At 70.5% G+C, this 57671-nt stretch carries 49 protein-coding genes (2 of these 49 cut by a window edge); 27 read left to right on the top strand and 22 right to left on the bottom strand.

Going from position 1 to position 57671, the window contains the following annotated elements; translation table 11 throughout:
- The 6 genes from IEX22_RS08105 to IEX22_RS08080 form a co-directional block, all read left to right on the top strand.
- Positions 1-538 carry the 3' portion of an ABC transporter permease gene (locus tag IEX22_RS08105; RefSeq protein ID WP_188667830.1) on the top strand. It extends 377 nt beyond the left edge of the window, so 538 of the gene's 915 nt are visible here — the last part of the coding sequence; the start codon falls outside the window, past its left edge; the stop codon is at positions 536-538.
- Positions 525-1451 carry an ABC transporter ATP-binding protein gene (locus tag IEX22_RS08100; protein ID WP_188667829.1) on the top strand — a complete coding sequence of 309 codons (927 nt, stop codon included), beginning with the start codon at positions 525-527 and terminating at the stop codon, positions 1449-1451. The genes IEX22_RS08105 and IEX22_RS08100 overlap by 14 nt, the downstream gene beginning before the upstream one ends.
- 185 nt (positions 1452-1636) lie before the next feature.
- Positions 1637-3355, top strand: a complete 1719-nt coding sequence (locus tag IEX22_RS08095; protein ID WP_188667828.1) for a glycosyltransferase family protein — start codon at positions 1637-1639, stop codon at positions 3353-3355.
- A 10-nt stretch (positions 3356-3365) separates the two neighbouring features.
- Positions 3366-4652 (top strand): UDP-N-acetyl-D-mannosamine dehydrogenase, encoded by a 1287-nt coding sequence (wecC, locus tag IEX22_RS08090; RefSeq protein ID WP_188667827.1) that lies wholly within the window; start codon positions 3366-3368, stop codon positions 4650-4652.
- 70 nt (positions 4653-4722) lie between these two features.
- The gene (locus IEX22_RS08085; protein ID WP_188667826.1) at positions 4723-7566 is read left to right on the top strand and encodes a heparinase II/III domain-containing protein; all 2844 of its coding nucleotides are present in this window, start codon (positions 4723-4725) and stop codon (positions 7564-7566) included.
- A 58-nt stretch (positions 7567-7624) separates the two neighbouring features.
- On the top strand, positions 7625-9511 hold the full coding sequence (locus tag IEX22_RS08080) for a glycosyltransferase (protein WP_188667825.1): 1887 nt from the start codon (positions 7625-7627) through the stop codon (positions 9509-9511).
- A 28-nt stretch (positions 9512-9539) separates the two neighbouring features.
- On the opposite strand, the gene IEX22_RS08075 is transcribed toward IEX22_RS08080, so the two are convergent.
- The 8 genes from IEX22_RS08075 to IEX22_RS08040 form a co-directional block, all read right to left on the bottom strand.
- Entirely contained in the window at positions 9540-10865 is a 1326-nt protein-coding gene (locus IEX22_RS08075) for a D-glucuronyl C5-epimerase family protein (RefSeq protein WP_188667824.1), read from the bottom strand.
- Between the two features lie 100 nt (positions 10866-10965).
- Positions 10966-12108 carry a non-hydrolyzing UDP-N-acetylglucosamine 2-epimerase gene (wecB, locus tag IEX22_RS08070; protein ID WP_188667823.1) on the bottom strand — a complete coding sequence of 381 codons (1143 nt, stop codon included), beginning with the start codon at positions 12106-12108 and terminating at the stop codon, positions 10966-10968.
- A gap of 89 nt (positions 12109-12197) precedes the next feature.
- A complete protein-coding gene (locus IEX22_RS08065; protein ID WP_188667822.1) occupies positions 12198-12773 on the bottom strand; it encodes a YdcF family protein in 576 nt (191 codons plus the stop codon).
- A 70-nt stretch (positions 12774-12843) separates the two neighbouring features.
- The gene (locus IEX22_RS08060) at positions 12844-13977 is read right to left on the bottom strand and encodes a WbqC family protein (protein WP_188667821.1); all 1134 of its coding nucleotides are present in this window, start codon (positions 13975-13977) and stop codon (positions 12844-12846) included.
- Between the two features lie 4 nt (positions 13978-13981).
- Positions 13982-14617: a PIG-L deacetylase family protein gene (locus IEX22_RS08055; RefSeq protein ID WP_188667820.1), complete on the bottom strand. Its 636-nt coding sequence runs from the start codon at positions 14615-14617 to the stop codon at positions 13982-13984.
- Positions 14618-14622: 5 nt separating this feature from the next.
- On the bottom strand, positions 14623-16893 hold the full coding sequence (locus IEX22_RS08050; RefSeq protein WP_188667819.1) for a glycosyltransferase: 2271 nt from the start codon (positions 16891-16893) through the stop codon (positions 14623-14625).
- A 101-nt stretch (positions 16894-16994) separates the two neighbouring features.
- Positions 16995-18266 carry a tetratricopeptide repeat protein gene (locus tag IEX22_RS08045; protein WP_188667818.1) on the bottom strand — a complete coding sequence of 424 codons (1272 nt, stop codon included), beginning with the start codon at positions 18264-18266 and terminating at the stop codon, positions 16995-16997.
- A 57-nt stretch (positions 18267-18323) separates the two neighbouring features.
- Positions 18324-19349: a hypothetical protein gene (locus tag IEX22_RS08040; RefSeq protein WP_188667817.1), complete on the bottom strand. Its 1026-nt coding sequence runs from the start codon at positions 19347-19349 to the stop codon at positions 18324-18326.
- On the opposite strand from IEX22_RS08040, the gene IEX22_RS08035 reads away from it, so the two are divergent.
- From IEX22_RS08035 to IEX22_RS08010, 6 genes are all read left to right on the top strand, one after another.
- Positions 19323-21203, top strand: a complete 1881-nt coding sequence (locus IEX22_RS08035) for a glycosyltransferase (RefSeq protein ID WP_188667816.1) — start codon at positions 19323-19325, stop codon at positions 21201-21203. The genes IEX22_RS08040 and IEX22_RS08035 overlap by 27 nt on opposite strands.
- 88 nt (positions 21204-21291) lie before the next feature.
- Positions 21292-22620 carry a glycosyltransferase gene (locus IEX22_RS08030; RefSeq protein ID WP_306464433.1) on the top strand — a complete coding sequence of 443 codons (1329 nt, stop codon included), beginning with the start codon at positions 21292-21294 and terminating at the stop codon, positions 22618-22620.
- A gap of 128 nt (positions 22621-22748) precedes the next feature.
- Positions 22749-24044 carry a nucleotide sugar dehydrogenase gene (locus IEX22_RS08025; protein ID WP_188667814.1) on the top strand — a complete coding sequence of 432 codons (1296 nt, stop codon included), beginning with the start codon at positions 22749-22751 and terminating at the stop codon, positions 24042-24044.
- Positions 24045-24091: 47 nt separating this feature from the next.
- Positions 24092-24688 carry an acyltransferase gene (locus IEX22_RS08020; RefSeq protein ID WP_188667813.1) on the top strand — a complete coding sequence of 199 codons (597 nt, stop codon included), beginning with the start codon at positions 24092-24094 and terminating at the stop codon, positions 24686-24688.
- Positions 24685-25776: a DegT/DnrJ/EryC1/StrS family aminotransferase gene (locus IEX22_RS08015; RefSeq protein ID WP_188667812.1), complete on the top strand. Its 1092-nt coding sequence runs from the start codon at positions 24685-24687 to the stop codon at positions 25774-25776. Before IEX22_RS08020 ends, IEX22_RS08015 begins: the two co-directional genes overlap by 4 nt.
- The gene (locus IEX22_RS08010) at positions 25776-26786 is read left to right on the top strand and encodes a Gfo/Idh/MocA family protein (protein WP_188667811.1); all 1011 of its coding nucleotides are present in this window, start codon (positions 25776-25778) and stop codon (positions 26784-26786) included. The genes IEX22_RS08015 and IEX22_RS08010 overlap by 1 nt, the downstream gene beginning before the upstream one ends.
- Before the next feature lie 70 nt (positions 26787-26856).
- Here IEX22_RS08010 and wecB (IEX22_RS08005) read toward each other — a convergent pair whose 3' ends face one another.
- Both wecB (IEX22_RS08005) and fdhA read right to left on the bottom strand, forming a co-directional pair.
- The gene (gene wecB / locus IEX22_RS08005) at positions 26857-27930 is read right to left on the bottom strand and encodes a non-hydrolyzing UDP-N-acetylglucosamine 2-epimerase (RefSeq protein ID WP_188667810.1); all 1074 of its coding nucleotides are present in this window, start codon (positions 27928-27930) and stop codon (positions 26857-26859) included.
- Positions 27931-28129: 199 nt separating this feature from the next.
- A complete protein-coding gene (fdhA, locus tag IEX22_RS08000) occupies positions 28130-29344 on the bottom strand; it encodes a formaldehyde dehydrogenase, glutathione-independent (protein WP_188667809.1) in 1215 nt (404 codons plus the stop codon).
- A 175-nt stretch (positions 29345-29519) separates the two neighbouring features.
- Between fdhA and IEX22_RS07995 the strand changes: the two genes are divergently transcribed.
- From IEX22_RS07995 to ligD, 3 genes are read left to right on the top strand one after another with little or no spacing between them, the layout of a single operon-like run.
- Positions 29520-29777 (top strand): type II toxin-antitoxin system Phd/YefM family antitoxin, encoded by a 258-nt coding sequence (locus IEX22_RS07995; RefSeq protein ID WP_188667808.1) that lies wholly within the window; start codon positions 29520-29522, stop codon positions 29775-29777.
- Positions 29774-30175 (top strand): PIN domain-containing protein, encoded by a 402-nt coding sequence (locus IEX22_RS07990; protein ID WP_188667807.1) that lies wholly within the window; start codon positions 29774-29776, stop codon positions 30173-30175. The genes IEX22_RS07995 and IEX22_RS07990 overlap by 4 nt, the downstream gene beginning before the upstream one ends.
- A 30-nt stretch (positions 30176-30205) precedes the next feature.
- Positions 30206-31258, top strand: coding sequence for a non-homologous end-joining DNA ligase (gene ligD, locus IEX22_RS07985; RefSeq protein WP_188667806.1), 1053 nt, complete (start codon positions 30206-30208; stop codon positions 31256-31258).
- Positions 31259-31325: 67 nt separating this feature from the next.
- On the opposite strand, the gene IEX22_RS07980 is transcribed toward ligD, so the two are convergent.
- Both IEX22_RS07980 and IEX22_RS07975 read right to left on the bottom strand, forming a co-directional pair.
- Entirely contained in the window at positions 31326-32378 is a 1053-nt protein-coding gene (locus IEX22_RS07980; RefSeq protein ID WP_229659866.1) for an ATP-dependent DNA ligase, read from the bottom strand.
- A 40-nt stretch (positions 32379-32418) separates the two neighbouring features.
- On the bottom strand, positions 32419-33150 hold the full coding sequence (locus IEX22_RS07975; RefSeq protein WP_188667805.1) for a LysR substrate-binding domain-containing protein: 732 nt from the start codon (positions 33148-33150) through the stop codon (positions 32419-32421).
- Positions 33151-33588: 438 nt separating this feature from the next.
- On the opposite strand from IEX22_RS07975, the gene IEX22_RS07970 reads away from it, so the two are divergent.
- From IEX22_RS07970 to IEX22_RS15825, 6 genes are all read left to right on the top strand, one after another.
- Positions 33589-34662, top strand: coding sequence for a lipid II:glycine glycyltransferase FemX (locus IEX22_RS07970; RefSeq protein WP_188667804.1), 1074 nt, complete (start codon positions 33589-33591; stop codon positions 34660-34662).
- Between the two features lie 12 nt (positions 34663-34674).
- Complete coding sequence (locus tag IEX22_RS07965) at positions 34675-35997, top strand: peptidoglycan bridge formation glycyltransferase FemA/FemB family protein (protein ID WP_188667803.1); 1323 nt, start codon at positions 34675-34677, stop codon at positions 35995-35997.
- A gap of 21 nt (positions 35998-36018) precedes the next feature.
- A complete protein-coding gene (locus tag IEX22_RS07960) occupies positions 36019-37557 on the top strand; it encodes a threonine/serine exporter family protein (RefSeq protein WP_229659865.1) in 1539 nt (512 codons plus the stop codon).
- 93 nt (positions 37558-37650) lie between these two features.
- Positions 37651-38874 (top strand): inorganic phosphate transporter, encoded by a 1224-nt coding sequence (locus IEX22_RS07955; RefSeq protein WP_188667802.1) that lies wholly within the window; start codon positions 37651-37653, stop codon positions 38872-38874.
- Positions 38871-39173: a hypothetical protein gene (locus IEX22_RS07950; protein ID WP_229659864.1), complete on the top strand. Its 303-nt coding sequence runs from the start codon at positions 38871-38873 to the stop codon at positions 39171-39173. The genes IEX22_RS07955 and IEX22_RS07950 overlap by 4 nt, the downstream gene beginning before the upstream one ends.
- Positions 39170-39841: a DUF3349 domain-containing protein gene (locus IEX22_RS15825; protein ID WP_229659863.1), complete on the top strand. Its 672-nt coding sequence runs from the start codon at positions 39170-39172 to the stop codon at positions 39839-39841. The genes IEX22_RS07950 and IEX22_RS15825 overlap by 4 nt, the downstream gene beginning before the upstream one ends.
- Before the next feature lie 55 nt (positions 39842-39896).
- On the opposite strand, the gene IEX22_RS07935 is transcribed toward IEX22_RS15825, so the two are convergent.
- A complete protein-coding gene (locus IEX22_RS07935) occupies positions 39897-40571 on the bottom strand; it encodes a uracil-DNA glycosylase (protein WP_188667801.1) in 675 nt (224 codons plus the stop codon).
- Positions 40572-40709: 138 nt separating this feature from the next.
- Between IEX22_RS07935 and IEX22_RS07930 the strand changes: the two genes are divergently transcribed.
- From IEX22_RS07930 to IEX22_RS07910, 5 genes are all read left to right on the top strand, one after another.
- A complete protein-coding gene (locus tag IEX22_RS07930) occupies positions 40710-41018 on the top strand; it encodes a DUF3263 domain-containing protein (protein ID WP_188667800.1) in 309 nt (102 codons plus the stop codon).
- Between the two features lie 30 nt (positions 41019-41048).
- A complete protein-coding gene (locus IEX22_RS07925) occupies positions 41049-41693 on the top strand; it encodes a GNAT family N-acetyltransferase (protein WP_188667799.1) in 645 nt (214 codons plus the stop codon).
- Positions 41694-41971: 278 nt separating this feature from the next.
- The gene (gene groL, locus IEX22_RS07920) at positions 41972-43600 is read left to right on the top strand and encodes a chaperonin GroEL (protein WP_188667798.1); all 1629 of its coding nucleotides are present in this window, start codon (positions 41972-41974) and stop codon (positions 43598-43600) included.
- Between the two features lie 698 nt (positions 43601-44298).
- Positions 44299-45183 carry a DUF4031 domain-containing protein gene (locus tag IEX22_RS07915; RefSeq protein WP_188667797.1) on the top strand — a complete coding sequence of 295 codons (885 nt, stop codon included), beginning with the start codon at positions 44299-44301 and terminating at the stop codon, positions 45181-45183.
- A gap of 164 nt (positions 45184-45347) precedes the next feature.
- Positions 45348-46355: a ribonuclease HI family protein gene (locus IEX22_RS07910; protein WP_188667796.1), complete on the top strand. Its 1008-nt coding sequence runs from the start codon at positions 45348-45350 to the stop codon at positions 46353-46355.
- A gap of 117 nt (positions 46356-46472) precedes the next feature.
- Here the strand turns inward: IEX22_RS07910 and IEX22_RS07905 are convergent, their stop codons facing one another.
- The 7 genes from IEX22_RS07905 to IEX22_RS07875 form a co-directional block, all read right to left on the bottom strand.
- On the bottom strand, positions 46473-46766 hold the full coding sequence (locus tag IEX22_RS07905; protein WP_188667795.1) for a WXG100 family type VII secretion target: 294 nt from the start codon (positions 46764-46766) through the stop codon (positions 46473-46475).
- A gap of 215 nt (positions 46767-46981) precedes the next feature.
- Positions 46982-48556: a sensor histidine kinase gene (locus IEX22_RS07900; protein ID WP_188667794.1), complete on the bottom strand. Its 1575-nt coding sequence runs from the start codon at positions 48554-48556 to the stop codon at positions 46982-46984.
- Positions 48557-48568: 12 nt separating this feature from the next.
- Positions 48569-49279 (bottom strand): response regulator transcription factor, encoded by a 711-nt coding sequence (locus tag IEX22_RS07895; protein WP_188667793.1) that lies wholly within the window; start codon positions 49277-49279, stop codon positions 48569-48571.
- A gap of 91 nt (positions 49280-49370) precedes the next feature.
- A complete protein-coding gene (locus IEX22_RS07890) occupies positions 49371-51002 on the bottom strand; it encodes a long-chain-fatty-acid--CoA ligase (protein WP_229659862.1) in 1632 nt (543 codons plus the stop codon).
- Entirely contained in the window at positions 50999-52375 is a 1377-nt protein-coding gene (locus IEX22_RS07885) for an MFS transporter (RefSeq protein WP_229659861.1), read from the bottom strand. The genes IEX22_RS07890 and IEX22_RS07885 overlap by 4 nt, the downstream gene beginning before the upstream one ends.
- 57 nt (positions 52376-52432) lie before the next feature.
- Positions 52433-53629, bottom strand: coding sequence for an acetyl-CoA C-acyltransferase (locus IEX22_RS07880; RefSeq protein ID WP_188667792.1), 1197 nt, complete (start codon positions 53627-53629; stop codon positions 52433-52435).
- On the bottom strand, positions 53626-54540 hold the full coding sequence (locus IEX22_RS07875; protein WP_188667791.1) for an SDR family NAD(P)-dependent oxidoreductase: 915 nt from the start codon (positions 54538-54540) through the stop codon (positions 53626-53628). The genes IEX22_RS07880 and IEX22_RS07875 overlap by 4 nt, the downstream gene beginning before the upstream one ends.
- 115 nt (positions 54541-54655) lie before the next feature.
- Here IEX22_RS07875 and IEX22_RS07870 point away from each other — a divergent pair, with 115 nt between their 5' ends.
- Positions 54656-55273, top strand: coding sequence for a TetR-type transcription factor C-terminal domain-containing protein (locus IEX22_RS07870; RefSeq protein ID WP_188667790.1), 618 nt, complete (start codon positions 54656-54658; stop codon positions 55271-55273).
- A gap of 31 nt (positions 55274-55304) precedes the next feature.
- Here IEX22_RS07870 and IEX22_RS07865 read toward each other — a convergent pair whose 3' ends face one another.
- Both IEX22_RS07865 and IEX22_RS07860 read right to left on the bottom strand, forming a co-directional pair.
- A complete protein-coding gene (locus IEX22_RS07865; RefSeq protein WP_188667789.1) occupies positions 55305-56951 on the bottom strand; it encodes a DNA repair helicase XPB in 1647 nt (548 codons plus the stop codon).
- A gap of 49 nt (positions 56952-57000) precedes the next feature.
- Positions 57001-57671, bottom strand: the final stretch of a protein-coding gene (locus IEX22_RS07860; protein ID WP_188667788.1) for a helicase-associated domain-containing protein. It continues 1657 nt past the right edge of the window; the window shows 671 of its 2328 coding nt (coding positions 1658-2328); its start codon lies beyond the right edge, outside the window — the gene reads right to left on this strand; the stop codon is at positions 57001-57003.

Genomic DNA, 57671 nt, shown 5'->3' with positions numbered 1-57671 from the left:
CATCGCCCGCTCCCTGCTCAAGGGCAAGGCCCTGATCGGTGCGTTCACGTTCCCGCGAGCGGCGCTGCCGGTCGGGGCCGCGGTGCGTGCGGCCATCGCCGACGTGCCGGTGGTGCTGGCGATGCTGCTGATCGTCGTCCTCACCGCGCCGGCCGAGCCGATCACGTGGCGCTGGATCTTCCTGCTGCCGGTCCTCGTGCTGCAGTGGTGCTTCAATCTCGGGATCGGCCTGATCCTGGCCCGGCTCATCGCCTGGATCCCGGACGTCAGCCGGCTCCTGCCGTTCGTGGTGCGCGCGTGGATGTACACCTCGGGCACCTTCTTCTCGATCGACCGCTACGTCACCCACCCCGACATCCAGGCCGTGATGAAGGCCAACCCGGTGTACTGCGCGATGGAGATCGTGCGCGACGGCCTGCTGTACGGGCAGCTCCCGTCCTGGCACAACTGGACGATCCTGAGCGCCTGGGCGGTCGGTGCACTCGTCGTGGGCGTCGTCCTGATCTGGCAGGGGGAGGAGTCCTATGCCCGCGACTGACGCCGGTGCCCCCAGCACCGCGCCCGGCACGGCGGTCTCCGCGACCGGGACGGCGGCAGCGCCGCTGCTCGTCGTCGACCGCGTGAGCCGCCGGTACCGGGTGCGTGCCACGGGAGGAAGCGCCGCGGCAGAGGCGCGGCACGGCCGCCGCTCGATCCGCCGCCGCCCGACCCGCGGCAGCACCGTGACCGTCCCGGCGGTCAACGAGCTCTCCCTGGTGGTCGACCACGGGGAAGCCGTCGGCGTGATCGGCCGCAACGGCTCCGGCAAGAGCACCCTGATGCGCATGATCAGCGGCCGCGAACGCCCCACCACCGGGTCCGTGCACGCGAGCAGCACGCCGGTGATGCTCGGGGTGAACGCCGCGCTGATGCCGACCCTCTCGGGCGAGCAGAACATCATCCTCGGGGGGCTCGCCATGGGCCTGAGCCGCCAGGAGGTGGAGGAGCGGTACGACGCGGTCGTCGATCTCTCCGGCCTGGACTCGGCCATCTACCGCCCGCTGGAGACGTATTCCTCGGGCATGGCCTCGCGGTTGCAGTTCGCGATCGCCACCAGCGTCAACCCGGAGATCCTGATCGTCGACGAGGCGCTGAACACCGGGGACGCGCAGTTCGGCGACCGGAGCAAGGCTCGGATGGACGAACTGCGCGCCCAGGCCGGCTGCGTGCTGCTGGTCAGCCACAGCATCCCGACCGTCCGGGAGATGTGCACCCGGGTGGTCTGGCTCGACCAGGGCGATCTGATCATGGACGGCGAGCCCGGGGTCGTCACGCAGGCCTATGTCGCCTTCGCCCGTGCCCTGGCACAGGACGAGCCCGAGACGGCCGAACGGATCCGCTCCGATGCCCGGCGCGACCTCGTGATGCCGACCGTCACGGCGACACCGCCACCACGCCGAGGCGGGCGGTGAGCCCGGCGCGCACCCTGCGCGCCGTGCGTACCGGACTCTGGCACCTCCGGCACGGGGGCTTCCGCCAACTCCGGCGCTGGCGCGCGCGGCAGCGCTCGGCGTCCGCGGGCTCCGGCCCGCGCTCCGGCCGGGGAGCCGAAGCCGTGTGGCGGGGTCGACGCCACCGCCACCTCACGTTCGCCCCGATGCGGCGGCGCCCTGCCGCACCTCGTCGGGCGGACCTGCGGGTCGGAGTGGTGCTGGACGACTTCTCGCTGGACGCCTTCGGGCCGGAGTGGTCCCTGACCCTGCTGGACAGCGACACCTGGCACCAGCAACTGGCCGCTGAGCCGCTGGACCTGGTGTTCATCGAGTCGGCCTGGCGGCCCAACCGCGGCCGTTGGCGCTCGCCGCTCAACGGGGACCTGCCCGCCGGCGCCCAGGTCCGCCGACTGGTCGAGGCGTGTCGTGCTGCGGGCATCCCGACGGTGTTCTGGAACAAGGAGGATCCGGTCCACTACGCGGACTTCCTCGATTGTGCGCGGCTCGCCGACGTCGTGTTCACGACGGACGAGAACCGGCTCGCGGCCTACCGGGAGGACCTGGGCCACCGTCGTGTCGGGGTGCTGCCGTTCGCCGCGCAGCCGGCCGTACACCACCCGGCGCGACCCGGGCGCGGCTGGCACGCCCGCGGGATCGCGTTCGCCGGCATGTACTTCGCGCACAAGTTCCCGGGTCGCCGGGACCAGCTCGATGCGGTGCTCGACGGCGCCGCGGACCTCGCGCGGGCGGGCGAGAGCACGCTGGAGATCTTCGCCCGGCACGCGGGCACCGACGAGCGCTACCGCTTCCCGGAGCGCTTCGCCTCGTTCGTCGTCGGCTCCCTGGACTACGACCGGATGCTGACCGCCTACCGCGCCTACCGGGTGTTCCTGAACGTGAACACGGTGGCCGGGTCCCCGACCATGTGTGCGCGTCGGCTCTTCGAGATCCCGGCCTCGGGCACGCCGGTGATCACGACGCCGAGCCCCGCGGTCGACCGGTTCTTCGGCGGCACCGGTTTGCGCCAGGTCCACGGCCGGGCGGAGACCACCACCGCCCTGCGCGAGATTCTCGAGGACCCGCAGGAAGCCGATCGCGTCCTGCACCTGATGCAGCGCCGCATCTGGGACGAGCACACCTACGCGCATCGCGCGGAGGAGGTGCTCCGGCTCGCCCTGCCGCCGGCCCACCGGCCCGTCACCCCGCCCACGGTCAGCGCCCTGGTGAGCACGTTCCGCCCGGACCGGCTCCGGGATGTCGTGATGACGCTCGCCGGGCAGCAGGACGTCGATCTGCAGGTGGTGCTGCTCACCCACGGCCACGAGCCGGACGCGGCGACGATCCGGGAGCTGCGGGCCGAGAGCGGGCTCCAGGATCTCGTGGTGCTCTCCGCCCCGCGCTCGGTCAGCCTCGGTGCATGCTTGAACCGCTGCGTCGAGGCCGCCGACGGGGCCGTCCTGGCGAAGATCGACGACGACGACCTCTATGCGCCCGCGTACCTGCACGACACGGTCAACGCGCTCGGCTACTCGGCTGCCGAGGTCGTCGGAAAGCAGGCGCACTACCTCCAGGTCGAGGACCGGCTGCTGCTCCGGCACCCCGATGCGGAGCATCGCTGGACCGATCGCGTGGCGGGTCCCACGCTCGCCGCGGCGGCACCGGTCTTCCGGGAGCACCCGTTCGCCGACGTCGGGCGGGGCGAGGACACGCGGTTCTTGGATATGATCGTCCATGCTGGGGGCAAGGTCTATTCGGCTGATCGGTTCAACTACTGCCAGGTGCGGGGCGGGACGGATCACACGTGGGCAGTCTCGGCCGACGTCCTGTCGGCCTCGAGTCGGATGGTCGCGCGAGGAGAGCCTCAGCGCATCATCTCGCTCTGAAAGGTCGCGAATGCAGGAGAACATCGACGTCGTCATCGTCGGACTCGGATACATCGGACTGCCCACCGCGGCCATCCTCGCCAGCAACAATGTCCATGTGGTCGGCGTGGACGTCAATCCCGCGACCGTGGACGCCGTCAACGCGGGCGAGGTGCCGTTCGTCGAGCCCGACCTGTCGATCTATGTGGCCGGTGCGGTCAAGAACGGCACGCTGCGCGCCTCGACGGAGGTCCCCGAGGCCGGGGCGTACATCATCGCCGTGCCGACCCCGTTCCAGGACGACCACAGTGCGGACCTGAGCTACATCGAAGCGGCCGCCCGCGCCGTCGCCCCGCAGCTGCGCGGCGGCGAGCTGATCGTGCTCGAGTCCACGTCCCCGCCGGGGACCACCGAGCACCTCGCGCAGTACCTGATCGAGCTGCGCCCCGATCTCAGCCTGGACGGCGCCGACGGCAGGCCGGCCCTCCTGCTGGCGCACTGCCCCGAACGGGTGCTCCCGGGCCGGGTGATGATCGAGCTCGTCACCAACGCCCGCATCGTCGGCGGGATCACGCCGGCAGCGGCCGAGCGGGCGGCTCGCCTCTACGCCACGTTCTGCCAGGGCGAGATCCTGACCACGGACGCCTCGACCGCCGAGATGGCGAAACTCGTGGAGAACTCGTACCGCGACGTCAACATCGCGTTCGCGAACGAGCTGTCCCTGATCAGCGACAGGCTCGGCATCGACGTCTGGGAACTGATCCGGCTCGCCAACCACCACCCGCGGGTCAACATCCTGCAGCCCGGCCCGGGCGTGGGCGGACACTGCATCGCGGTGGACCCCTGGTTCATCGTCGCCGCCGCCCCGGAGCAGTCCCGGCTGATCCGCACCGCTCGCGAGGTGAACGACGGCAAGCCGGCCTGGGTGATCGAGCGGGTGCGCGAGGCGGTGGCCCGGACGGGCGCCACCAGCGTCGCCGCCCTCGGGCTGGCGTTCAAGGCGAACATCGACGACCTGCGTGAGTCCCCGTCGGTGGCGATCGTCGAGCAGCTCGCGTCGGCCCTGCCCGAGGTGACCGTGTCCGTGGTGGAGCCGCACGTCTCTGCTCTGCCGGCGCAGCTCGACGCCCCCAACATCGCGCTCACGGACCTGGACGGAGCGATCGCCGCGTCCGCCGTCGTCGTGCTGCTGGTCGACCACGACGCCTTCGTCAGCCTTCGTTCGGCGGACCTGTCCGGGCACGTCGTGATCGACACTCGCGGCTTCCTCGGCCGGGCGGACGCCACCACGTTCCAGCCGCTCAACACCACCGTCTGACGTCACGGGGTCGCCCCGCGCAGCCGCGTGGCGGCCCCGTGCCCTGTCCCGCCCCGTCCAGAAAGCCGCCGTGCCCCTTCCGCGTTTCGATCTCGACGTCGTCCACCGGCAGATGTTCGGTGGGGCGTACACCGCGATCTCGACCGACCGTGAGGTCGCCGACGAGGTGATGGCGGGACGGGTGACCCTGCGGCCGCACCCGGCGTGGGAGCTGCCGGACCCGATGGACTGGGACGCCGACCCGTTCGGCCGGCGGAACTGGCAGACCCAGCTGCACATGCTGCGGTGGTTCGAACCGGTGCGGCGGGTCGCCCTGACCGGGGACGACGCTGCGCGGGCCTACTGGTTGCGCACGTGCCGATCGTGGATCGCGAACAACCCCGCCCGGACCGGTGGGGCGAACCCGGCGTGGACACCCATGGTCGAGGCGCAACGCGCGCTGTCCCTGGTCTTCGCCCTGCCCCTCGTCGCCGCCCACAGCGATCCGTGGCTGATCGAATCCATCCTCGAACACGGGGCGTGGCTGGCAGAACCGGGCCATCTCGGCAGGGCGAGTCAAGCGCTCCACCAGCACCAGGCGCTGTTCGTCATCGGCGCGGTGTTCCACCGCGCTGACTGGACCACGCTCGCCGTCGATCGCCTCGCGGAGCTGGTCGCCGAGACCTACGACGAGGAGGGCATCGCGGCTGCCGGCAGCGTCGCTCAGCACAAGAGCACGTACCTGGCGTGGCGCACCGCCCTCAGCCGGCTCGACCGGGAGGGCATCGCCCGCCCGGCGGCCGCCGAACGGCTCGATCTCGCCGCGCTCGAACTCGCCCACGCCACCCGGCCCGACGGCACCCTGGAGAGGATCGGCGACACCGGCGTCGCGACCCTCGCGGGAGTCACGAGCGCGGAAGCGGCGTGGATGCTGTCCCGGGGATCGACCGGTGAGCCGCCCGCCGATCTCGCCCGGGTCTACCGGCGCGGCTTTGCGTTCGGCCGCAGCGGCTGGGGGGCGCATGAACGGGCGTTCGACGACGAGACCTTCTACTCGCTGTCCTTCGGGCGGGCCGACCGGGCCCGTGGTCACCAGGACGGTGGCTCCCTGACCCTGCACAGCGGTGGGCACCCGTGGCTGGTCGACGCCGGGCCGGACGTCGACCAGCAGAACCACGTGCCGACCTCCCGCGTCAGCCACAACGTGGTCGAGATCGTCGACCGGCCGTACGACCCGGCGTCCGACGTCGCACTCGAGCGGCACCACCTGACCGACGACGTCGACGACTTCCTGTTCGTCGATCGCGGGTACCCCGGTGTGGAGATCCGCCGTCGCGTGACCTACTGCCGGGGCGGTGACTTCGTCGTGGTGGTGGACACGGTGCTCAGCGACGACGAGGTGACGGCGCGTCAGCGGTGGCACCTCGACGCGGGCACCGCCGTCAGGACCAGGACCCACGGAGTCGACCTGACCCGGGACGAGTCCGGCGCCACCCTGCTCTGGAGCGGCAACATCCCCGAGATCACCGTGGCGCAGGGGGAGGGCGAGCCGGGCCCGGTGGTCACCGCCGAGCAGACGGGCACCCGGTTCCGCTACATCACCGTGATCGCCGTGCCGCCTCGGGGACACTTCGACCTCACCTCCCTGCGGTCGACGGGCGGCCGGTTGGCCGTGGCGGCGACCGTGGGCCGGCATGACTTCGGCCTCGTCCTCGACGGGGCGTCGGCCACCGCTACCCTCGGAACGCCGTCGGCCTCGTCCACCGGCCTGGAAGACGTACGGCGTGCGGCTGTCGACCGCCGCCGAGGGGCAGCAGCCACCAGCGCGGTGCCGAGGGCTCCGGGGGACGTGTACACCTCGGAGTACGGCGCCGCGCTCAAGGACTGGATCCGGTCGCAGCCGGACCTGCGATCGGCTCGCCTCGAGGCGTTGACCCGTCTGCTCGACCTGGCCCTCGACCTCGGTCCCCGCCGGACGAGCGATCAGGGTCTGCGCGCCGCGCTGATCGATGTGGCCGGCTCCGACCTGGCGGCGGAACTCGGACTCACAGCGGCGACCGTCGGGCTGAAGCGCGAACCGCTGCTGGACTGGAGTGGGCAGAGCCCGCTGCACTCGGCGACGTACGGCCTCGACATGTCGACGGTGAACCGCCTCGAGGAACTGACCGCCGTCTCCGACGGGGCGACCCTCGTCGCCGCCGATCTCGGACCGCTCGTCCTTCCGGTTGCCTACGGGCGTGGCACCAGCGACACGCTGACCGTTCGCTTCCACGGAGCGGTCAACCGGACGAAGTCGACGCTGCCGCTCTTCCAGGGTCTGACGAGCGACCTCGGAAAGGCGGACAGTTTCGCGATCTTTCAGGATCCGAGCCTGGACCTGGACAGAGGCATGACGCTGTCCTGGTACCTGGGCACCCCGGACGTCGACCTCCACCGACAGATGGCGGCCTGGATCGATCGGGTGGCCCAGCTGACCGGTTCCCGTCGCGTGCTGCTGACCGGGAGTTCCGGCGGTGGTTTCACCGCCCTTCAGGTCGCTGCGTGGCTCGAGGACGCCACGGTGCTCGCCTTCAATCCGCAGACGGATGTGGAGGCGTACTTCGCGCCGAGTGCCGAGAGGGCGCTGCGGACGTGTCTGCGCACCTCGGTCGGGAACGTGCCCGCCGACCTTCGGCGTCGGGTCTCCGTCATCGACCGATATCGGGAAGTCGAGCGGTTGCCGCGCATCCTGTACGTGCAGAACGAGCGGGACCAGCACCACGTCGAGCACCACCTGGCTCCCTTCCGGGCGATGCTGGAGGACGTTCATCCCGCCCATTCCGATCGCGTGCGGTTCATCCCTGTCGACTGGGGCCAGGGGCATGTCGCCGCCACGGCCCCACGGTATGCCCACTATCGCCAGCAGGCCCTCGAGTTCATGACGGGGGCCCGGTGACCGGTCGGAGCCACGAGCAGCACGGGCACCGTGCCGGAGAAGAACGGAGAGTCGTCGGATGAGTGCTGGACGTCGGTCCCTCACCCTCGACCGGGCCATCGTGCTGTCCGCGGCGGCGGGTGCGCTGGTGCTCCTGGTCGTCCTTCGCGCGGTCATCGCGTCGACCGCACTCCTCACGGTGGCTGCGGCCTGCGTCGTCCTCGCTGCCGTCGCGCTGGTGATCGCCCGCCGGGGTGTGGCGTCGTGGCTGCGACGCAATCCGGCCTTCCAGGCCGTGAGGGCCGCGACCCGCCGGGGCCGGGCGACGGCCAGGAGTCGTGCTCAGGTCGCGACCGACGCCGTGTTCGACCGGGCGGACGACGGAGACCCCGGCTGGAGAACGCTGATGCGACGGGATGTCGTTCGGTTGGCGGCTGACCGGGCTGATTCCCACCCGCTGGCCGTGTACGAGATGGTCGCGGCGGCCGACGCGTTCGACGCGGTGTCCCTCACCACCCTGCGCACGGTCGCCCGTGGGCTGCGCGCGCGTGGTTACACGGTCAAGAGCCAGCACCTGCTGCGGCTCGTGCTCGCGAAGGCGCCGAACGACAAGCTCGCCGCCGCCGTCGAGCAACGGGACGCCGAGGTCGCCGTCTTCTCGGGCGCCTTCGTCCCGGCGGTCGGCGAAGCGCACCCGCGCGTGGATCCGCGTCCGGGCACCGTGCTGCACGTGGTCGGCAAGGTCCTGCCCATCACCCAGTCCGGATACACCCTGCGCACCCACTACACGGCCCTGGCCCAGCGCGAAGCGGGTCTGACGGTCGAGGTGTGCAACCAGAGCGGTGAGTCGTCGCCGGAGGCGGTCGGCGGGGTGCTGGAGCGAGACGGCATCCGCTACCACGTCAGCGACGAGGCGAGTCGGACGGCGCTGCCGTTGACCGCGTGGCTGGCCGCGAACGTCGACCACCTGGCCCGGGTGACCGCCATGGTGCGCCCCGCCGTCCTGCACGCCCACTCCGATTTCTCCAACGCCCTGACCGCCCGGATCGTCGGCGACCACTTCGGCATCCCCGTGGTGTACGAGACCCGCGGGTTCTGGGAGGAGTCCTGGCTCTCCCGGATGGCGCAGACCACCGGCATCGAGGACGTCGAGGCGTTCTGTGCCCGCTGGGGCCGCCCGGACACGTACCGGTGGCGCCTGGAGCGGGAGGACCAGTACCGGCGAGCCGCCGATCACGTCTTCACCCTGGCGGACGTGATGAAGCGGCGCATCGTCGACCACGGCTGCGCTGCCGACCGGGTCACGGTGGTGCCCAACGCGGTCAGTGGTGCGCAGTTCCCCGTGCAGGCCCGCAACCCCGCGCTGGCACAGCAGCTCGGGATCCGGGCGGAGGAGACCGTCGTCGGCTACATCTCCTCGATCGTCGAGTACGAGGGCATTCCCGTCCTGCTCCGTGCCTTCCGGCAGCTGCGCGAGCGCGCCGACCGCCCCGTGCGTCTCCTCATCGTCGGGGACGGGCCCGTGCTGGCCGCGGTGACGGAGGAAGCCGTGCGGCTGGGCATCGACGACGCGATCTTCACCGGTCGCGTGCCGCACGACGCCGTACTCGACTACTACGGCATGATCGACGTCTTCGTGGTGCCCCGCACCCCGGCGGAGGTGTGCCAACTGGTGACGCCCCTGAAACCGTTCGAGGCCTTCGCCACGGGCCGCGCTGTCGTCATGTCCGATGTGAGCGCGCTCCGCGAGATCGCCGACGCGAGCGGCTCCTCGGCGCTGTTCCGGGCCGGCGACAGCGAGAGCCTGGCGGAGGTCCTCACCCGTCTGGTGGCGGACGAGGCGACGCGCGCACGGATGGCGGTGGACGGGGCGACGTGGGTGCGGGAGCATCGGTCGTGGCAAGCCAACGCGGCCGCCTACCTGCGGGAGTACCGGCGGCTGGGGGAGCCCGTCGTCACCGCCTGACACGGCGGACCGGCGTCAGCCCGCGAGGCTACTGGTGCTTCTGAACGTTGAACCGCTCGAGCATGAGACCTTCGTCCTGGTACGCCGGCAACTCGGGCCATCGTGACGGGTACTGATCCCACCGGTCTCGGTAATAGCGCAGGATGTCACTGTCGGTCCGCGTGAGGATCTCGCCGAGGGTATCGACGTGGATGAAGTGATACTGGTTGAACTGCCTACCCGCGATCTTCTTTCCGAAGTTCGTCGGATGCGCGACCATCTCCGCCTCTGTCCACGGGACCTCCACCTCGACGATGCTCTCCCCTGCCGGCACAGCGAACTCGCGCGTTGGCCGATAGGAGCGGACGCGCGGACTGCTGGCCAGCGGGTTGTATTCGCCGTCACCGATGGCCACGGCGAGCTTGGCGTCCTGTGGAGCATCGACCGTGAGCAGCACCCGGTTCGGGGCAGGCCATGAATACCTGCTGAGAAGGACCTTGAGCGTGTGCGCACGACCGTCGGTCAGCTTCACCGGGCCGTTCTTGAGCACTTCCCCCGCGGGGTCCCCTTCCGCATTCGCTGCGAACGTGCCGCTTCCGGGAATGAGCACCCGACAGTCCAGGACGTCGATGTCAGCGCCATCGACGGTCAACCGCAGCGTCGCGTCCCCTTCGAGCTTGTACCGGGAGTTCGCCAGTTCGGGGACGTCATAGAGCGAGATGACGCTCTCGATGCCGCGAACCGACTTGGCGAAGATGTCCCAGACGTTCTCGTCGCCACTTGACACGGCGAGGTCCTTGATCACACACGTCGCCCTCGTCCACCCGTTCAGCGTGCAGTTCGGGAAGACCGACGGATACTCCTCGATGATGAGACCACCATTGTCGGTGTAACGCGCGACGCCTCCATTCTCGACAGGAATCGTCAGACTGGCGAGAATTGCCGACAGCGGCTCCCGGAAGCGATCCGTCCCGGGCTCCGCCAGCAGGTTGGTGAAGACGTTGATGTAGCGGGACTGTGTCAGTCCGCTGTACCACGTCCCCTTCTTGCTGGAGACCTTGGCCTTCTCCTCGTCGTACATGAAAACAAGTCCGTCGTGCAGCACCTCCATCTGGTCGACGGCGGCGTCCGCGACTCTACACGCGGCCTCGAGGAATGTGGGATTCTTCGTGCGACGGTATTGGGCGAGATAATCGGTGATGACGTAGGGACCGTAGATGGGATGCGCAAAAAGCACTCCGTTGGTGCGCCGTCCGGGGTACCCATTGGGCAGGAATTCCACTTGGTAGTAGTCCCAGACGGCCTTCCTCGCCAAGTGGAGCGGTGGCAGCCCGACCTCACGCTCATTGGTGATGTACGCGTCCGCTGTGCTCATGCCGTCCTCGTTTTTCGGGCCACAAATTTCCCGTATTTCAGAATACCCGATGGTTCACATCGCCATTCGAGATCGTCGGCGGTCGTCGCCAGCGTCTCGCTCAGCCCGTGAATTCGTCGATTCGCTTCCCGAGACCGAGCAATTGAAGGACGGCGGCCACGGTCCGTTCGGCGGCCCGTCCGTCGCCGTAGGGGTTGACGGCGTGGGCCATGGCGTCGAAGTGCTTCTCATCGTGAAGCAGGCGATGGACCTCGGCCACGATGCGGTTCTCGTCGGTTCCGATCAGCAGTACCGTGCCGGCGGTGACGGCCTCGGGTCGTTCGGTGTTCTCCCGCATCACGAGCACCGGCTTGCCCAGACTGGGCGCCTCCTCCTGCACGCCGCCGGAGTCGGTGAGGACGACGTGGCTCATCGCGATCATGCGGGTGAACTCGCCGTACGCCAGGGGCTCGGTGACGATGACGTTCGGCAGGCCCTCGATGGCCGGCAGCACGGCTTCCCGAACCACCGGATTCTTGTGCGCCGGCAGGACGATCGTCACGTCCGGTTCGGCGGCCGCGACGCGGGCCAGCGCACGGCCGACGCCCTCCATGGCTTCGCCCTGGTTCTCTCGGCGATGCGTGGTCACCAGCAGCACCCGGCGACCACTGGAGGCCAGCTCCTCGAGCACCGGATCGGAGAACGGGATCTCCTTGCCGGCCGTGGTCAACAGGGCGTCGATGACGGTATTGCCGGTGACGACGACGTCGTCACGGTCGATCCCTTCGGCCAGCAGGTTGTCCCGGCTCGTCGGCGTCGGCGCGAGGTGAAGGCTGGCGACCTGGCTGGTGATCTTGCGGTTGGCCTCTTCGGGAAACGGCGAGAAGAGGTTGCCACTGCGCAGTCCCGCCTCGACGTGCACCACGGGAATGCCGTGCTGGAAGGCCGTGAGGGCGCCGGCCATCGTCGTCGTCGTGTCGCCCTGAACGATGACGGCGTCCGGCCGGTTCTCGGTGAAGAGCCGGTCGAGGCCTTCCATCGTGCGGGTCATGATCCCGGTGAGTGACTGACGCGGCTGCAGAATGTCCAGGTCGTGATCGGGCTTGATGCCGAACAGCTCGTTGACCTGGTCGAGCATCTCCCGGTGCTGGCCCGTGACAGCGACGAAGCACTCGACTCCGCCGGCCCGCCGCAGTGCCTCGACGACGGGCGCCATCTTGATGGCCTCCGGACGGGTGCCGAAGATCGGCATGACAACGGGCATGGGTGGCTCCCCCTGGAGATCGAGACCGGCGGCGGATTGACCCCGTCACGATTGAATCTAGGGGACATCGCGATCGGTATCGAAATCGGCTAGCCGCACGGTGGCGCGAGCGCGGTCTCCACCACGCCGCCGGTCTCGGAGACAAAGCGCTCCACCCACTGCCACGGATTCAACCGCGGCTCGCTCACCTTGACGTCCACGCGTGCGTCGGTGCAGGCAACGAGAAGCATGCGCGCCCGGGTCGCGTGGTAGCGCGACGTCACGACCGTCACGGCCGTCCAGTGACGATCGGCGATCAGCTGACCGATCGCCCGGGCTTCGCCACGCGTGTCCTTCGTGACGGGCCTGAAGCAGATGACCCGCGCCGAGGAATTGGCTGCGCACCGGGCGTCGGCGGAGGCATTGCCAGGCGTGTCGGTGTTGGACAGGACGAGGTTCGGTGTGCCCGTCGCTCGCCGCACCGACTGCGCCACCGGCAACCGTTCGGTGCTGTCCCCGCCGAGCATGATGACCGCGTTGGTGCGCCGCGCCGGTGATGAGTCGACGGTCACGAACAGTGCCAGGCAGGTGGCCAGCCAGATCAGAACGACGACGGCCGCGGCCACGAGGCAGCGGCGCACCAAGGCCGCGACAGAACCCGTCCGCTGGGTGGCGAGGGGGTACACCGAGGCAGCCCCTGCGTTGCGGTCGCGGGGGGAAGGCCCCGGCGCGAGGGTCACTGCCCCGGTATCCCGTTCAGCTCCGCTGTTGAGGCGCCGGAGCGTCGTCGATGAGCTGCCGCGTGGCGGCGGGGCCGATATTGAACAGGGCGTCGACGGCAGAGAGCCCAGGAACGAACTCGGGGTGCTGCTGCCCATACGGCTCGCTGGTGAAGCCGGTATACACCAGTTCGAGTCCCGCCGCTCCGAAGGTCTCGGCCTCCTGGTAATTGTCGCCACCGTTGCCCGACAGATAGGAAGATCCGCCGACCGCAGCGACGAGGTCGACGAGCCTCTGATCGCCCTTCGTCTCGAGGGCGAATCGCGACGATCTGACACAGGGCGTGGTGATGCCGAGCAGGCCGGCCACGTGGGAGATGAGAGCCTCGTTGAGCTCGGCCAGCCGTCCGACCGAGTGGCGTTCGATCAGTTCGCCCAGTTCCGGCATCAACTCGTCATAGAACGGCGCATTCTGGTAATTGTGCCTCAGCGTCCCCAGATGCTTCGCGACCCACTCGCCGTCAGCGGTCGTCATGTGATGGATATAGCCGTCATTGCGGTGCACGGGGACGGTCATCCATCGGCCTTGACCCTGGACCAGAACCTTGGAGCGGTTGAAGTAGCCCCTGCTCGGTGCCAGGACATCATCGAGAATGACGAACGTGTCACTGCGGCTGAGCTTGTAGAAATATCCGAGCCAGGGCAGGTAATTCGGCTGGTGGACGCCGACCACCGCAGGCTTGAGCACCTTACCCAGCTGCACGTGCTCAGAGTCCCTCCCCATCTCTCCGTAGCCGTTGGACTCGTAGAACCGGCGCGCGTCTGTGTTGGCCGTCGGGGTCTTGAGGCTAACCTTGGCGAATCCGCGCTCACGTGCTCCTCGCTCGACCGCGTGCAGGAGTTCCGACCCGAGGCCAGACCCACGCATTGATCGCCCGGTCGCAATGCGGTGCAGCCAGACGGTGTCGCCCTTCTCAGAACACAGTGCGTAGCCCACGACGGCGCCGTCACGTTCAGCCAGGCGGGACAACTCCCATTTGCGTGGCAGATCTCTGAGATAAGCAGCGTCATCCCAGGTCATCCACTCGACGTCCGCGTCCACCGCACGAAGTTCTGGCAGGCGAATCTCAAGCTGGTCTTTCTCGAGAACGGAGAAATTGAGGTTCGACATCGGGTCAGAGCACCCCCCGGTACAACGTGAACGCCTCGGCGTATTCCTCACCGATGGTGACTCCCCGCGAGTGGCTCAACCCGCGGATGAAACGTTCGGTGATGTACGGACGGTGTCGCTGTGACTCGTACTCGGCCAGCGCCGCGACCTTCAGTTCCACGTCCCGCTCCTCGAGACGCACCAGCATGTTGGCGTCGAAGGTGATGTTGTTCCACGGCATCTCATACCCCAGGATCGTCCGCGCCTTGAATGCGCGGAGAGCCTCGGTGGCCACGACCGCGTGGTCCTGATGGAGATCCTCTCGAGTCGGGCAGAAGACCACGCTCGGCTTCAGATCACGATTCAGCTCCACGAGGTGCTGTAGCACGCCCTGCCGCTGGTCCGCCAGGTACCGAACGCGGAAATCGAGCACACTCACCCGCTCGGGGGGGATGCCGAGAACGTTGGTGGCGCGCATCACTTCCGCGCGAAGTGTGCCGGGAGCGATGCCCTCCGGAAGACTCTCGTCGCAGTTGCAGAAGGCAACATAGTGAACCTCGTGTCCTTCTTTGATGAGGCGGGCGATCGTGCCGCCACAACCGAGCTCACCGTCGTCCGTGTGAGGAGCAAGGACCAGAATCCTCGACTTCTGCTGAAGCACTCTTCCTACCCTTCGTGCCTGACTTGAATTGGACCGTCTCCTAGACCGTACCGGTCGGAGAAGTGATAGAACTCTGCGCCGGGTATCGACACAGGCGCAGGATCGGCTGAAAGGAACAAAGCCTTGACCTTGATTCCGCGAGATGTCAGGGTCTGGGCAACCCTGAGGAACCGCTGGTAGCGGGAGAGGTCTCGAAATCCGATGAGCGTCACACTTCGAGGATTTCCGAGGAACGAGACCAGTTCGTCTTCACCGCTTTCCCAGGTCAACTCTTGCCGGGCTCTCAGCGCAGCCTGCTTGAAGGCATCCCTGTGGTGAAGCACCTCTGTGATTGCTTCCGCCCAATTCGTCGCAGTCACCTGTTCCAGGGTCTTCCCGAATCCGTGCTTGCGTATGATGTCGACGACATCGGGCATGGGGGGTGCTATCACCGGCAGTCCGGCGGTCAAGTAGTCGAAGAGCCGATTGGGCAATGCCACGGCACCGTTCGGATTGCTGGTGTCGCTCGTGATGAGGCCGACGTCGGCATCTGCGGCCAACGATGCGAGCCGGGAGTACTCGACGAAATCGAAGAAGTGAATTCTGTCACTCAAGCCGAGGTCCGCGATCTCTTGCTTGACCGTCGCCTCGTAGTCGGCCGGCTTGAGTCGCACGAAGGCCGCGAGATGAACATTGGAAGGTAGTGCAGCCATGGCGCGAACGACCGGTTCGAAGCCGACGACGACGTTGCCGCTCGCGAACAGCAGGCGATCGTCGGGCTTGAGGCCGCACGCGGCCCTCAGTTCGTTGGCAGGGGTCGGCTGCTCGAAGCGCCTGAAGTTGGGAAGCACATGCACCGGAGGGCCGAACCGCTCGAGCGTTGTCGCCAGCGCATTGCCCACCGTGAGGATGCCGTCCGCAGCCATGAGTGACCCGGTAGCCGCCGCATTGATCAGCTCGAGCGCCGGCTGGTGAACTCTGGGCGCCAGCGAGTGCTTGTGAACCTCGACGTTCTCGACGCAATCGCAGAAGACGCGACCACCCTTGAGGCGACTCAGCGCGAGACCTGCCGGCACGGAGCTGGGGAGCAGGCACAGATAGGCGTCCGCGGCGAAATCGACATCGGACTTGGCTACTTCGTCAAAGATCAAGCCCTGACGATAGATTCCGATGTACCGCCGCGCGGCGTTGTAGGTCGCGGTCTTCTGCGCGATCGTCTCGCGACTCGTAGCGAGCCGGTCCCGATAGAGGCGAGTGCGTTCGTCCATCGTTGCCTTGACCTGCGTGGTTCGTTCATTGGCTTGGACGACCCGTGATCGCTGCTCTCGCACGCTCCCTGCGAGTTTCGCGAGCTGCGCCTTGGAAGCGGAGACTCGCTGGTTCATCAGGTCTTTGAGCTGGGCGGTTCGCTCGTTGGCCCGGGCGAGCTGAGCGCGCTGTTCCTGCAGGCTGGCCTTGAGCTTGGCGATCTGCTCCGCGGAGGTGGAGAGCCGCTGGTTCATCTGGTCTTTGAGCTGGGCGGTTCGCTCGTTGGCCCGGGCGAGCTGAGCGCGCTGGTCCTGCAGGCTGGCCTTGAGGTTGGCGATCTGCTCCGCGGAGGTGGAGAGCCGCTGGTTCATCTGGTCTTTGAGCTGGGCGGTTCGCTCGTTGGCCCGGGCGAGCTGAGCGCGCTGTTCCTGCAGGCTGGTCTTGAGTTTGGCGATCTGCTCGGCCGAGGACGTCAGGCGTGCCAGCGTGGTCGTGAGTTCGCGATTCAGTTTTTCCTCGCGCCGGCGAAGTCGTTCTTCGCGCGCGTGCAGCTTCTCTTCCCGCTGACGCTGCACCACGATCTGATCCCGGAGCTTCTCGTTCCGGTCGCGCAGCTCGTTCAGTTGCTCCCTGGATGCCCCAGCGTGCTTGCTCGGAGCGATCTTCTGGTCGGTGCTGTCCTGGCTGCGCGTCCCCTTATTGGGCTTGATGAAGGGAAGGACGAATCCTCCGCGTCTGGCGTGCGCACGGCCGGACCTGTGTGAATCGAGAGCCGGCTGACCGGGATTCTGATCCGGCTCGCGCGCGCCCTCGGGTTCGGCCCGTGTGACCTCGGAGCGGTTGGGCGATCCCTCGCGCTCGTCGTGCACGAGCGGGCTCTCTGCAGGCTGCGGGCGGCCCGTCGGCGTCGCATCGTCGGAACCCGCGGTCTCCTCGTGCGCCTCCGGGGGACCCTGCGCGACGTGACGGGCTGAAGCGAGCTCGTGCTCTGGATCACGAGACGCACCGGTCTCGCGGAGGCGCCCAGCGCCGAAGTCTCTCGTCCCCATGTCGCCCCGATCCTAGCAGGAGGTAAAGAATGAGCATGCCGCCGGAGTTTCCCGTTACCGGGACGACGATGGAGCGGGTGCGACGTCGCACCCGCTGTCAGTCAATCGACGTTCGGCGTGGACTTCTTTCGGCCGCTGAACACATAGAGGCGATTCTTCCCCGCGCCGAGTTTGAGTTCCGTGACCTTGAAATCGTCGAGGTAGCGCGAGTAACGCTGTCGAACGGCCACCGCATCACCGAAATGACGGACGTGCCCGAACGTGTGGAAACTGGGGACAGAGAAATAGCACGGGTGTCCCTCCGGAATCTTCGCAATCAAGGCCTCGTCGTCGAGTACGTGCTCCAGAACTTCCGTGCACACAATCGAGGCGATCGGAGGCACGTCCTCGAGGCTCGACGCCACGATGTCCGACACTCGGAACTCGGTGTCCGGCACCCGGCGATCGATGGCGGAACGAATGGCTACCTGGCTGTAGTCGACGCCGACGTAGGGGATCGAGGAGCGTGACCTGAGGTATTGGGCGAACTGTCCCGGTCCGCAACCCAGATCGAAGATGCTCTGTGCTCCATCCGCCACGAGGAGGTCGCAGATGAGCGAGAAATGGCTGGCGTGCTCCAGGGCGGCGCCGTCTTCCTGGTAGTGATTGTCCTTGCCGTACACCGCGTCGTAGTAGTCGACCGAGACGACCCCTCCCTCAGGGCGGCCGGACGATGCCCACCGGTCCAGTTCGTCGACCACGGCGCTGGCGCCGGGATGACCGGGCTGCAGCGTGGCCACCCGTTGGTAGCGCTCACGGGCCTCTGCGTATCGCCCGGCCTTCATCAGGGTTGCGGCGTGCATCACCTGTGAAGGGACGTGATCGCTCTTGAGCTCCGCCACGATTCGACGGTGGTGCAGTTCAGCTCGGGAGTCTCCTTCCTCCTCCGCCAGCGCGGCGAGTGCGGTGTGCCCGGAGACCTGGTGCGGATCGAGTTCCACCACCCTGGCGAAGGCACGCTTGGCGGTGTCGATGTCGCCCTGATCCCTCGAGAACTTACCCAGTGCGGCCCACGCCGCCACCGAATCCGCCTCCACTTCGGTGGCACTGAGAAGAGCGGTGCGGGCTTCCTGAACCTGATTCGCCTCATTCAGTGCACGGCCGAGAAGAATGCGGAACCGCGCGGTGCCCGGAGCGTCCTCGACGGCACGCCGAAGCTGCGCGATTGCCTCCTCCAGTCGTCCGTGAGTCATCATGAGCGCACCGAGCGAGGCTCTCCAGCCGGCATTGTCAGGTTTGCTCGACACGGCTGCGGCGATGAGAGTGAAGGCGGCCTCCGAGTCTCCTGATTCCAGGGCCTTTCGGCCTGCGATATAGGAATCGCGCGCACTCATCTCACTGCTTGTCAAAGCACTCCTCCGGGGGTAGGGGTTCGAGAGACATTAGCACCGTCAGGAATGGTGGGAGACGACGCCGTCGGTACCGTTGGCATGAACGGTGACCGGGGTACCGGCGACGCTTCCGACGATCACGGTGATTCGCGTGGTCGCGGATTTGCCGGTCATGCGTCGGTCGATGTTCTCGAGCCTGATCGTCCACGGTAGGTGATGGGTCGACGGGGCGACCGCCGCATCCTCGTCCCAGAGGGTGGCACCGCCGATCTGCTTTCCCGCGTCGTCGTAGGTTCTGGCGAGAACACGGATGCGCACGGTGGAGGCGTCGGGTCCGACCATGCCGGGCTTGCAGGCCAAGGGGCCGTCTCCGTCGCGCGAACCGTCGACGACGGTGCACGAGGTCAGCCTCACGGTCGCGAAGACATCAAGGTGGCGCGAGTCGGTGTCGAAGCGCGTGTCCAGTACTGCTTCTGACGTCCGGCGCGTCAGCGCCGTCGCGTCCTCGAGCTCCCCATCCATCTGCTGGAAGGAAGGGTCACCCGCTGTCACCTGACGAAGCTCGACCGTGACGGGCAGGGACGCGTCTCCCATTCCGCTGACGGGGGCAGTGGCGAAGGGCGCCCCCCCGATGAGGGAGCAGGTGGTCTGCCCGTCGGGAAGAGCGGGGCTGAGCGCCTGGCCGCGAAGGGTGCCGCCGCGAGCGATGAACACGTTCGTCGTTGTCGTGCCAGTCGTCTGCATCGGGAGGTCTTTTCCGTCGGGAGAGCGGCATTCGACCCGGAACGACACCATGGCGGCCTGCGAGGAGGGGGCGTCGGCGGCCCCGACGGCGGCGTCGTAGGTGATGAGTGCGGGGTTGCCTGCTTTTCCCTCGACGTGTATCCGGGCGACCGTCTTCTCCGATGAGCCCAGGGGAATCGCGGAGCTGTCAGCCTCCGTCGAGGGCGTGCTTCCGGAGACATCGATCTGCGCCTGGCGCGGCACCAGAAGGGCGCCGGCCGTCAGGCCGAGCGCGAACACCACGGTGACAACGATGAAGGCGGCCAGCAGCCACCGTTGGCGTTCGCCGCCGGGATGCGTCACTCTCCGTTTCCTTCCTCGTGGTTCCGGTCGTGGCGCGGAGAGCTCTGCTCGAAACGCCCATCCGAGGATAGCCGCCCGGGCGATGCGCTCGGTCGAACCCACAGGCCGTCGTCGACCCCGCTGATAGGCACCGAGGGCGGCAATGACCTGCGAGGCGCAACCGATAGATTGGTCGATTGTGAGAAAAGGATGTGCGTTCCCAGGGAGAGCGAATCGCGTTCTCGTCCGCGGGTCGAACCGATCAGGAGCCTCGACGCGGCCGGCGTGGGCACGGCGAACGCGATGAACGATCGGGGTGGCGGCCACGTCGAGGCACTGGATCTCACGGGCCGAGTGTCCGGGGCTCGCGAGCGCGAGGGCGAACCGAGCCTCGACGGCGTGAGCCGACAGGTGCCGGCGGTGACGAATCGGCGTCCTCGGGTCGTCGTGGTGGCGATGAAGCCCCAGATCCGCGGTCGGATCCGCCGCAACGTGCTCACCTTCCTCGACATGGGCGCCGAGGTGATCATCGTGAATACGCGGCCCCGCGACGACTTCCTGGTCGGACTCGATCATCCGCGCCTGCAGGTCCACTTCCTCGACCCGCGCTCGCTGGCGGTGCGCTACACGGAGCACCTGAGCGCGACGAATGGCGCGAGGCGCGAGCGCCGGGAGCGCAAGCGCGACGCGCGTGAGCGCCGCACGCGCGCCGGCGAAGGCGGTCGTCCGCCGGAACTGGCGCTGTTGGCACTGCTTCCGGGAGGTGCACGGCTGATCACGAACCCGCGAGCGGTCAGGACCGCCCGCAGGGTGGTCCGCAACTGGAGGCGGGGGAGCCGCTGGGCGATACGACAGGGTCGAGCTGCCCGCACCGCCCGAGACCAGTCCATCCGCCGCTTCCTCAAGCGGTTCCACCGGATCAACCGGTTCGAGGAGTTCTGGCGGCTGTCCGCACGACGCGTCCAGGACCTGGCGCCCGACCTCGTGGTGAGCTCCGACCTCCCGGGTCTGGTGGGTGCCAATCGGGGAGCGCGCCGGGCGCGGGTGCCGCACCTGCACGACTGCCACGAGCTCTACCTCGAGAGCACCACCTTCGGCCCGCGCGAGCGAGCACTGCTGCGCCCGATCGAACAGAAGTACATGCGGCGCGCCGACACGGTGGTGATCGTCAACGAGTCGATCCGCGACGAGTATCGCGAGCGGTACGGAGTCGACGGAGTCGTGTTGCGCAACTGCGGTCCCCGGATCACCGCCGAGCAGCGGGAGAAGCGGGTCGATCTGCGTGGACTGACCGGGCTGACGGACGACGACCGGGTCGTCCTGTACCAGGGTGGGTTCGCCGCCGGGCGCGGGCTCGAGTTGTGCATCGACGCGGTCGAGCACTTCCCGGTGGGCGCCCACCTCCTCCTGATCGGGTACGGCACTCTGCAGGAGATGCTGGCGGCGCGCGCCGAGCATCTCGGTGTCGCCGATCGCGTCCACTTCCTGGGGGCGGTGCCGCCTCACGAGCTGCCTTCCTACACGATGGGCGCCGACGTGGGCCTGATCCCGTACCAGCCGGTCTCGATGAACAACCGCCTGGCGCTGCCGAACAAGGTCTTCGAGTACACCGGTGCCGGGATCCCGTTCGTCGCCACCGACATCCCGGAACTGCGGCGCGTCGTGCAGGGGAGCGGATGCGGGGAACTCTTCGCCGCCGGGGACACGCGCTCTCTCGCCGCCGGCGTCCGCAGCGTCCTCGATCCCGCCGCGTACCCGCGATACCGGACCGCGGCCGAGACGTTCGGTCTGGCCAACACCTGGGAATCCGAGCGCCGGATTCTTGTGGGCGCCGTGCGTCGTCTCGCCCCGCACGCGAATTGGGACGCGCAGTGAATGACGTCGTGCGGACAGTTCAGCGGGGTGAGAAGCGTCGTCGCTATCGTCGAGGTGGTCTCAGGGACAGTGCGGCCTTCATGTCGCCCTGTCGAAGGAAAGGGCAAGAATCATTCGTATCGCGGCCGTAGTTCACAACGGCGTCTTCCACGATGCTCGGGTACTCAAGGAGGCCGGGACGCTCAAGGCGCTCGGCCACGACGTCCGGATCTTCGGCCTGACGCCGAACGAGGACGAGGAGTTCGTCCTGCCGAATGGCATCCCGGTGCACCTGGCACACCGGGACACCAGCATCATTCGTGCCCGGATGCGCGAGGACGGCCTGGAACCGACCAGGGAGAACTCCGTCCTCACCTCCTTCGGCGTCCAGGGCGAACAGGTGTTCGCCAAGGTCCGGGACACGTTCGAGCCGGAGGCCGTCCACGTCCACGACCACGTCGTGCTCACCGCGGCCGGCAGGTTCAAGGAGACGTTCGGGTGCCCGATCGTCTGGGACGCGCACGAGATCTACGAGGACCTCGCCGGTCTCGAGGACGTCCGCCGCGTGGTCAACCCCCGCATCATCCGGGAGAACGTGCCGAACATCGATGCGTTCATCACCCTGAACCGGAGCATCGCCGACTTCTACGCCGAGAAGTACCCGGGCCTGCCGACCGCGACCCTGGTGCCGAACGCGGTGGAACGGGTCTCGATGTCGGAATATGACGGACGCCTGCACGACGCCGCGGGTCTGGCCCGGGACCAACGGGTGCTGCTCTTTCAGGGCGGATTCGCCCCGCACCGGGGGATCCCCTCCCTGCTCGAAGCGGCCACGCTGCTCGACGAGCGCTGGTCGCTGGTGTTCATGGGGTGGGGGAAGCTCGACGGCCAGATCGACGAGGCGGCGGCCCGCGCGGATGACCGGCCGGAAGGCCGCAGCCGGATCGCGAAGATCCCCGGGGCGCCGCACGACGAGCTGCTGTCCTGGACCGCGGGGGCGTCCCTGGGGGCGATCCCGTACGAGGACACGGGACTGAACCACCGCTTCTGCTCGCCGAACAAGCTGTGGGAGTACCCCGCGGCAGGAGTGCCCATGCTGGCGACCGACATGCCCGAGATGGCGCTGCGGATCAACGAGTGGGGCATCGGCATCACCGTCGGGCGAGAACTCGATCCGCACGACATCGCGGCCCGGGTGAACGCGGTGACCGCCGCGGACCTCGACCGGATGCGCGAGTCCTGTGCCCAGTTCACCGCCAACGACAACTGGCAGGCGTACGAGCCGCGGATCGCCGACATCTACGCCGGTCTCATGCACGAGGCCGCCGCGTCGGATGCGACAGCGGACGCCGAGCGCGACCACCGCGAGCGTGCCGGCACCGCATCCGGGCTCTGGGGCCGGCTCGTCAACTCCTCCCGGAAGCTCTTCACCAACTGACCCGACCGCACACCGCGCACGTCGAGCGCGTGTCCGATCCGGCCGTGCCGTGCCGTTAGCATGAACGGGGCCGACCGGCGCGCTGGGGCACCGGATCGACGACCCGAAGAAAGCAGGTACACCCTCTCGTGAAGATCACCGTCATCGCTCTGGGGAAGATCGGTCTCCCGTTGGCCGTCCAGTTCGCGTCGAAGGGGCACGACGTCATCGGCGTCGATGTCAACCAGGCGGTGGTCGACGAGGTGAACGCCGGGCGAGAGCCGTTCCCCGGCGAGGCACACCTGCAGGAGAAGCTCTCCGAGCTCGTGCCGGCCGGACGCTTGACGGCCACGACCGACTACGCGCAGGCCGTGCCAGGGGCCGACGCCGTCGTTCTGGTGGTGCCGCTGTTCGTCGACGACGAGGCCCGCCCCGACTTCGGCTGGATGGACGCCGCGACCCGGTCGCTGGCCGAGCAGCTCACGCCCGGCACGCTGGTCTCCTACGAGACCACGCTGCCGGTGGGAACCACCCGCAACCGCTGGAAGCCGATGCTCGAGGAGATCTCGGGGCTGACCGAGGGCCGGGACTTCCACCTCGTCTTCTCGCCGGAGCGGGTGCTGACCGGTCGCGTGTTCGAGGACCTGCGCAAGTACCCCAAGCTGATCGGCGGCCTGAGCGAGGCCGGGGCGCAGCAGGCGCAGGAGTTCTACGAGGCCGTCCTCGACTTCGACGCGCGTGACGACCTGCCCCGACCCAACGGCGTGTGGGACCTCGGCTCGGCCGAGGCCTCGGAGCTGGCCAAGCTCGCCGAGACCACCTACCGGGACGTCAACATCGGCCTGGCGAACCAGTTCGCCCGCTACGCCGGCCAGAACGGCATCGACGTCTACCACGTGATCGAGGCGTCCAACTCGCAGCCCTACAGCCACATCCACCAGCCCGGCATCGCCGTCGGTGGCCACTGCATCCCGGTCTACCCGCGGCTCTACCTGTGGAACGACCCGGACGCCACAGTGGTGCGGGCCGCGCGGGAGGCCAATGCCGGGATGCCGGACTTCACCGTCGGGCTGCTGGAGGGCGCCCATGGCGACCTGACCGGTCAGCGCGTCGTCGTCCTCGGTGCCGCGTACCGCGGTGGCGTCAAGGAGACCGCGTTCTCCGGCGTGTTCGACGCCGTCCGATCGCTCACCGCCCGGGGCGCCACGGTGCTGGTCCACGACCCGATGTACACGGACGAGGAGCTCGAGAAGCTGGGGTTCACCGCCTACCACCTGGGCGAGCCCGTCGACGCCGCCGTCGTGCAGGCCGACCACGCCGAATACCGGACCATCAGCACCGAGGACCTGCCCGGGATCCGCACCTTCATCGACGGCCGCCGGGTCTCCTCGCCCGAGCGTTGGCCGGGCGCTGCGTACCGCGTGATCGGGCGGCCCGCCGCGTGAGCGGCGAGACCACGCGATCAGGACGGCCACGGGAGGAGCACCCAGTCATGGCACAGGTCGTGGACAGCGCGGACGTCTCCGAGCGCGCGACGCTCGGCGACGGCACGAAGGTCTGGCATCTCGCGCAGGTGCGTGAGGACGCCGTGCTCGGCGCCAACTGCATCGTGGGCCGGGGCGCCTACGTCGGCACCGGGGTCCGGATCGGCGAGAACACCAAGATCCAGAACTACGCCCTCGTCTACGAGCCCGCCGAGCTCGAACGGGGCGTGTTCATCGGCCCCGCGGTGGTGCTGACGAACGACACCTACCCCCGGTCGATCAGCCCGGACGGGTCGCTCAAGAGCGCGCACGACTGGACGCCGGTGGGTGTCACGGTGCGCGAGGGCGCCTCCGTCGGAGCGCGCAGCGTGTGCGTGGCACCGGTGACGATCGGCCGGTGGGCGACGATCGCCGCCGGCGCGGTGGTGACCAAGGACGTTCCCGCATTCGCGCTGATGGCCGGCGTCCCGGCCCGGCGCATCGGGTGGGTGGGCCGCGCCGGCCACCCCCTGCAGGAGAAGGACGGCCGGTGGGTGTGCCCGCAGACCGGCGAGACGTACGTGCAGACCGGTGAGGAACTCACCCAGGTGGAGGAGAACGCATGAGCAAGGAGTTCATCCCGGCGGCGAAGCCGATCGTCGGCGACGAGGAACGGCGCGCCGTCGACGCCGTCCTGGTCAGCGGCATGCTGGCCCAGGGCGCCGAGGTGGCGTCCTTCGAGCAGGAGTTCAGCCGGGTGCTCCTGGACGGACGCTCCACCGTCGCCGTCAACTCCGGCACGTCGGGCCTGCACCTGGGCCTGCTCGCGGCCGGGATCGGCCCGGGGGACGAGGTCATCGTCCCGTCCTTCACGTTCGCCGCGACCGGCAACTCGGTGGCACTGACCGGGGCCACCCCGGTGTTCGCCGACATCGAGCTGGATCACTACAACCTCGACCCCGACCACGTCGCGTCGCTGATCACCGACAAGACCAAGGGCATCATGCCGGTGCACCTGTACGGGCACCCGTTCGCCGCGGACCGCTTCCAGGCCCTCGCCGACGAGCACGGCATCGCCCTGTTCGAGGACGCGGCCCAGGCCCACGGCGCCAGCCTGAACGGCCGGCGCGTCGGCACCTTCGGCACCTTCGGCGTCTTCAGCCTCTACCCGACGAAGAACATGACCTCGGGCGAGGGCGGCATGGTCTCGACCGCGGAGCCCGACGTCGAGCGGCGGCTCCGGCTGCTCCGCAACCAGGGCATGGAGAAGCAGTACGAGAACGAGCTCGTCGGCTTCAACGCGCGGATGACCAACCTGCACGCCGCGATCGGGCGGGTCCAGCTGACCAAGGTCGAGGGCTGGACGCGCACCCGGCAGGACAACGCGGCCTTCCTGACCGAGCACCTGGAGAACGTGACGACGCCCGCCGTCGCCGACGGCGCCGTGCACGTCTACCACCAGTACACGATCCGCATCGAGGAGGACCGGGACGGCTTCGCCAAGGCCCTGCGGGAGCAGTACGACATCGGCTCCGGCGTCTACTACCCGGTGCCCAACCACCGGCTGCCCTCCTTCCACCGCACGGAGGAGCTGCCCAACACCGAGACGACCGCCGCGCAGGTGCTCTCCCTGCCGGTACACCCCTCCCTGGACCAGGAGGACCTCGAACGCATCGTCACCGCGGTCAACGCGCTCGCGGGAGCGGGTGCCTGATGGCGGCGAACCTGCGCGCGGGCCTCATCGGGCTCGGCATGATGGGCCGCAACCATGCGCGCGTGCTGCGCGAGCTCGACGGCGTGGACCTCATCGCCGTCGCCGACGCGGTCGGTGACCCGCACGGCGCGGCCGGCGCCCTGCCCGTCCTGCGCAACGTCGAGGAGCTGATCGCGGCCGGGCTCGACCTGGCGGTCGTCGCGGTGCCGACCGGACTGCACGAGGAGGTCGGTCTCGCGCTGGCCGAGGCCGGCGTCCACGCCCTGGTGGAGAAACCCATCGCCCACTCGGTGGCCGCGGGCGAGCGGCTCGTCGACGCCTTCGAGTCCCGCGGGCTCGTCGGCGCGGTCGGCCACATCGAGCGGTTCAACCCCGCGCTGCAGTCGCTGCGCGCACGGATCGAGGCCGGGGAACTCGGGCAGGTCTACCAGATCGCCACCCGGCGGCAGGGCCCGTTCCCGGCCCGCATCGCCGACGTGGGCGTCGTCAAGGACCTGGGCACCCACGACATCGACCTGACCGCCTGGCTGGCGCAGTCCCCGTTCGTCTCGGTCAGCGCGCGCACGACGACGCAGTCCGGGCGACCGCACGAGGACATGGTCGCCGCCGTCGGCAGCCTCGAGAACGGCATCATGACCAGCCATCTCGTCAACTGGCTCTCGCCCATGAAGGAACGGGTGACCGTGGTGACGGGGGAGCGCGGGGCGTTCGTCGCGGACACCCTCACCGCCGACCTGACCTTCCACGAGAACGGGTCGACCGTCACGGAGTGGGACGCCGTCGCCGCCTTCCGCGGTGTCGCCGAAGGCAACGTGACGCGTTTCGCGATCCCGAAGCCCGAGCCGCTGCGGCTCGAACACGAGGCGTTCCGCGACGCCATCCTCGGCGGTGGGCGCGACGCCGCCACCAGCATCGTCACGATGCGTGAGGGCCTGAACACCCTGCGGATGGCGGAGGCGATGATCGCCTCCGCGGACTCCCAGCAGACGGTCGTCCTCCAACCGGCGTGACGCGCGGCCGCTGCCGGCCGTACCGCGACTGATGCGGGCCTCCACCTCGTGGGGGCCCGCATCAGTCGCGTCAGCGGGAGACCGGCGCGAACGCGTCCTCGAGAGCCGCCACGGTCCGCTCGGCGGCGTGACCGTCGCCGTAGGGGGTCGCGTCGGTGGGGGCAGGCGCCGGCCGCTGGACCGTGGCGGTGAGCGTCGAGAGATCCTCGCTGACCAGCACGTTCCACCCCAGGTCCACGGTCTCGACCCACTCCGTCTCCGGGCGGATGGTGGTGCAGGGGACCCGCAGCAGGAACGCCTCCTTCTGCAGTCCACCCGAATCCGTGACGACGCCGGCCGCGTTGCGCGCCGCGTCGACCAGCTGGGGGTAGGCCAGGGGTGCGGACACGCGGATCGCGCCCTGCTCCAGGGCGATGCCGTGACGCTGGGCCAGGTCCGCGAGCCGGGGGTGCGCCAGCAGCAGGACGGGCCGGTCCAGGGCGGCCAGCGAGGAGACGATGGCGCCGAGCCGCTCCGGATCGTCCGTGTTGTCGGGCCGGTGGATCGTGCTGACGTAGTAGCCGCCCGCCGTCAGGCCCTCCGGCAGCGCGGGCTCCGCCGCGGTGAGCCGGTCCCGGACGGCGTGGAGGACGTCGGTCATGACATCGCCCACGAGCACGGTGCGGTCGGCGAGCCCCTCGGTGGCCAGGTGGTCCACCGCGACCTGGGTCGGTGCCAGCAGCAGATCGGCCGCATGGTCGGTCAGCACGCGGTTGTGCTCCTCCGGCATGCGCCGGTTGAACGACCGCAGACCGGCCTCCAGGTGCGCCACCGGGACATGGATCTTCACCGCGGCGAGCGCGGCCGCCAGCGTCGAGTTGGTGTCCCCGTAGACCAGGACGCAGTCGGGCCGTTGGGCTTCGAGGACCTCCTCCAGTCCCGCGAGCATCGTCCCCGTCTGGGCGCCGTGCTTGCCGGAGCCGACGCCGAGGTTGACGTCGGGGGCCGGGATGCCCAGGTCCCGGAAGAAGACGTCGCTCATCAGCTCGTCGTAGTGCTGGCCGGTGTGCACGATGACGTGCTCCGCCGCGCCCTCCATAGCCTTCGCGATGGGGGCGAGCTTGACGAACTGGGGGCGGGCCCCGACGACGCTGAGGATCTTCATGGTCCCTTTCCGGACGGAAGGCGTTGCCCGGGCGAGGGACGTGCGCGGGAACGGGTGACATCGAGGTCGCTCGAGCCGTTGCCGAGCACGCCAACCACTCTATCCAGCGCGAGACCGGGGGTCGGGACGTGCGCCGGGCGCGGCAGGGGCCGGGCACCTGCGGCGCCCGGCCCCCGGCTCCCCCCTGTCCGTCGTCGCGTCAGGCGGCGACGGACCCGTGGGGGTCGATCACGAACTTCTTGGCGACCCCCGAGTCGAAGTCGGCGTAGGCCTGCGGGGCCTCGTCCAGACTGATGGTCGTCGCGTTGACGGCCTTGGCGATCTGCACCCGGTCGTGCAGGATCGCCATCATCAGCTGCCGGTGGTACTTCATCACGGGGCACTGACCGGTGGTGAAGGAGAGCGACTTGGCCCAGCCGGTACCGAGCGACAAGGACAGGGAGCCCTTCTTCGCCGCCTCGTCGACGCCGCCCGGGTCACCGGTCACGTAGAGGCCGGGGATGCCCAGCGCCCCACCGGCCTTCGTGATGTCCATCAGCGTGTTCAGCACCGTGGCGGGCGCCTCCTGACCGTCGTGCCCGTGCCCCTTCGCCTCGAACCCGACGGCGTCGACGCCGCAGTCGACCTCCGGCACGCCGAGCAGCTGCTCGATCTGGTCCGCCGGGTCCCCCTGCGACAGGTCGATGGTCTCGCAGCCGAAGCTCTCGGCCTGCTTGAGCCGGTCGGCGTTCATATCGCCGACGATGACGACGGCGGCGCCGAGCAGCTGCGCGCTCGCGGCCGCCGCGAGGCCCACCGGCCCGGCCCCGGCGACGTACACGGTGGAACCGACGCCGACGCCCGCGGTCACCGCCCCGTGGAAGCCGGTGGGGAAGATGTCCGAGAGCATGGTCAGGTCGAGGATCTTCTCCATCGCCTGGTCCTTGTCCGGGAACTTCAGCAGGTTCCAGTCGGCGTACGGGACCAGGACGTACTCGGCCTGACCGCCCACCCAGCCGCCCATGTCCACGTACCCGTAGGCGCTGCCGGGTCGATCCGGGTTGACGTTCTCGCAGATACCGGTCTTGCGTTCCTTGCAGTTGCGACAGCGCCCGCAGGCGATGTTGAACGGCACGGAGCACAGGTCGCCGACCTTGATGAACTCGACCCCCGGACCCGTCTCGACCACCTCACCGGTGATCTCGTGGCCGAGCGCCAGCCCCGCGGGGGCGGTGGTGCGGCCGCGCACCATGTGCTGGTCCGAGCCGCAGATGTTCGTGGTGACGACCTTGAGGATCGCCGCGTGCGGCAGCTTCCTGCCCACGTTCGCCGGGTTGACGCCCGGCCCGTCCTTGAGTTCGTACGTGGGGTAGTCGATGTCCTTGATCTCGACCTTCCCGGGGCCCATGTAGATGACTGCGCGATTGTCCGCCACGATCTCTCCTTGCCGTCGTTGACTCAGGGGCAGCCGTCAGCGACGAATCGTCGGAGGGACGGCCGCCGGCGCGGGCAGCAGATCGTCGAGCGCCGGTAGCCCGAGCCTAGAGGTGTCCGGGTCACTTGTGAAGTGCATCACTGTCGAGTGTGGCAGTAGTGCTACGCTTGCGCACATGAGTACCGTCGCTTCGCGCGACCTCAGGAACCACACGGCTCAGGTGCTGCGGCAGGTCGCTGAGGGCTCGCGCGTCACCGTCACGGTGAATGGTCGGCCGGTGGCCGAGATCGGTCCCGTCCGGGCGGGTCGACCGCACTATCTCACGCGTGCGGATCTCGTGGAGTTGCTCTCGCGGTACCAGGCCGACCCCGGGCTCACCCACGATCTCGAGCGGCTGGCCGGCGACACCACCGACGACCTGGACGCCTGGTGACCTCCCGCGCAGCGCTCCTGCACACGAGTGTCCTCATCGCCGGTGAGACGGGACGGCCCCTCGACGTCGCGGCCATTCCCGATGCGACGGCCGTCAGCGTGGTCACCATCGGCGAACTGCACGCCGGGGTGCTTGCGGCCACCGACACGGTGACGCGGGCCCGTCGGCTGGCGACCCTGGAGGGGGTCTCGCGGGTCGAAGCCCTCCCGGTGACCGCCGATGCGGCGCGACGATGGGCGGAGTTGCGGGTCCGGCTCGCGGAGGCAGGACGACGCGCCAAGGTCAACGATCTCTGGATCGCCGCGGTCGCTCAGGCGAACGGGATGGACGTCGTCACGCAGGACGACGGATTCGACGCCATTGCCGACGTCGGCGGCCCCACCGTCATCCGCGTCTGACCACCGAACTCAGAGGAAACAGGAGAAGCCATGGCGAAGGAGAAGGACGCGACCGTCCTGGCGGTGCCCGGCCCCGATGGCGAGCGACAGGTGCGGATCTCCAGCCCCAGCCGGGTGCTGTGGCCCGAGGCGGGGCTGACGAAGCTGGACCTGGCGCGGTACCTGATCGCCGTCGCCGAGCCCTTCCTGGCGGCCAACGGCGGCCGGCCGGTCTCGCTGCAGCGGTTCTCCGGCGACGTGACGGGCGAGGAGTTCTTCTCGAAGAACCCGCCGCGCGGTGCCCCGGACTACGTGGACGCGGTCACCGTCACCTATCCGAGCGGCCGCTCGCACCCGCAGGTGGTGATCCGGGAGATCGCCGCGGCCGTCTGGGCGGCCCAGATGAACACCGTCGTGTTCCATCCCTGGGCCTCCCGTGCGGAGGACACGGACAACCCGGACCAGCTGCGCATCGACCTGGACCCGCAGCCCGGCACGGACTTCGCCGACGCGGTCACCGCCGCGCATCAGCTGCGCACGGTGCTCGCCGACGCCGGCCTGACCGGTTTCCTCAAGACCTCCGGCAACCGCGGGCTGCACGTGTACGCCCCGATCACCCCAAAGCACGAGTTCCTCGACGTCCGGCACGCCGTGATCGCGATCGGTCGCGAACTGGAGCGGCGGATGCCCGACGCCGTCACCACCAGCTGGTGGAAGGAGAAGCGCGGGACGCGGATCTTCGTCGACTTCAACCAGGCCAACCGGGACCGCACCATCGCCGGGGCCTACAGTCCCCGTGCCCTGCCGCACGCCTCCGTCTCCTGCCCGGTCACGTGGGACGAGCTCGACGACGTCGACCCGCGGGAGCTGACCGTCGCCACCGTCCCGGACCGGATCCGCGCCGTCGGCGATCCGTGGGCGGACATGCACGCGTCGCCCGGGTCGCTGGACGCCGCGCTGGGCTGGTGGCAGCGCGACCTCGACGACGGACTCGGCGAGCTGGCGTTCCCGCCGGACTTCCCGAAGATGCCGGGGGAGCCGCCACGGGTGCAGCCGAGCCGGGCGAAGAAGGACTCCGCGGCGGGCCGGCCAGCTCGTCAATAGATGTCGTATCCGGGGGCTCGCAGGCCCCCGATGGAGCATCTATTGACGAGCTGGCGGCTGAGGGGAGTCAGAGCAGCACGTCGTTCAGGTCCCAGGCGACGGGCACCTCGAGCTGGTCGTACGTGCACGACTCCGGGTCCCGGTCCGGGCGCCAGCGGGCGAACTGCGCGGTGTGCCGGAAGCGCATGCCCTCCATCTGGTCGTACTGCACCTCGAGCACCCGCTCGGGCCGCAGCCGCACGAACGAGACGTCCTTGTTCGAGGAGAACCGGTTGCGCTCGCCCTCGCCGGTCAGCGGCTCGCCGTGCTCGTCCCGCTCGACGACGTCGTCGAGTTCGTCGATCAGCTCGAGCCGGCGCGCGTCGCTGAACGCGGACACCCCGCCCACCCCGAGCAGGGTCCCCTCGTGGTAGAGGCCCACGAGGATCGATCCGACGCCCCGGCCGCTCTTGTGGATCCGGTAGCCCAGCGCCACGACGTCCGCGGTGCGGTGGTGCTTGATCTTGAGCATGGTGCGTTTGTTCGGGGTGTACGGCGAGTCGAGGCCCTTGGCGACCACGCCGTCCAACCCGGCCCCCTCGAACTCCTCCAGCCAGCGCCGGGCGGTGACCACGTCGCCGGTGGTCTGGCTCAGGTGCAGGGGGGCGCGCAGCGGAGCCATCAGCTTCTCGAGCCGGGCACGGCGGTCGGCCAGCGGCGCGTCCAGCAGACTCTCGCCCGCCTCGGCCAGCAGGTCGAACGCCACGAACGACGCCGGAGTCTGCTCCGCGAGCTTCGTGACCCGGCTGGCCGCCGGGTGGATCCGCTGGCTCAGGGCCTCCCAGTCCAGCCGTTCGGAGCCGCGCTCGCCGGTGCGCACGATCAGCTCGCCGTCGAGCACGCACGGCACGGTGACCTGGTCGGCGATCTGGGCGACGACCTCGGGGAAGTAGCGGGTGAGCATCTTCGAGCCGCGGCTGCCGATCTGCACGTCACTCCCATCGGCGTAGATGATGGCCCGGAACCCGTCCCACTTCGGCTCGTACTGCAGGCCGCCGGGCAGACTGTCGGGTTCCGGCACGGCGGCGACGGCCTTGGCGAGCATCGGGGACACGGGGCTCTCGGGACTGACGACGGTCATGGACCGATTCTGTCGGCCCGCCGGTCCGCGCGCCACCGCGTCAGCGGCGGCGGCCCCGGCCACTGCTTCGACCGCCGGAACCCCGTCCGCCGGTACCCCGACCGCCGGAACCCCGTCCGCCGGTACCCCGGCCGCCGGAGCCCGAGGCGCCCGCACCCCCGCCACCTGAGCCGGACCCTCGGCGCTGGGTGGACCGGCCCGCCGCGGCGGCGGGCGCGTCTCCGGCCAGCGGCTGCCGGGAACTGCTCGCCGTCCGGCCGCGCAGCACCCCGATGAACTCCTCGACCACCGGGTCCTCGTCGGCGGCCCACCAGGCGACGCCGATGCGGGTCGGCTCCGCGTCGATCACGGGCCGCAGCACCACCGCGCGGTTGTTCACCGCCCGCGCCAGGGGGGCGGGCAGCACGGCGACCCCGGCACCGGAGGCCACCACCTCGAGCAGTGCGGCGGTACTCAGGTCACCGGGGTCCAGGATCGTCTCGTCCGCCAGGTCGGCGAGGGTGACGGCGTCGAACGCGGCGACGACGTGGTCCCGGGCGGCGGCCACGGCCATCTCCTCGACGTACAGCTCGATCACGTGCATGGCGTCGGTGCGCTGCAGGTCGCGGCCGAGCAGCAGCCGCACCCGACCGTCGGTGAGCGCGCTCACCTGGTCGCGCTGGGCGAGCGGGTGCTCGACGAGGGGGATCTCGGGGTGCCGGTCGCGCCAGCGGCGCAGCCACTTGCCCGGCGTCGTGCCCTCGACGAAACCGAAGTCGAGGTTCTCGGTCATGGGGGTCCTCCTGGTCCGGCGTCCGTCGTCCGGACAGCAGGAGCCACCCTAACGAACACCGGGCCGGCGCGGACGCGCGAGCGGCGTGAACCGACGAGACCGACGGAACGGCGTCGAGCCCACAGACACAGGAGGCGGTGGACGGGTACGGCGCCCGTCCGCGCCTTACCGGTCCACCGCCTGGCGGGTCCCCCTCGCCCGCACGGATGACGACGACCCCTCATCGCCACCCGGTGCCATTCCTGCCCCACCATCGTCGCCGTCCGCGTCCGGACCCCAATAGAGGGGAAACCCTTGACTTCCCTCCCCGGTCGAGCCCGCCGCCGCAGCCGCCGCGGGTCGAGCCGGTTCACGGCGACCCGTCGGTAGACTGTTCGGCGGGCTGCCCCGTCCTCGCGAGTCCGCCGCCCCGTCCCCGCCACGATCTGAGGTTCTGAGTTGCCCGCCTTCACCGCTCGATTCGCCACCGACGAGGAGATCGCCCGCTGGGACGAGCTCGTGCTCGCCAATCCGGGCGGTGGCAACCTCCTGCAGTCCGAGGCCTTCATCGCGGTGAAGCGGCAGCGCGGCTGGGCGCCGCGGTACCTCGTGCTCGAATCCGCCGAGGTCACCTCCGCCTGCCTGGTGCTCGAGAAGGCCGTCCCGCTGCTGGGCTCGCTGTGGTACCTGATCAAGGGCCCCGACGTCGGCGACGCCGCGGCCGTGGTCGACGCCCTCGACGCCGTGCGGGACCTCGTGCACCGGGAGAAGCTGCGGGTTTTCGCCGTCAAGATCGAACCGGACCTGGTGAAGACGCCCGAGACCGTCTCCGTGTTCGCCGCGGCCGGGCTGGTCAAGACCGGCAACATCCAGTCCAACGACTCGACCGCGCTGCTGGACCTGCGGGGAACCGAGCAGGAGCTGTTCCGCCGACTCTCGTCGCGCGGGCGCAACGCCATCCGCCGGGCGGAGCGCGAGGGGTGCGAGGTGACCTTCGCCGAACCCGGCCCGGAGGCCTACCGGCAGCTGTTCGACCTGATGGTGGCGACCGTCAGCGCCAAGGGCTCGATGCCCCTGCGCGACTACGCCTACTACGAGCAGTTCTGGAGCGAGTTCGCCCGCCGGGGCCAGGCCCACATCGCGTTCGCGCACGAGAACGGCCGCCCGAGCGTCGGGGCGTTCGCCGTCGGCTACGGCACCAAGGGCACCTACAAGGACGGCGGATCGCTGCAGGAGCGGTCGATCTACGGCGACTCGCACTTCGTCCAGTGGGCCATGATCCGCCGGCTCAAGGACCTCGGGTGCGTCGAGTACGACTTCTGCGGCGCCCCGCCCGCCGACCGGGTCAAGGACCGCAGCCATCCGCTCTACGGGGTCGGGCTGTTCAAGACCAGCTTCACCAAGACCGTGACCGACTTCGTGGGCTGCTACGACCTCGCACTGCGGCCCCGCGCCTACTCGGCGTGGCAGAGGGGCGGGGAGCGCGTGGCGCGGCGCCTGCACGCCCTGCGCAGCAGCGACCAGTACTACTAGGAGGGGGCCGGCATGCACGTCACGACCGAGATCATCAGCGACGAGGACTTCACCGCCTTCGCGCAGTTCCACCCGCAGTCGAGCTTCATCCAGTCGGCCGAGCTGGCCCGGTTCCAGCGGCTCCGGGGGCAGGACGCCGAGCTCGTCGGCGTCCGGCGCGCCGGTGAGCTCGTCGCCGTCGCCAAGCTGACGTACGCCGCCAACCGGCTCGGATACCGCACCTGCCAGTGCTCCAAGGGCCCGCTGATGGACTGGGCGGACCCCGCGCTGGTCGAGTCCGTCCTCGCCGCTCTGACCCGGCACGCCTCCGGGCGCAAGGCCGCCGAGCTGCGGATCTCGCCCAACGTGCGCTACGTGGCCCGCGACGCCGACGGGGTCGAGCACCCCGAGGTCGAGGACAACCGGCCCCTCGTGGACCGGCTCGAGCGCCTGGGCTTCGCGCACGAGGGCACGGCCATGGACTTCGTCGACATCAACTGGATGTTCGTCAAGTCGCTCGAGGGCATCGAGGACGCCGAGCAGCTGATCATGGGAATGGACTACCGGACACGCAAAGCGATCCGGAAGGCCGAGAAGAACGGGGTGTTCCTCGAGCAGGCCACCCTCGAGACGCTCGACGAGTTCTACGACGCGCTCAGCACCGCCGGGGACGAGAAGGGCTTCGTCTACCGCGACAAGGACTACTACCGGACCCTGCTGACCGCGACGTCGCCGACCTTCACCAAGCTGATGATGGCCCGGATCGACATCCCCGCCTACCGTGCCTCCCTGACGGAGCGCCTCGCCGCCGAGCGGGCGTCCGCCGACGAGCTGCGCGCCGCCATCGAGGCCACGGGCAGCGCCAAGAAGGCCCGGCGGCTGAAGGTCGTCGACGAGCTGGCCGACAGCTACGAGCGCAGCCTCGCCGACATCGCGCGCTACCCGGACTCGATCGGGGTGACGACCGTGGCCGCCATCCACTTCGCCTGCTACGGCGACGAGATCACGTGCGTGATCGGCGGCACCAAGCAGGACTTCATCTACTTCAACGGCGCCACCCGCCTCTACTGGGGCATGCTGCTGCACGCGCTCGAGCACGGGTACCGGCGGTACAACTTCTACGGCACGTTCGGCATCGACAGCGAGGACGCGGAGGGGCACGGCAACTACGAGTTCAAGAAGGGCTTCGGCGGCGAGGTCGTCCAGCTCCTCGGTACCTTCGTGAGCCCGGTGGACCGCGTCGCCTTCACGGCCATGCGCGCCGGACGCACCCTCGTCGACGCGGCGACGACGCTGCGGTCCCGCGGCCTGAAGGCATGGCGGAGCCGCCGGGCCGCCACGTCCGGACGATCCTGAGCGTCGCGGTCGAGAGCGGTCGTGCAGCAGAGGAACAGCACCGGGAGGCCCCGCCGGATCCCGGGTGAACGCGCTGAGAGCACCGGAACGGGTCGCGGATCGGGGAAGGCGGGGCCGGCGACCAAACCCCTCACCCTGCCCGGAGCCGCGCAGGCCCGGTCCAACTACGCGGCCAATCGCGTCCTGCGCAAGCTGATCCAGGGCGACGCCCCGCCGACGGCGCCGATGAGCCTGGTCGAGCGGCTGGCCGGCAGCCCCTACGCCAACCCGACCATCCGGGTCGACGCGGTCGAGGACAGCGCCCGCAAGACCCTCGACTTCGCGCTCGAGCTGGCCGAGTCCCTGTTCCGGTACGGCGCCGGAGCGCTCGAGGTCGAGACCAGCGTCATCGCCGTCACCGCCTCCCTGGGGCTGCGCAACGTCGACGTCGACATCAACAACCAGTCCGTCACGATCAACTACGCCGGCCCCTACATCACGCCGATCACCGTGCTGCGGGTCGTCCGCTCCTGGTCCGACAACTATGCGGCGCTCGCCGACCTGCACCGGCTGGTCTCCGACATCATCGTCGGCGACCTGGACCGGGACACCGCGGGCGCCCGGATGCAGGAGATCACGTCCCGGCACAAGCCCTTCCCCCGCTGGGCGGTGCGGCTCGCGTCCGCGGGCTTCACCACGACCATCGTGCTGTTCCTCGGCGGCGGGCTGGTCGCCTGCCTGCTCTCCTTCGTCTCGACGGTGCTCGTGACCGTGGTGCAGCAGCGGCTCGGCGCCTGGCGCATCCCCGAGTTCTTCACCGTGGCGGCGGCCTCCGCCATCATCGCCGGGCTCGCCCAGGTGGCCGGCGTCGCCCACATCCCGGTCGCGCAGGGCCTGGTGATCGCCGGTGGGCTGATCCTGCTGCTGCCGACCATGCGCCTCGTCTCCGCGACCCAGGACGCCGTCAACGGCTTCCCCGTCAGCGCGGCGGGCCGCTACCTCTCGGCGATGCTGGTGTTCGCGGCGGTGGCCGCCGGCATCGCCATCTCCCTCGTGGTGGGCGTCAACATGGGCGTGCCGCGCATGGACGTCGACGTCACGTCGGCCATCAACAGCCCGCCGTGGCCGGTGATGGTGATTCTCTCGGCCGTGTCCGCGGTGCTGATCGCGATCGTGCTGCAGACCCGGCCCGACCTGCTGCTCCCGACGGCGGGCGTGACCGCCGCGGCCTACCTCGTCATGGTGGTCGCCGGCTGGACGGGGTTCGGGCAGCGGCTCGCGCCGGCCGTCGCCAGCGTGTTCATCGGCATGGCCGCCCGTGTCGTGGCGCTGCGGATGAACGCGCCCTCCGCCGTCATCGCGATCCCGTCGATCATGTTCATGTTCCCCGGCATGAGCATCTTCCAGGCCGTGTACGGCATCTCGATCGAGGGCGCCGACCTCGGGATCGGCGCCACCACGTTGTTCTACGCGATGACGGTGATCCTCGCCCTCGCCGCCGGTGTGGTGCTCGGCGACAACCTCGCGCGGCCCTTCGCCAAGGGACCCGGCGAACGCCGGCGACGCAACCGCCGCCGGTGAGGCAGTGAACGCGAGATGAACTCTGCGCGGTACGGGCCGGTAGCTCCGCCGGGGCCTTGACCGCGCTCCACCGGGGCGACGACGCTGACGGGTGTGAACCCCGAACTCATCGTGCTGGTGCTGGTGGTGATCACCGCCCTCGCCTTCGACTTCACGAACGGTTTCCACGACACGGCCAACGCGATGGCCACCTCCATCGCGACCGGCGCGCTCACCCCCAGGGTCGCCGTCGCCCTCTCCGGCGTCCTCAATCTCATCGGCGCGTTCCTCAGCGTCGAGGTGGCGCTCACCGTGACGAACGCCGTCGTGCACATCCAGGACTCCTCCGGGGCCCCGCGACCGGAGCTGACGGCGGACCACGGGCACGCGCTGCTCGTCATCGTGCTCGCCGGTCTGATCGGCGGCATCGTCTGGAACCTGCTCACCTGGCTGCTCGGCCTGCCGTCCAGCTCGTCCCACGCGCTGTTCGGCGGGCTGATCGGCTCCACGATCGCCGGACTCGGCATCGCCGGCGTCAACTGGGCGGGTGACGGGAGCAAGCTCGACGGCGTCATCGGCAAGGTGATCCTGCCGGCCGTGCTCTCCCCGCTGGTCGCCGCGATCGTCGCCGCCATCGGCACCCGGCTGGTCTTCGCCATCACCGTCGGCGTCGCCCGCCGGTGGAGCGAGCGCGGGTTCCGGTGGGGCCAGATCGGCACCGCGTCCCTCGTCTCCCTCGCCCACGGCACGAACGACGCCCAGAAGACGATGGGCGTCATCACCCTCGCGCTGCTCGCCTACGGCGCCTGGACGGACACGCACGCGGTGCCGTTCTGGGTGAAGCTCGCCTGCGCGCTCGCCATCGCCCTCGGCACCTACCTGGGCGGCTGGCGCATCATCCGCACCCTCGGCAAGGGACTGGTGGAGATCTCGTCCCCGCAGGGCATGGCCGCCGAGAGCGCGTCGGCCGCGGTCATCCTCACGTCCAGCCACCTGGGCTTCGCCCTCTCCACCACGCACGTGGCCACCGGGTCCATCCTCGGTACGGGACTCGGCCGGCCCGGCGCCGAGGTGCGCTGGGGCGTGGCCGGTCGCATGGTGGTCGCCTGGTTGATCACCCTGCCGTGCGCCGGGCTGGTCGGAGCCGCGATGTGGTGGATCGCCCACCTGATCGGCGGGCTCCCGGGCGCCATCGCCATCGTCGTCGTCCTCGTCGCGCTGGCCGGTGCGATGTGGCTGCGGGCCCGCCGCAAGCCGGTGCACGCCGGCAACGTCAACGCCGAGTGGGACGCCTCGTCCGCCGGCGCCGAGCCCGTCTCCGCCGGTGGTGCCCGATGACGGGGATGCTCGGCCTGTTCGGGTCCGCGGCGTGGCAGGTGCTGTTGTGGGGCGTCGTCTTCGGCGCCGGACTGCCCGCAATCTTCGCCACCGGCATCAGGCTGTTGGCCGCCGGCGAGGGCGGCGCCGCCGAGGACGACGCCGCACCGCCCCGTCCCGCCGCCCGCGTGGCGGGCATCGTGCTGATGGCCGTCGTCGTCCTCGCGGTCCTGCTCGCGCTCGCGTTCATCGTCGGCAGCGGACTCGGCCTGTCGATCAGCTTCGAGCACGGCTTCCCCACCTTCCAGGGTCGCGGATGAGCGCGCGCATCCCGCTCGTGACGAGGGTCGTCGGCTGGCTGCGCGCCGGGTACCCGCAGGGGATCCCGGAGACCGACTACGTCACGCTGCTCGGCGTGCTCGGCCGGCGGCTCACCACCGAGGAGGTGCTGCTCGTGGCCCAGCACCTGGCCGACGCCGGCCACCAGGCCGAGACGGTGACCACCGCTCAGGTCGAGGAGGCCATCCGCGCGCAGCTGCTCGGCCGGCCCGACCCGGCCGACATCGCCCGCGTGTCCTCGCGGCTCGCCGCCGGCGGGTGGCCGCTGGCCGATCCCGGTCCGTTCGATCCCGCGGCGGACGACTGCGACGCCGGCGAGCCCGGCGTCCGCGGCGACGGGGCCGGTGCGGGGAGGGGCGCCTTCATCGGCAGGCTCGTCGGCTGGTTGCGGGAGGGCTATCCGACCGGGGTGCCCGACACGGACTACGTCCCCCTGCTCGCGCTGCTGCGGCGCCGGATGACCGACGACGAGGTCGCCCAGGTGGCCCGGGAACTCGCCGGGGCGGGCCTCGTCGACCCCTCCCGCGTGCAGGTCGGCGATCGGATCGTCCAGGTGACGGACCAGTTGCCCACCGAGGAGGACATCCGCCGGGTCAGCGACCACCTCGCCCGGCGGATCGGCCAGCCGTCCTCGGGCGACGGGGCCTGACGCCGCCGTCGACGGCGGCTCGGCGGCCCTCGGGGCTCGGGGTCGGCCGGCTCCCTCAGCTCAGCGACCAGTCGACCTCCGCGGCACCGAGCTCGCGCAGCATGGCGTTGCTGCGGGAGAACGGGCGGGAGCCGAAGAAGCCGCGCGAGGCCGAGAGCGGGCTCGGATGCGCGGACTCGACGCGCGGCGTGTCGCCGAGCAGTGGCGCGAGGTTCTGGGCGTCCCGACCCCAGAGGATCGCCACGAGCGCACTGTCACGGGCGACCAGCGCGCGGATCGCCGCCTCGGTGACCGCCTCCCAGCCCTTGCCGCGGTGGGAACCGGCGGCGCCCGGACGCACGGTGAGGACCCGGTTGAGCAGCATGATGCCCTGCCGGTTCCAGGCGCTCAGGTCGCCGTGCTCGGCGGGCGCCTGGCCCAGGTCGTTCTGCAGTTCCCGGTAGATGTTGGTCAGGCTGCGGGGGAGCGGCCGCACGTCGCGCTCCACCGCGAAGGACAACCCGACCGCGTGCCCCGGCGTCGGATAGGGATCCTGGCCGACGATGAGCACGCGGACGTCCGCGAGGGGTTGCTCGAAGGCCCGCAGCACGCGGTCCCCGGCCGGCAGATAACCACGGCCGGCCGTCAGCTCAGCGCGGAGGAAGTCGCCCATGGCGTGGATGGCGGGTTCGACGGGAGCGAGGGCCTCGGCCCAGTCCGGTGCGACGAGGTCGGTGAGCGGTTGGGGCATGGCCCCATTGTGCCGGTCTCGCGCCGCCCCTCCGCGCGGTCCGCCGCCCGCGGTCCGGGCGAATGACATCGGTGTGATTCGCCGGTACGCTGGTCGGGTGAGTCCGGGCGCCGTCATGCCCGGCAGGGGAGGGGTGCGATGACCGCCGACGACCGCGCGCTGCGCAGCCACGAGCCGGGGAGCGAGAGCACCACCTCGGCGCTGTCCGAGCGCGACGCCGCGATGCTGACCCTCGAGCGCCAGTGGTGGAAGTACGCCGGGGCGAAGGAACAGGTCATCCGCGAGACGTTCGACCTCTCCGCGACGCACTACTACCAGATCCTCAACGCCCTCATCGACACCGAGGCCGCCCTCGCGCACGACCCCATGCTGGTCAAGCGGCTGCGCCGGCAGCGGGCCACCCGCCAGCGTGCGCGCACCGAGCGCCGCCTCGGCGGCTCGGCCTGAACGTCGAGCGGCCTCTACGTCGTCGAGCCGATGAGCGACCTGCCTGATCCCGTGGACCTGCGGGGCACCAAGGTGGTCCTGCGCGACTGGACCCACGCCGACGTCGACGCCCTGCTGACCTGGATCCGCCCGCCCGCCGACGGCGGCGTCCACGACTGGCAGCGCACCGACGCCCCCTACTTCGAGCGCTGGACCGCCGAGGGTGCGGAGGGCTACTGCCGTTCCCTGCACGAGCAGGTGGACGCCGGCACCTGGCCCACCCCGCGGCTGTCCCTGCCGATCGTCGACGCCGCGTCCGGGGGCTTCCTCGGGCAGGTGTCCTGGTACTACGAGGAGAAGGGCAACCGCCCCGCCGACGTGCCCCCGGGCACCGGGACGTACGCCCTGCCGTGGATCCGGCTGGGCATCGGGGTCTACCCGCCCGACCACTGGGGCGGCGGCTACGGCACCGAGGCGATGAGCCGGTGGACCGACTACCTGTTCGCCACCACCGACGTCGGCCGGCTCGACTACGCCACCTGGAGCGGGAACGTCGGCATGTGCCGGATCGGACCGAAGCTCGGCTACCGCGAGGAGGCCCGCTTCCGGAAGGCGCGGTTGGTGGACGGCGAGCTGTACGACGCGGTGGTGTTCGGGGTGCTGCGCGAGGAGTGGGAGGCCGCCCGGCGGGGCTGATCCCGCCCTCCGCGAAACCGGCGTCCGTGGGGTCCGCGTCGCTTGCACTCACCCATGCCGAGTGCTAATGATGGTGTTAGCACTCGATCACCTCGACTGCCAGCTCCCGGTTCGCCGGGCCGCGTGGTCGGTGGGTCGGGCACCGGCTGCCGCGGTGAGATCGGGCGGGTCGCACTTCCATGGTGGGATCCGCGTCGATCGTCCGTCGCGGGCATCGAGGCGGCCACGTTCAGCTAACGACTCGACAGTCACCACTGTCCGGGAGGGACGACAGCCAGATGGCAAAGATCATCAGTTTTGACGAAGAAGCCCGCCGCGGCCTCGAGCGGGGCCTGAACACCCTCGCCGACGCGGTCAAGGTCACCCTCGGCCCGCGCGGTCGCAACGTCGTGCTGGAGAAGAAGTGGGGTGCCCCCACGATCACCAACGACGGTGTGTCCATCGCCAAGGAGATCGAGCTCGAGGATCCCTACGAGAAGATCGGCGCGGAGCTCGTCAAGGAGGTCGCCAAGAAGACCGACGACGTCGCCGGTGACGGCACCACCACGGCCACCGTGCTCGCCCAGGCGCTGGTCAAGGAAGGCCTGCGCAACGTCGCGGCCGGTGCGGACCCGCTGTCCCTGAAGCGCGGCATCGAGAAGGCCGTCGACGCGGTCACCGCCGAGCTGCTGGCCACCGCCAAGGAGGTCGAGACCAAGGAGCAGATCGCGGCCACCGCGTCCATCTCCGCGGGCGACACCCAGATCGGTGAGCTGATCTCCGAGGCCCTCGACAAGGTGGGCAAGGAGGGCGTCATCACCGTCGAGGAGTCGAACACCTTCGGCCTCGAGCTCGAGCTCACCGAGGGCATGCGCTTCGACAAGGGCTACATCTCCGGCTACTTCGTCACCGACGCGGACCGCCAGGAGGCCGTCCTCGAGGACCCCTACATCCTCATCGTCAACTCGAAGATCGCCAACGTGAAGGACCTCGTGTCCCTGCTGGAGAAGGTCATGCAGTCCGGCAAGCCGCTGCTGATCATCGCCGAGGACGTCGAGGGCGAGGCCCTGGCCACCCTCGTGGTCAACAAGATCCGTGGCACCTTCAAGTCCGTGGCCGTCAAGGCCCCGGGCTTCGGCGACCGGCGCAAGGCGCAGCTGGCCGACATCGCCACTCTCACCGGTGGCCAGGTCATCGCCGAGGAGGTCGGTCTGAAGCTCGAGAACGCGACCGTCGACCTGCTGGGCCGCGCTCGCAAGGTCGTCGTCACGAAGGACGAGACCACGATTGTCGAGGGTGCCGGTGACGCCGAGGCGATCGCCGGTCGGGTCAAGCAGATCCGCGCCGAGATCGAGAACTCCGACTCCGACTACGACCGCGAGAAGCTGCAGGAGCGCCTGGCGAAGCTCGCCGGCGGTGTCGCGGTGATCAAGGCCGGTGCCGCCACCGAGGTGGAGCTGAAGGAGCGCAAGCACCGCATCGAGGACGCCGTGCGCAACGCGAAGGCGGCCGTCGAGGAGGGCATCGTCGCCGGTGGCGGCGTGGCCCTCATCCAGGCCGGCGAGAAGGCGTTCGCCAACCTCACCCTCGAGGGGGACGAGGCGACCGGCGCCAACATCGTCAAGGTCGCCATCTCCGCCCCGCTGAAGCAGATCGCCTTCAACGCGGGCGAGGAGCCGGGTGTCGTGGCCGCCAAGGTCGCCACCCTGCCCTCCGGTCACGGCCTGAACGCCGCGACCGGCGAGTACGAGGACCTGCTGGCCGCCGGCGTCAACGATCCGGTCAAGGTCACCCGCTCCGCGCTGCAGAACGCCGCGTCCATCGCGGGCCTGTTCCTCACCACGGAGGCCGTCGTCGCCGACAAGCCGGAGAAGGCCGCTCCGGCCATGCCGGGTGGCGACGAGATGGGTGGCATGGGCGGCTTCTGAGCCGACTCGCCTGCCTCTCGCAGCACCTGAACGGAACCCCCGGACCGCACGGTCCGGGGGTTCCGTCGTGTCCGGCGCCGGGCGGCCGGCGGCAAGGACCGGGACCGTCCCGTTCACGCGCCAGCGCGGCCTGCGGGAGGGATCCGGCCCTGGTGTCGCGCACTCTCCAGCCCGATCAGGGCGCCGTTGTTCGGGCTCTGGTGCGGTGGGCCCTGGGGGCCCGCACTCCAGCCCGATCGGGGCGCCCGTTGTTCGGGCTCTGGTGCTCGATCCCGATCGGGGTGCCGTTGTTTCGGGCTCTGGTGCGGTGGCCGCCGCGGGCCGCACCAGAGCCCGATCGGGGCGCCCGTTGTTCGGGCTCTGGTGCGGTGGCCGCTGGGGGCCGCACCCTGGCCCGATCGGGGCGCCCGTTGTCCGGGCTCTGGTGCGGTGGCCGTTGCGGGCCGCACCCTGGCCCGATCGGGGCGCCCGTTGTTCGGGCTCTGGTGCTCGATCCCGATCGGGGTGCCGTTGTTCGGGCTCTGGTGCGGTGGCCGCGGCGGGCTGCACCCTGGCCCGATCGGGGCGCCCGTTGTTCGGGCTCTGGTGCGGTGCCGGCTATGGGCCACACGGCGGTCCCGACCGGGCCCGCCGATCTTCGGGACCTGGTGCCGGACACCACCGCCGTCCCGCGGTGCTCCGCGTCTAGACTCGGCGGGATGACGGTGTTGATCGATCCGCCTCGCTGGCCGGCGCACGGCACCGAGTTCTCGCACCTCGTCTCCGACGCCGACCTCGCCGAGTTGCACGCGATGGCCCGCCGGCTGGGATTGAGCGAACGAGCGTTCGACGGCGACCACTACGACGTGCCCTCTCGGCTGCACGACCGCGCCGTCGCGCTCGGGGCGGTTGCTGTCGAGGGCAGTGAATTGACGCGTCGGCTGATCGCGAGTGGGCTGCGGATCCGGGCCGTCGATCGCCCCCGCCGGGTGGCCCTCGTCCTGCGGCACCGCTGGAACGTGCTGCTGCCCGGGCAGCAACGGCTCGGGGAGCAGGTGCTCGAGCGGTGGGGCGAGCCGCACCGGCGCTACCACGACGCTCGCCACCTGCTCGGTTGTCTGAACGCGCTCGGGGCGCTCGAGTACGGGGGCGAGGACTTCGGCCCGCGGCCCCGTGCGGTGTGGCTGGCTGCCTGGTTCCACGACGCCGTCTACCGGGGCGCGGCCGGGGACGACGAGGAGCAGTCGGCCGCGCTCGCGGAGCGCACCCTGACGGCAGCGGGACTGGAGCGCGACGAGGCGACCGAGGTGGGGCGCCTGGTGCGGCTGACCGCCGGGCATGCCCCGGACGATGAGGACGTCGGGGGGCGCGTGCTGTGCGACGCCGACCTGGCCGTGCTCGGTCGCGACCCCGCAGGGTACGCGCGCTATCTGGCCGACGTGCGCGCCGAGTACGGGCACCTGTCCGACGAGGCGTTCGCCACCGGCCGCCGCGCCGTGGTGGAGCAGCTGCTCGCCCTCGACCCGCTGTTCCGCACCCGGAGCGGGAGGCAGCGGTGGGAGAAGGCGGCGCGCAGGAACCTCGCGGGGGAAGGGGAGCGCTGAGGCCGAGCGCGCCCGGATGCGACCCGAGGTGCCCGCGACGCCGGCCCCCGGCAGCTGGCGACCCTGCCGGAGGACCCGGCGGCATCCCAGAGCCGTTGAGCGACGGCGCCGTGCCACGGCGCCCCGGAGCCCCGGTGTCGGTGCGCTCTGTCAGGATGGAGACCATGACGATCATCGCTGCCGCCGACGGCTCTGCCCTCGGCAATCCCGGGCCCGCGGGCTGGGCCTGGTTCGTGGACGAGGACTGCTGGGCCGCGGGCGGCTGGCCGCACGGGACGAACAACATGGGCGAGCTGATGGCGGTGCTGGACCTGCTCGAGTCGACCGCGCACGTGTCCGAGCGACTGCAGATCCTGTGCGACTCGCAGTACGTGATCAACTGCGTGACCAAGTGGATGCCGGGCTGGAAGCGCAAGGGCTGGCGGAAGGCCGACGGCAAGCCGGTGCTCAACGTCGACCTGCTCAAGCGCATCGACACCGCCATCGCCGGACGCGACGTCGCCTTCGACTGGGTGAAGGGCCACGCCGGGCACGACCTCAACGAGGCGGCCGACGAGCGTGCCCGCGCTGCTGCCACCGCCTACTCGCGCTCCCTGCCCGCCGACACCGGGCCCGGCTTCCGCACGCCCGTGGCCGCCGGAGCGGTGCCGGCCGGTGCCGCCGACGTTGCCACCGCCGGCACCGTTCCGGCCGCCGCGACGACGACCGCGCCCGCCGCTGCCCCCGGCACGACGCCGCGTCCCGAGCCGGAGAGCAGGTTCACCGGGGCGGCCGACGACCTGGAGGCGGACCTGTTCTCCGTCCTCGCCGACGACACCGACATCGCGCAGCTGGAGGACGAGGAACTGGTCGTCCAGTACGAGCAGGAGCTGCTCGACCCGCGGGTCCGCGCCGACGTCGCCCGGCTCGCGGCCCTGCTGCACCCGGACTTCACCGAGGTCGGGGCATCCGGCCGGATCTGGGACCGGGACTCGACGATCGACCTGGTCAGCAACGCGGACAGCGGCGCCGTGCAGTTCGAGCAGCTGCAGCTCGAGCGGATCGATCCCACGACGATCCTGTTGGTGTGGCGGAGCACCCGGGACGGGGAGTCAGCGGTGCGCAGCTCGTGGTGGGTCCGGGACGGCCAGCAGTGGCGGCTGCGGTTCCACCAGGGCACCCCGACGTCCTGAGGACCCCGCCGCGCCCTCGGCCGACCGGGAAGCCGAATCGTGGGCGACGGGTGTGGTTCCGCCGGGCGCAGCGCCGTGCTGCCACCGAACGCGGCCGCCCCCGGTGAGCCTGTCCCGTCACCGGCCGTGGAACAGCGCCGCGTTGCGGGCCTCCGCCTCCTCGTAGCCGGCGGCCGCGGCGTCCAGCGCGGCCGTGATGGATTCCAGCGACGCCTCCACCGTCGCCTCCGTGGTGCGCCAGTCCGCCACCACGGACTGGAACAGGGTGGCGGCCTGTCCCGTCCAGGTGCCCTCGAGGGCCTGGAGCCCCGCATGCATGGCGGCGACCTCCGCCCGGATGCGTTCGACCGTTCCTCGTACCGCCGTGCTGTTGGCCTGCAGGGCCGCACTGTCGACCGTGAACACTGCCATGGTGATCCCGTCCTCTCCCGTCCGTACCGCTGAACCGATGCCCCGAGCGTAGGAGCGATCCACCTGCGCGGGACCTCGTCGGGGCGGCACTGTGGAGGACCGAGCCGTGGGCGGTCCCTGGGGAGGGAGAAACGGCGGCGCCCCCCGCGAGGCCGGGGAACCGGCGAACTCGGTGGGCGACACCCGAGGCGTCGAGCGCGGGACCGACGAACCCGTCAGCGGGAGCCGCGGCGCAGGGCCCGCCGGAGCCGGCCGGTGGCCGAGGGCGGCGTGACCGCGGTGCTCCCGGTCGCGGCGTCGCGCCCGCCGTCATGGTCGGCCGGGGAGGTGTCCTCGTCCGCGACGTCGTGCGCGGAGAACGGCAACCGGACGCTGAAGGTGGCGCCGCCTCCGTCGGTCTCGGAGAGGCGCACCGACCCGTCGTGCTGCGCGACGATGGCGGCGACGATCGCCAGGCCCAGGCCGCTGCCGCCGGTCTCCCGGGCGCGGGAGGTGTCGGCCCGGAAGAACCGCTCGAACACGCGGGCGGCGTCGGCGTCGGAGATGCCCGGCCCGTGATCGCGGATCTCGATCACCGAGTCCCACACCCCCCCGACCGTCTCGGCCGTGCCGACCGCGATGTCGATGGGGGAGCCCTCGGGCGTGTATCGCAGGGCGTTGGTCATCAGGTTGCCGACCACCTGCCGCAGCCGGCTCTCGTCGCCGAGTACCGGGGCGTTGCGCGGGGTGCCGCCGTCCAGCCCGATCACCGTGACCCGGCGGCCGGGGGCGTTGACCCGCGCGTCGACGGCCGCGTCGTTGCCCAGCAGCAACAGGTCGAGCGGGCGTTGCCGGGCCGGTCGCGCGTCGTCGATGCGGGCCAGGACGAGCAGGTCCTCGACCAGCTCGCTCATCCGGGTCGCCTCGCTCTCGATCCGACCCATCGCGGTGCCGACTTCCTCGCCCGTGCGCAGCCCCCCGTGCCGGTAGAACTCGGAGAACCCGCGGATGGTGACCAACGGGGTGCGCAGCTCGTGCGAGGCGTCGGAGACGAACCGGCGCATCGTGGCCTCGGACGCCTTCTGCGCCGCGAAGGCCGTCTCGATGTGGGCGAGCATCGCGTTCAGGGACCGGCTCAGCCGGCCCATCTCGGTCTGGGGACTGGCCGGTTCGAGGCGGCGGGACAGGTCCCCGGCGGCGATCGCCGCGGCCGTCCGTTCCACCTTCACCAGCGGCCGGAACGCCCGGGTCACCGCCAGGTACGCGACGGCGGAGGAGAGCGTGACGAGGGCGACGCCGAGCAGCAGGATCGGCCACGCGGCGGACTCCACCACCTCGTCGACCTCGTTCAGCGGCGTGGCGATCGCGACCGAGCCGTCGCCGGTCTGCAGCGCGCGCACGACGACCCGCCAGCCCGGACTGCCCGGCGTGGAGCCGGCCACGTTGAACCCGTCACCGGTGCGGCGCACCTCGTCGATCGACAGGCGCGGGATCTGCGGCACGTCCGCCGTGGCCGAGGTCCGCGACGTGCGGGTCACGGGGTCGCCGTCCGCGTCCATCTGCAGCCCGTAGAACCGGCTGAAGACCAGTTGGTTGAACGACGGCTCCGCGGTGCCCTGCTTCACCTGGTACAGGTACACCGACATGGGCTGGACGTAGTTGAGCAGATCGGAGTCCGTCCGCTGCACGAGCACGTTCTTCAGGGTGGTGACCGTCAGCGTGCCGAGCAGAGCGGTCACGACGACGATCAGCACGGACGTCATCGCGACCAGCTGCCCGCGCAGCGACGCGTTCTTCCACCGGTTCAGCACCGAGTGGCCACCCTACCGGCGGTCGGCGGTGCGCAACAGGTAGCCGACGCCCCGCTTGGTCTGGATCAGGGCGGGCACGTCGGGGTGGCGGTCGATCTTCCGGCGCAGGTAGGAGATGTAGGACTCGACGATCGAGGCGTCCCCGTTGAAGTCGTACTCCCACACGTGGTCGAGGATCTGCGCCTTGGAGAGCACCCGGTTCGGGTTGAGCATCAGGTAGCGCAGCAGCTTGAACTCGGTGGGGGAGAGCTCGATCACCTCGCCACCGCGTCGCACCTCGTGGGCGTCGTCGTCCAGCTCCAGGTCGTCGACGCGGATGACCGCCTCGTCGTCCAGCAGCGGCTGGGTGCGGCGCAGCACCGCGCGGATGCGGGCGACGACCTCGTCGAGGCTGAACGGCTTGGTGACGTAGTCGTCGCCGCCGACGGTCAGACCGGTGACCTTGTCCTCGGTGTCGTCCCGGGCGGTCAGGAACAGGACCGGGCAGTGCCGGCCGGAGGCCCGCAGCTTCCGGGTGACGGTGAACCCGTCCATGTCCGGCAGCATGACGTCGAGCACGACGAGGTCCGGGTTGTGGGTCTCTGCGGCGGTCAGCGCGTCCCGGCCGTTGCCGGCGGCGACGACGTCGAAACCGGCGAACCGCAGGGACGTGGACAGCAGCTCACGGATGTTCGGCTCGTCGTCGACGACGAGCAGCTTGGCTTCGGGCTGGGAGCTCTTCACGGGCACGATTCTCTCCACTTTCGCTGGGAATCGTCTGAACGCGCGGAGGAAGAGCGCTGAGGATGACCGTGGCGTCGTCGAGGTCCCCGGGTCACCGCGGTGGCGTCACGCCCGCCTCCCGCAGCTGTCGCTTCGCGATCTTGCCGGTGGGCGTGCGCGGAATGTCCGTCACGATCAGGACGTCCTCCGGAATCCACCAGCGCGCGACGCGGCCCTCGAGGTGGGAGCGGATCGCGGCCCCCGTGAGGCCGGCTCCCGGGCGCTCCACCACATAGGCGACCGGACGTTCACCCCAGGTCTCGTCGGGTCGCGCGACGACGGCCGCCTCCTCGACGCCGGGGTGCGTGAGGACGGCGTTCTCCAGTTCGGCCGACCCGATCCACTCGCCTCCGGACTTGATCAGGTCCTTCAACCGGTCCACCACGTGGACGCAGCCGTCCGGGTCGATGACGCCGACGTCGCCGGTGCGCAGCCACCCGTCGGCGGTGATGGTGTCCGTGGCGTCGACGCCCACGTACCCCGCGGCGACCGTGGGGCCGTTGATCTGCAGCTCCCCGGACGCGACGCCGTCGTGGGGGGCCAGGGTGCCGTCGGCCCGTGCCAGCCGGACGCCGACCAGGGGGCTGGGATACCCGGCCGCGCACAGGGCCGCCAGCCGCTCGGGCGGGGTTCCCCCGGCGGGCCGCACGTCCGTCCGTGCCGGTGTCCGGGCCGAGGTGACCAGGGGACTGGCCTCCGTCATGCCCCACGTCCCGACCAGGGGCACCCCCAACTCGTCCAGATACTGCCGCGCCAGCTCGAGCGGCAGGTGACCGCCCCCGTTGGCGAGTCGGCGCAGGGCGGCGAGGTCGCGACCGCGCAGGTGCGGCAACATACTCAGCCACACCGTGGTGACGGCGCCCGAGACGGTGACCCGCTCGTGCTCGACCAGATCGGCGAGGCGCCCGGGCGTCGCGGCGCGGCCCGGCAGCACGAGCGAGGCGCCGGCGAGGATGGCGGCGTAGGGCAGTCCCCAGGCGTTGGCGTGGAACATGGGCACGATGGGCATCACGACGTCGGCCTCGCCGAGCCCGAACGTGTCCGCGAACAGGAACGAGAGCGCGTGCAGGACGATCGAGCGGTGGTCGTAGAGCACGCCCTTCGGCCGACCCGTGGTGCCCGACGTGTAGCAGAGCGCCGCCGCGCTCCGCTCGTCCGGCACGCTCAGCGTCGCGGCGGGGGCGGCGCTCGCGATCAGCGCCTCGTAGTCGACGACGCGGGGGTCCCGCGGCAGCGCGGGGCCGGCGCCGTCGTCCATCACCACGATGTGCCGCACGGTCGGCAGACGGTCCACCAGCGGCCAGAGCGCGTCCAGCAGGGAACGATCGACGACGATCACGTCGTCCGCGGCGTCGTTGACGATGTACTCGATGTCCGCGGGAGCCAGCCGCTGGTTGATCGTGTGCAGCACCCGCCCGGCGCTCGGCACCGCGAGATAGAGCTCCAGGTGCCGCTGGCTGTTCCAGCCCAGGGTGGCCACCGGCGCCGAGGCGGGCACGGCGAGGGCGTCGAGCGCCCCGGCGAGTCTGCGCACCCGCTCGGCCACCTCGGCGAACGTGGCGACGGTGCGCCCCTCGACGGTCGACGTGACGACGGTCTTGCGGGCGAAGCGCTGCTCCAGGCGATCCACCAGCAGGGGCATGCTCAGCGGGTGGTCCTGCATCAGTCCGAGCACGGTGCTCACGCCTCCCCGCGCCGCACGTCGATCGGTTCGCGCGGGGCGTCCGGCTGCTCCTGCTCCGGCGCCGCCCCGCCGACCGGCGCGCGATCCTCCCGCCGCAGCGCGGCGACGAGCACCACGCTCAGCACCACGGAGATGGCCGAGACGGCGATCACGATGACGAAGCCCGACGCCGGGTCGCCCGTCGTCTGCTCCGCCAGACCGAACAGGTAGGGGCCGACGAACCCGCCGATCAGGCCGATCGTGTTGATGAACGCCAGACCGGCGGCGGCGACGACGCCGGACATGCGCGCCATGGCGATCGACCAGAACAGGGGCAGCGTGCCGAAGATGAAGAGCGCACCCACGGCGATCAGCACCACCCGCGCCACCGGGGCGTCGATCATCAGGTACCCGACGGACGTGACCAGGGTGCCCAGTGCGGACAGCCCCACCCACGTGGCCTCGTACCGGGCGCCGCGGACGAGTCGGGGCAGCACGAGCACGCCCACCGTCGCGCCGATGCCGACGCTGCCGGAGATCAGGCCGATCAGGAACGGGCTGCTGACGTCCATCCGCTCGATGATGGACGGCACGTTGAAGACCAGGCCGAGGCTGCTCACCTGGTTCAGGAAGTAGATGACGGCGATGACGAGGATGAAGGGGCGGCCGAAGGTGCGCCGGAGGTTGCCGCGGATGTGGGCGTCGTGCCGGTCGGGACGTCCGGCGCGCTCCGTCAGGACGTCGGCCTCCTCGGTGGTCAGCCAGCGCGCCCGGTGCGGTGTGGACGGCAGGAGGAACCAGACGATGACGCCGACGACCATGGTGACCAGCCCCTCGATGAGGAACATCCACTGCCAGCCGCGCAGGCCGTACAGGGTGTCCAGCTCCATCAGGGCACCGCCCAGGGGGCCGCCGATGATCAGGGCGACGGTGGGCGCGAGGTAGATCAGTCCCATCACGCGGGCGCGGTGCTCCTGCGCGAACCAGACGGTGACCATGTAGGCCAGGGCCGGGAACAGGCCCGCCTCGGCCGCCCCGAGCAGGAACCGCAGCACGTAGAACGAGACCTCGCCCTGCACGAACATCATCAGGGCGGAGAGCGCGCCCCAGGTCAGCGCGATCCGGGTGATCCACGCCCGGGCGCCGACGCGGTACATGACGAGATTGCTCGGCACCTCGAGGAAGGCGTAGCTGATGAAGAAGATGCCGGCGCCCAGCCCGAAGGCGGCGGCGCTGATCCCGACGTCGGCCGCGAGCTGCGTCTTGGCGAGGGAGACGTTGGTGCGGTCGATGTAGGACATGAAGTAGACGACGCAGATCAGCGGCAGCAGCTTCATCATCGCCGTGCGGGTGGCCCGCGCGTGGAGGGTGTCGGTGGGCAGCGGTGCGGTCATGGTGCACTCATCCTTGCTCGAGGGGTGGATTCGGGGGATCGGGCCGCGCGGTGCGGCTCAGGTGATCTCGAGGAGGCCGGCAGCGCCCATGCCGCCGCCCACGCACATGGTGACGACGGCGTACCGGGCGCCCCGGCGGCGGCCCTCCAGGAGGGCGTGGCCGACCAGCCGGGCGCCGCTCATTCCGTACGGATGGCCGATCGCGATGGCACCGCCGTTGACGTTGAGCCGGTCCGGGTCGATGCCCAGCCGGTCGCGGCAGTACACCGCCTGGGAGGCGAAGGCCTCGTTCAGCTCCCACAGGTCGATGTCCGCCACGGTCAGGCCGTGCCGGTCGAGCAGCCGGGGGACGGCCGCGACGGGGCCGATGCCCATCTCGTCCGGCTCGCAGCCGGTCACCGCCGTCCCGCGGTAGATCCCGAGGACGTCCAGGCCGCGGTCGCGCGCGGCCCCGGCCTCCATCAGCACGGACGCCGACGCGCCGTCGGAGAGCTGGGAGGCGTTGCCCGCGGTCACCGTGGACGTGCGGGACGCCCGTCCGTCCGGCAGCACCGGTCGCAGGGCGCCCAGGCCGTCGAGCGTGGTCGCGGGGCGATTGCCCTCGTCGCGCCCGAGCACGCCGCGGCGGCCGTTCTCGTCCGGCGCTGCCTCGGCGTCGAGCGGCGTCACGGGCAGGGGCACGATCTCGTCGTCGAACAGCCCGGCCTCCTGAGCCCGCGCCGTGCGTCGCTGGGAGAGCAGCGCGAACTCGTCCTGCTGGTCCCGGCCGACCCCGTAGCGCTCGGCGACGATCTCCGCCGTCTCGAGCATGGAGAGGTAGAGCGAGGGGCGGCGCTCCCGCAGCCAGGCATCCTCGGCGCGGTACCGGTTCCGGTGCTCGTTCTGCACGAGGGAGATCGATTCGACGCCGCCCGCGACGGCGGTGGTCATGCCGCCGCCGACGATCTGGTGGGCGGCGGTGGCGATGGCCATCAGCCCGGACGCGCACTGCCGATCCATGGTCATGCCGGGGACGGAGGACGGCAGGCCGGCGCGGAGGGCCGACTGCCGGGCCACGTTGAACCCGGTGCTGCCCTCGGGCATGGCGCACCCGAGCACGACGTCCTCGATCTCGCCCGGCTCCACGCCCGCCCGGTCGACGGCCGCCGTGATCGCGTGCGCGGCCAGGGCCGGCCCGGACACGTCCGCCAGGGCGCCCCGGTACGCCCGTCCGATCGGGGTCCGTGCGGTGGCGACGATCGCCGCCTCCCTCACGACCGTGCCGCCGTCGGCTCGGCGTCCCGCTGGACGAGGTCGAGGTAGCGCCGGGTCTGTTCGAACGCGCTGCCGGTGACCACGGACTCCGTCATGTCGCTGATCCGCTCCCACTGCGCGGCGATGTCCTCGGGGGTGCGGCGGTCGGCCGGCAGGTGGAGGCCGCGCGACTCCTCCATCCGGGCGACGGCGAAGACGCCGGCACCGGCGGCGAGGATCGTCTTGGTGGGCGCGTCCGGGGAGACGAGGAAGACCGCGCCGGGGGAGACCGTCTCCGGGGCGAGGCGGGCGAGCTCGTCGGGTTCGAGCAGATCCTCGGTCATCCGCGTGGCGGCGGTCGGGGCCAGCGCGTTGACCCGGATCCCCCGGGTCCGGCCCTCGATGGCCAGGACGTTCATCAGGCCCACGACCGCGGCCTTCGCCGCCCCGTAGTTGGCCTGGCCGAAGTTGCCGTAGATGCCGGAGGCGGACGTGGTCATCAGGATCCGGCCGTAGCCCCGCTCGACCATGTGGGGCCACACCGCCCGGGAGCAGTGCACCGACCCCATCAGGTGGACGTCGACGACCTGCCGGAAGTCGGCGAGGTCGGACTTGGCGAAGGACTTGTCCCGGAGGATGCCGGCGTTGTTGATCAGGATGTCGACGCGGCCCCACGCCTCGACGGTGCGGGCCACCATCGACTCGACCGCATCGGCGTCGGCGACGTCGCACCGCTCCAGGACGGCCTGCCCGCCGGCCGCCTCGATCTCGGCGACGACGCCGGCGCCCGGGGATCCGGCGGCCGGCCCGGCGTCGATGTCGTTGACGACGACGCGGGCGCCGCGCTCGGCGAGGGCCAGCGCGTGCGCGCGTCCGAGCCCGGTGCCGGCACCGGTGACGAGGGCCACCTGTCCGTCGAGGGTGATGGTCATGGAAGAGCTCCCGTCGTCGACATACTACCGAGTATCACTGTAAGCCATGTCACAGCGGTGTCAAGACGGCGGGGTGGGGGGTGCCATGATGTGAGGACTCGTCGATGGAGGGCATGTGATCAGGACCGCCGGCACCGACCCGGACATCCGGGTCCGGCTGCTCGACGCGGCGGCGGCGGCGTTCACCCGGCGCGGCTTCGCCCAGACCACGATCGACGACATCGCGCTCGCGGTGGGCGGGACCAAGGGCCTCGTGTACTACCACTTCCGCTCGAAGTTCGACGTGTTCCTGGCGGTCTACGACCGCGGCGTGGCCATGGTGCGCGAAGCGGTGGATCCCCTGGCGGACGCGCCCGGTTCCGGGCTGGAGCGCCTGCGTCCGATGGCGACGGCCCACGTGATGAATCTGATGGAGAACTTCCCGTACCACAGCGTGGTGCACCAGGGGGTGCGGGATCAGTCCTCGGAATCACTGACGGTCGGCCAGCGGGACGCCCTGGTGGGGCTCAACCGGAGCCGCGAGGAGTACGAGCTCATGTTCCGTCGCGTCATCGCCGAGGGCATCGCCGACGGCTCCCTCCGCCCTGTGGACGCCGCGCTGGCGGCACGCGTGTTGCTGAGCAGCCTGAACGCCGTCGACCTGTGGTTCCGGCAACGGCAGCAGTCGGAGGACAGCCTCCGGGCGATGGCCGGCGACGTCGTCGACCTGATCATCGGCGGTATCACCGCCTGAGCGGCGCGGCGCACCGGCGGGCCGCCCGCACCTACCGGTCGGTGGGCACGTCCCCGGCGTCGACGATCTCGTACGAGTAGCCCTGCTCGGCCAGGAAGCGCTGCCGGCGGGCGGCGTACTCCTGGTCGACGGTGTCGCGGGCGACGACGGTGTAGAAGTGCGCCGCCCGGCCGTCGGCCTTGGGGCGGAGCAGGCGGCCGAGCCGCTGCGCCTCCTCCTGCCGGGAGCCGAACGCGCCGGACACCTGGATGGCGACGGTGGCCTCGGGCAGGTCGAGGGAGAAGTTGGCCACCTTGGAGACGACGAGCGTGCGTCGCTGCCCGGAGCGGAACTCGTCGAACAGGCGCTGCCGGACGGCCACCGACGTCGTGCCCTTGATCACCGGTGCGTCCAGCCGGTCGCCGAGCTCGTCCAGCTGGTCGAGGTACTGGCCGATGACGAGGGTCTGCTCCCCGGCGTGGTGCCGGGCGATCGCCTCGATCACGCTCAGCTTCGTCTCGCTGGTGGCGCCGAGGCGGTACTTGTCGGCGTCGTCGGCCATCGCGTAGGCCATCCGCTCGTCGCGGGGCAGGTCGACGCGGACCTCGACGCACACGGCCGGCGCGATGTAGCCCTGCGCCTCGATGTCCTTCCAGGGGGCGTCGTACCGCTTGGGCCCGATCAGGGAGAACACCTCGCCCTCGCGCCCGTCCTCCCGCACCAGCGTGGCCGTCAGGCCCAGCCGGCGGCGGGCCTGCAGGTCGGCGGTCAGCTTGAAGATCGGCGCGGGCAGCAGGTGCACCTCGTCGTAGATGATCAGGCCCCAGTCGTTCTCGTTCACCAGTTCCAGGTGCGGGTACAGGCCGCCTCGCTTCGTGGTGAGCACCTGGTAGGTGGCGATGGTGACGGGGCGGACCTCCTTGACGGCCCCCGAGTACTCGCCGATCTCGGCCTCGGTCAGGGTGGTGCGGCGCAGCAGCTCGTCCTTCCACTGCCGGGCCGCGACGGTGTTGGTGACGAGGATCAGGGTGGTGGTGCACCCGACGGCCATCGCGCCGGCGCCGACGAGGGTCTTGCCGGCGCCGCAGGGCAGGACGACGACGCCGGACCCGCCCGCCCAGAAGTTCTCGATCGCCTGCTGCTGGTAGGGCCGCAGGGACCAGTCCGTCTCGTCCAGACCGATGAGGTGGGGGGTGCCGTCGACGTAGCCGGCCCGGTCCTCGGCCGGCCAACCCAGCCGCAGCAGCGCCTGCTTCAGGGCGCCGCGCTGCGAGGAGTGGACGACGACCGTCTCCCCGTCGATCCGCGGACCGAGCAGGGGCTCGATCTTCGGGGCGTGCAGGATCTCCTCGAGCACCGGGTAGTCGTCGCCGCGCAGCACGAGTCCGTGCAGCTCGTCCTGCTCCAGCACCACGCGGCCGTAGCGCGACATCGTGTCCTCGATGTCCACGAGCAGGGCGTGCGGGACGGGGAACCGGGAGTAGCGCAGCAGGGTGTCGAGGACCTGCTCGGCGTCCAGGCCCGCCGACCGGGCGTTCCACAGGCCGATCGGGGTGAGCCGGTAGGTGTGCATGTGCTCGGGCGCCCGCTCCAGCTCGGCGAAGGGGGCGATGGCGTGCCGCGCCTCGTCGGCCAGCTCGTGGTCGACCTCCAGCAGGATGGTCTTGTCGCTCTGGACGATCAGGGGGCCGGTGCTCACGGGCGGTACCTCGGGGTGGACGACGGGTCGGCGGTCGGGCCGGGGACGGTCATGCCGGCAGCACCTCGACGATGCGGGGCAGGCTGATCACCCGTTCGGCGTCGCGGTGCGGGTCGAAGGCGCGCAGTCGACCCCCGGTGACCGAGAGGGGAACGAGGACGTCGCGGCGTTGATTCCCGGTCGCGTCCACGGTGACGACGGTCAGCGCCTGCCCGTCGCGGGTGGCGGCACGGATCAGGTGCAGGTCGAGCAGCGTCGCCGTCTCCGGATCGGGCCGGCCCGGCCGGGGCGGGTCCGCGGCACGACGACGCAGCGCCGCGACGAACTCGGCCGCCGCGGACGCCGGTTCCGGCTCGGAGTCCGGTTCCGCCTCGGGACCGGGCGCGGGATCGCCGGCGGGACCCGTACCCGCATCCTCGGGCGGGAGTGTGCCCTCCCGGGTGGAGTGGACGCCGGCCCGCGCGAGTTCGGCGCGCAGCGATTCGGGGGCGAGGGCGGACACCGCCACGGTGGGCGCCAGGCGGCGCAGCCTGAGCCGGTCCGTGCCGGGCCCGTCGGCGAGGGCGAGCAGCGCGTCCAGCTCCGCGGGGTCGGTCACGCTGACGTAGCCGGCCGCGGCACCGATCCGAACCCGACCGCTGCGGGCCGCCGTGTCCTCGACGAGGTACACCAGCGGCTGGGGCAACGGGCCGGGGCTGAGCCGGCGCAGGCGAGCCAGGA

This window comes from Tersicoccus solisilvae, from assembly GCF_014643255.1.
In the GTDB taxonomy this organism is placed as follows: domain Bacteria; phylum Actinomycetota; class Actinomycetes; order Actinomycetales; family Micrococcaceae; genus Tersicoccus; species Tersicoccus solisilvae.
This window is presented reverse-complemented; position numbering and strand designations above follow the sequence as displayed.

Coding starts and splice junctions, on each gene's coding strand:
- IEX22_RS08100 (WP_188667829.1), top strand. CDS start 525: ATGCCCGCGACTGACGCCGGTGCCCCCAGCACCGCGCCCGGCACGGCG.
- IEX22_RS08095 (WP_188667828.1), top strand. CDS start 1,637: ATGCGGCGGCGCCCTGCCGCACCTCGTCGGGCGGACCTGCGGGTCGGA.
- wecC (WP_188667827.1), top strand. CDS start 3,366: ATGCAGGAGAACATCGACGTCGTCATCGTCGGACTCGGATACATCGGA.
- IEX22_RS08080 (WP_188667825.1), top strand. CDS start 7,625: ATGAGTGCTGGACGTCGGTCCCTCACCCTCGACCGGGCCATCGTGCTG.
- IEX22_RS08075 (WP_188667824.1), bottom strand. CDS start 10,865: ATGAGCACAGCGGACGCGTACATCACCAATGAGCGTGAGGTCGGGCTG.
- wecB (WP_188667823.1), bottom strand. CDS start 12,108: ATGCCCGTTGTCATGCCGATCTTCGGCACCCGTCCGGAGGCCATCAAG.
- IEX22_RS08060 (WP_188667821.1), bottom strand. CDS start 13,977: ATGTCGAACCTCAATTTCTCCGTTCTCGAGAAAGACCAGCTTGAGATT.
- IEX22_RS08050 (WP_188667819.1), bottom strand. CDS start 16,893: ATGGGGACGAGAGACTTCGGCGCTGGGCGCCTCCGCGAGACCGGTGCG.
- IEX22_RS08045 (WP_188667818.1), bottom strand. CDS start 18,266: ATGAGTGCGCGCGATTCCTATATCGCAGGCCGAAAGGCCCTGGAATCA.
- IEX22_RS08020 (WP_188667813.1), top strand. CDS start 24,092: ATGGCACAGGTCGTGGACAGCGCGGACGTCTCCGAGCGCGCGACGCTC.
- IEX22_RS08015 (WP_188667812.1), top strand. CDS start 24,685: ATGAGCAAGGAGTTCATCCCGGCGGCGAAGCCGATCGTCGGCGACGAG.
- IEX22_RS08010 (WP_188667811.1), top strand. CDS start 25,776: ATGGCGGCGAACCTGCGCGCGGGCCTCATCGGGCTCGGCATGATGGGC.
- wecB (WP_188667810.1), bottom strand. CDS start 27,930: ATGAAGATCCTCAGCGTCGTCGGGGCCCGCCCCCAGTTCGTCAAGCTC.
- IEX22_RS07995 (WP_188667808.1), top strand. CDS start 29,520: ATGAGTACCGTCGCTTCGCGCGACCTCAGGAACCACACGGCTCAGGTG.
- ligD (WP_188667806.1), top strand. CDS start 30,206: ATGGCGAAGGAGAAGGACGCGACCGTCCTGGCGGTGCCCGGCCCCGAT.
- IEX22_RS07980 (WP_229659866.1), bottom strand. CDS start 32,378: ATGACCGTCGTCAGTCCCGAGAGCCCCGTGTCCCCGATGCTCGCCAAG.
- IEX22_RS07975 (WP_188667805.1), bottom strand. CDS start 33,150: ATGACCGAGAACCTCGACTTCGGTTTCGTCGAGGGCACGACGCCGGGC.
- IEX22_RS07965 (WP_188667803.1), top strand. CDS start 34,675: ATGCACGTCACGACCGAGATCATCAGCGACGAGGACTTCACCGCCTTC.
- IEX22_RS07950 (WP_229659864.1), top strand. CDS start 38,871: ATGACGGGGATGCTCGGCCTGTTCGGGTCCGCGGCGTGGCAGGTGCTG.
- IEX22_RS15825 (WP_229659863.1), top strand. CDS start 39,170: ATGAGCGCGCGCATCCCGCTCGTGACGAGGGTCGTCGGCTGGCTGCGC.
- IEX22_RS07935 (WP_188667801.1), bottom strand. CDS start 40,571: ATGCCCCAACCGCTCACCGACCTCGTCGCACCGGACTGGGCCGAGGCC.
- IEX22_RS07930 (WP_188667800.1), top strand. CDS start 40,710: ATGACCGCCGACGACCGCGCGCTGCGCAGCCACGAGCCGGGGAGCGAG.
- IEX22_RS07925 (WP_188667799.1), top strand. CDS start 41,049: ATGAGCGACCTGCCTGATCCCGTGGACCTGCGGGGCACCAAGGTGGTC.
- groL (WP_188667798.1), top strand. CDS start 41,972: ATGGCAAAGATCATCAGTTTTGACGAAGAAGCCCGCCGCGGCCTCGAG.
- IEX22_RS07915 (WP_188667797.1), top strand. CDS start 44,299: ATGACGGTGTTGATCGATCCGCCTCGCTGGCCGGCGCACGGCACCGAG.
- IEX22_RS07910 (WP_188667796.1), top strand. CDS start 45,348: ATGACGATCATCGCTGCCGCCGACGGCTCTGCCCTCGGCAATCCCGGG.
- IEX22_RS07905 (WP_188667795.1), bottom strand. CDS start 46,766: ATGGCAGTGTTCACGGTCGACAGTGCGGCCCTGCAGGCCAACAGCACG.
- IEX22_RS07885 (WP_229659861.1), bottom strand. CDS start 52,375: ATGACCGCACCGCTGCCCACCGACACCCTCCACGCGCGGGCCACCCGC.
- IEX22_RS07875 (WP_188667791.1), bottom strand. CDS start 54,540: ATGACCATCACCCTCGACGGACAGGTGGCCCTCGTCACCGGTGCCGGC.